Annotated in this window: 44 protein-coding genes; 28 read left to right on the top strand and 16 right to left on the bottom strand. The window is 67.2% G+C overall.

The window, feature by feature from the left end; translation table 11 throughout:
• Positions 1-155 precede the first annotated feature (155 nt).
• From secG to ACFWB0_RS18775, 4 genes are all read left to right on the top strand, one after another.
• Positions 156-389, top strand: a complete 234-nt coding sequence (gene secG / locus ACFWB0_RS18790) for a preprotein translocase subunit SecG (RefSeq protein WP_378491975.1) — start codon at positions 156-158, stop codon at positions 387-389.
• Positions 390-435: 46 nt separating this feature from the next.
• Entirely contained in the window at positions 436-3,192 is a 2,757-nt protein-coding gene (ppc, locus tag ACFWB0_RS18785) for a phosphoenolpyruvate carboxylase (RefSeq protein ID WP_378491974.1), read from the top strand.
• Positions 3,193-3,298: 106 nt separating this feature from the next.
• Positions 3,299-3,643, top strand: a complete 345-nt coding sequence (locus ACFWB0_RS18780) for a YciI family protein (protein ID WP_378491973.1) — start codon at positions 3,299-3,301, stop codon at positions 3,641-3,643.
• 4 nt (positions 3,644-3,647) lie between these two features.
• The gene (locus ACFWB0_RS18775) at positions 3,648-4,907 is read left to right on the top strand and encodes an RNA polymerase sigma factor (RefSeq protein ID WP_378491972.1); all 1,260 of its coding nucleotides are present in this window, start codon (positions 3,648-3,650) and stop codon (positions 4,905-4,907) included.
• Between the two features lie 39 nt (positions 4,908-4,946).
• On the opposite strand, the gene ACFWB0_RS18770 is transcribed toward ACFWB0_RS18775, so the two are convergent.
• Complete coding sequence (locus tag ACFWB0_RS18770; protein WP_378491971.1) at positions 4,947-5,435, bottom strand: SRPBCC domain-containing protein; 489 nt, start codon at positions 5,433-5,435, stop codon at positions 4,947-4,949.
• Positions 5,436-6,011: 576 nt separating this feature from the next.
• Between ACFWB0_RS18770 and ACFWB0_RS18765 the strand changes: the two genes are divergently transcribed.
• Positions 6,012-6,962 carry a GlxA family transcriptional regulator gene (locus tag ACFWB0_RS18765; protein ID WP_378491970.1) on the top strand — a complete coding sequence of 317 codons (951 nt, stop codon included), beginning with the start codon at positions 6,012-6,014 and terminating at the stop codon, positions 6,960-6,962.
• Positions 6,963-6,976: 14 nt separating this feature from the next.
• Here ACFWB0_RS18765 and pgl read toward each other — a convergent pair whose 3' ends face one another.
• Genes pgl through tkt form a run of 5 tightly spaced genes read right to left on the bottom strand, consistent with a single transcriptional unit; the run spans position 6,977 to position 13,427 of the window.
• On the bottom strand, positions 6,977-7,732 hold the full coding sequence (pgl, locus tag ACFWB0_RS18760) for a 6-phosphogluconolactonase (RefSeq protein WP_378491969.1): 756 nt from the start codon (positions 7,730-7,732) through the stop codon (positions 6,977-6,979).
• Positions 7,725-8,633 (bottom strand): glucose-6-phosphate dehydrogenase assembly protein OpcA, encoded by a 909-nt coding sequence (opcA, locus tag ACFWB0_RS18755; RefSeq protein WP_378491968.1) that lies wholly within the window; start codon positions 8,631-8,633, stop codon positions 7,725-7,727. Before opcA ends, pgl begins: the two co-directional genes overlap by 8 nt.
• Positions 8,630-10,171 carry a glucose-6-phosphate dehydrogenase gene (gene zwf, locus ACFWB0_RS18750; RefSeq protein ID WP_378491967.1) on the bottom strand — a complete coding sequence of 514 codons (1,542 nt, stop codon included), beginning with the start codon at positions 10,169-10,171 and terminating at the stop codon, positions 8,630-8,632. Before zwf ends, opcA begins: the two co-directional genes overlap by 4 nt.
• A 2-nt stretch (positions 10,172-10,173) precedes the next feature.
• On the bottom strand, positions 10,174-11,319 hold the full coding sequence (gene tal, locus ACFWB0_RS18745) for a transaldolase (RefSeq protein WP_378491966.1): 1,146 nt from the start codon (positions 11,317-11,319) through the stop codon (positions 10,174-10,176).
• 5 nt (positions 11,320-11,324) lie between these two features.
• Positions 11,325-13,427 carry a transketolase gene (tkt, locus tag ACFWB0_RS18740; protein WP_378491965.1) on the bottom strand — a complete coding sequence of 701 codons (2,103 nt, stop codon included), beginning with the start codon at positions 13,425-13,427 and terminating at the stop codon, positions 11,325-11,327.
• A 217-nt stretch (positions 13,428-13,644) separates the two neighbouring features.
• On the opposite strand from tkt, the gene ACFWB0_RS18735 reads away from it, so the two are divergent.
• On the top strand, positions 13,645-14,622 hold the full coding sequence (locus tag ACFWB0_RS18735; protein WP_378491964.1) for a heme o synthase: 978 nt from the start codon (positions 13,645-13,647) through the stop codon (positions 14,620-14,622).
• Between the two features lie 79 nt (positions 14,623-14,701).
• Here the strand turns inward: ACFWB0_RS18735 and ACFWB0_RS18730 are convergent, their stop codons facing one another.
• Positions 14,702-15,667: a quinone oxidoreductase family protein gene (locus ACFWB0_RS18730; RefSeq protein ID WP_378491963.1), complete on the bottom strand. Its 966-nt coding sequence runs from the start codon at positions 15,665-15,667 to the stop codon at positions 14,702-14,704.
• 22 nt (positions 15,668-15,689) lie between these two features.
• Between ACFWB0_RS18730 and ACFWB0_RS18725 the strand changes: the two genes are divergently transcribed.
• Positions 15,690-16,031, top strand: a complete 342-nt coding sequence (locus ACFWB0_RS18725; protein ID WP_378491962.1) for a hypothetical protein — start codon at positions 15,690-15,692, stop codon at positions 16,029-16,031.
• A gap of 73 nt (positions 16,032-16,104) precedes the next feature.
• Here ACFWB0_RS18725 and ACFWB0_RS18720 read toward each other — a convergent pair whose 3' ends face one another.
• From ACFWB0_RS18720 to mptB, 4 genes are read right to left on the bottom strand one after another with little or no spacing between them, the layout of a single operon-like run.
• The gene (locus tag ACFWB0_RS18720; RefSeq protein WP_378491977.1) at positions 16,105-17,070 is read right to left on the bottom strand and encodes a heme A synthase; all 966 of its coding nucleotides are present in this window, start codon (positions 17,068-17,070) and stop codon (positions 16,105-16,107) included.
• A 58-nt stretch (positions 17,071-17,128) separates the two neighbouring features.
• Complete coding sequence (locus ACFWB0_RS18715) at positions 17,129-17,929, bottom strand: ABC transporter permease (RefSeq protein WP_378491961.1); 801 nt, start codon at positions 17,927-17,929, stop codon at positions 17,129-17,131.
• On the bottom strand, positions 17,926-18,870 hold the full coding sequence (locus tag ACFWB0_RS18710; protein WP_378491960.1) for an ABC transporter ATP-binding protein: 945 nt from the start codon (positions 18,868-18,870) through the stop codon (positions 17,926-17,928). The genes ACFWB0_RS18715 and ACFWB0_RS18710 overlap by 4 nt, the downstream gene beginning before the upstream one ends.
• Positions 18,867-20,606 (bottom strand): polyprenol phosphomannose-dependent alpha 1,6 mannosyltransferase MptB, encoded by a 1,740-nt coding sequence (gene mptB, locus ACFWB0_RS18705; protein ID WP_378491959.1) that lies wholly within the window; start codon positions 20,604-20,606, stop codon positions 18,867-18,869. Before mptB ends, ACFWB0_RS18710 begins: the two co-directional genes overlap by 4 nt.
• Positions 20,607-20,726: 120 nt before the next feature.
• On the opposite strand from mptB, the gene ACFWB0_RS18700 reads away from it, so the two are divergent.
• From ACFWB0_RS18700 to ACFWB0_RS18665, 8 genes are all read left to right on the top strand, one after another.
• Positions 20,727-21,470 carry a helix-turn-helix transcriptional regulator gene (locus tag ACFWB0_RS18700; protein ID WP_378491958.1) on the top strand — a complete coding sequence of 248 codons (744 nt, stop codon included), beginning with the start codon at positions 20,727-20,729 and terminating at the stop codon, positions 21,468-21,470.
• A gap of 100 nt (positions 21,471-21,570) precedes the next feature.
• Positions 21,571-23,019, top strand: coding sequence for a Fe-S cluster assembly protein SufB (gene sufB / locus ACFWB0_RS18695; RefSeq protein WP_378491957.1), 1,449 nt, complete (start codon positions 21,571-21,573; stop codon positions 23,017-23,019).
• Positions 23,020-24,318 carry a Fe-S cluster assembly protein SufD gene (gene sufD / locus ACFWB0_RS18690; protein ID WP_378491956.1) on the top strand — a complete coding sequence of 433 codons (1,299 nt, stop codon included), beginning with the start codon at positions 23,020-23,022 and terminating at the stop codon, positions 24,316-24,318.
• Positions 24,319-24,368: 50 nt separating this feature from the next.
• Complete coding sequence (gene sufC / locus ACFWB0_RS18685) at positions 24,369-25,169, top strand: Fe-S cluster assembly ATPase SufC (RefSeq protein ID WP_378491955.1); 801 nt, start codon at positions 24,369-24,371, stop codon at positions 25,167-25,169.
• 4 nt (positions 25,170-25,173) lie between these two features.
• A complete protein-coding gene (locus ACFWB0_RS18680) occupies positions 25,174-26,430 on the top strand; it encodes a cysteine desulfurase (RefSeq protein WP_378491954.1) in 1,257 nt (418 codons plus the stop codon).
• Positions 26,430-26,909, top strand: a complete 480-nt coding sequence (gene sufU, locus ACFWB0_RS18675) for a Fe-S cluster assembly sulfur transfer protein SufU (protein WP_378491953.1) — start codon at positions 26,430-26,432, stop codon at positions 26,907-26,909. Before ACFWB0_RS18680 ends, sufU begins: the two co-directional genes overlap by 1 nt.
• Positions 26,906-27,316, top strand: coding sequence for a metal-sulfur cluster assembly factor (locus ACFWB0_RS18670; RefSeq protein ID WP_378491952.1), 411 nt, complete (start codon positions 26,906-26,908; stop codon positions 27,314-27,316). The genes sufU and ACFWB0_RS18670 overlap by 4 nt, the downstream gene beginning before the upstream one ends.
• Complete coding sequence (locus ACFWB0_RS18665; protein WP_378491951.1) at positions 27,313-27,831, top strand: MarR family winged helix-turn-helix transcriptional regulator; 519 nt, start codon at positions 27,313-27,315, stop codon at positions 27,829-27,831. The genes ACFWB0_RS18670 and ACFWB0_RS18665 overlap by 4 nt, the downstream gene beginning before the upstream one ends.
• A gap of 29 nt (positions 27,832-27,860) precedes the next feature.
• Here the strand turns inward: ACFWB0_RS18665 and ACFWB0_RS18660 are convergent, their stop codons facing one another.
• Both ACFWB0_RS18660 and ACFWB0_RS18655 read right to left on the bottom strand, forming a co-directional pair.
• Complete coding sequence (locus ACFWB0_RS18660) at positions 27,861-28,805, bottom strand: Ku protein (protein WP_378491950.1); 945 nt, start codon at positions 28,803-28,805, stop codon at positions 27,861-27,863.
• Positions 28,806-28,844: 39 nt separating this feature from the next.
• The gene (locus tag ACFWB0_RS18655) at positions 28,845-29,966 is read right to left on the bottom strand and encodes a lycopene cyclase family protein (protein WP_378491949.1); all 1,122 of its coding nucleotides are present in this window, start codon (positions 29,964-29,966) and stop codon (positions 28,845-28,847) included.
• 163 nt (positions 29,967-30,129) lie between these two features.
• Here ACFWB0_RS18655 and ACFWB0_RS18650 point away from each other — a divergent pair, with 163 nt between their 5' ends.
• Together ACFWB0_RS18650 and ACFWB0_RS18645 are read left to right on the top strand one after the other, a co-directional pair.
• Positions 30,130-31,761, top strand: coding sequence for an ABC-F family ATP-binding cassette domain-containing protein (locus ACFWB0_RS18650; RefSeq protein WP_378491948.1), 1,632 nt, complete (start codon positions 30,130-30,132; stop codon positions 31,759-31,761).
• 138 nt (positions 31,762-31,899) lie between these two features.
• A complete protein-coding gene (locus ACFWB0_RS18645) occupies positions 31,900-32,154 on the top strand; it encodes a helix-turn-helix domain-containing protein (RefSeq protein WP_378491947.1) in 255 nt (84 codons plus the stop codon).
• A gap of 32 nt (positions 32,155-32,186) precedes the next feature.
• Here ACFWB0_RS18645 and ACFWB0_RS18640 read toward each other — a convergent pair whose 3' ends face one another.
• Together ACFWB0_RS18640 and acnA are read right to left on the bottom strand one after the other, a co-directional pair.
• A complete protein-coding gene (locus ACFWB0_RS18640) occupies positions 32,187-32,753 on the bottom strand; it encodes a TetR/AcrR family transcriptional regulator (protein ID WP_378491946.1) in 567 nt (188 codons plus the stop codon).
• Positions 32,754-32,884: 131 nt separating this feature from the next.
• A complete protein-coding gene (gene acnA / locus ACFWB0_RS18635; RefSeq protein WP_378491945.1) occupies positions 32,885-35,686 on the bottom strand; it encodes an aconitate hydratase AcnA in 2,802 nt (933 codons plus the stop codon).
• 336 nt (positions 35,687-36,022) lie between these two features.
• Between acnA and ACFWB0_RS18630 the strand changes: the two genes are divergently transcribed.
• From ACFWB0_RS18630 to ACFWB0_RS18595, 8 genes are all read left to right on the top strand, one after another.
• The gene (locus tag ACFWB0_RS18630; RefSeq protein ID WP_378491944.1) at positions 36,023-36,670 is read left to right on the top strand and encodes a DUF6676 family protein; all 648 of its coding nucleotides are present in this window, start codon (positions 36,023-36,025) and stop codon (positions 36,668-36,670) included.
• Positions 36,671-37,170: 500 nt separating this feature from the next.
• The gene (locus tag ACFWB0_RS18625; protein ID WP_378491943.1) at positions 37,171-38,772 is read left to right on the top strand and encodes an NlpC/P60 family protein; all 1,602 of its coding nucleotides are present in this window, start codon (positions 37,171-37,173) and stop codon (positions 38,770-38,772) included.
• Positions 38,773-38,884: 112 nt separating this feature from the next.
• Complete coding sequence (locus ACFWB0_RS18620; protein WP_378491942.1) at positions 38,885-40,162, top strand: AAA family ATPase; 1,278 nt, start codon at positions 38,885-38,887, stop codon at positions 40,160-40,162.
• Positions 40,159-41,109: a DUF58 domain-containing protein gene (locus tag ACFWB0_RS18615; protein WP_378491941.1), complete on the top strand. Its 951-nt coding sequence runs from the start codon at positions 40,159-40,161 to the stop codon at positions 41,107-41,109. Before ACFWB0_RS18620 ends, ACFWB0_RS18615 begins: the two co-directional genes overlap by 4 nt.
• Entirely contained in the window at positions 41,106-42,086 is a 981-nt protein-coding gene (locus tag ACFWB0_RS18610) for a VWA domain-containing protein (RefSeq protein WP_378491940.1), read from the top strand. Before ACFWB0_RS18615 ends, ACFWB0_RS18610 begins: the two co-directional genes overlap by 4 nt.
• Before the next feature lie 64 nt (positions 42,087-42,150).
• The gene (fabG1, locus tag ACFWB0_RS18605) at positions 42,151-42,897 is read left to right on the top strand and encodes a 3-oxoacyl-ACP reductase FabG1 (protein ID WP_378491939.1); all 747 of its coding nucleotides are present in this window, start codon (positions 42,151-42,153) and stop codon (positions 42,895-42,897) included.
• Positions 42,898-42,949: 52 nt separating this feature from the next.
• Entirely contained in the window at positions 42,950-43,756 is an 807-nt protein-coding gene (gene inhA / locus ACFWB0_RS18600) for an NADH-dependent enoyl-ACP reductase InhA (RefSeq protein WP_378491938.1), read from the top strand.
• Between the two features lie 17 nt (positions 43,757-43,773).
• Complete coding sequence (locus ACFWB0_RS18595) at positions 43,774-44,847, top strand: ferrochelatase (protein ID WP_378491937.1); 1,074 nt, start codon at positions 43,774-43,776, stop codon at positions 44,845-44,847.
• A gap of 105 nt (positions 44,848-44,952) precedes the next feature.
• Here ACFWB0_RS18595 and ACFWB0_RS18590 read toward each other — a convergent pair whose 3' ends face one another.
• Positions 44,953-45,780: a hypothetical protein gene (locus tag ACFWB0_RS18590; protein ID WP_378491936.1), complete on the bottom strand. Its 828-nt coding sequence runs from the start codon at positions 45,778-45,780 to the stop codon at positions 44,953-44,955.
• A gap of 116 nt (positions 45,781-45,896) precedes the next feature.
• Here ACFWB0_RS18590 and ACFWB0_RS18585 point away from each other — a divergent pair, with 116 nt between their 5' ends.
• The 3 genes from ACFWB0_RS18585 to ACFWB0_RS18575 all read left to right on the top strand — a co-directional run bounded on the left by ACFWB0_RS18585 (position 45,897) and on the right by ACFWB0_RS18575 (position 48,473).
• Positions 45,897-46,715: a DUF3097 domain-containing protein gene (locus tag ACFWB0_RS18585; RefSeq protein ID WP_378491976.1), complete on the top strand. Its 819-nt coding sequence runs from the start codon at positions 45,897-45,899 to the stop codon at positions 46,713-46,715.
• Between the two features lie 69 nt (positions 46,716-46,784).
• Complete coding sequence (locus tag ACFWB0_RS18580; RefSeq protein ID WP_378491935.1) at positions 46,785-47,216, top strand: NfeD family protein; 432 nt, start codon at positions 46,785-46,787, stop codon at positions 47,214-47,216.
• Positions 47,217-48,473 carry an SPFH domain-containing protein gene (locus tag ACFWB0_RS18575; protein WP_378491934.1) on the top strand — a complete coding sequence of 419 codons (1,257 nt, stop codon included), beginning with the start codon at positions 47,217-47,219 and terminating at the stop codon, positions 48,471-48,473.
• Positions 48,474-48,625 lie beyond the last annotated feature (152 nt).

Genomic DNA, 48,625 nt, shown 5'->3' with positions numbered 1-48,625 from the left:
GGATCCGAACGGATCCTGCGCCCCACAGTCGATGTCCCTCAGTTCGCGGATCGGCCACTCGGCCGACGGCGGGAGCCACGAAACCGCGCGGATCCGATCACCGGGTAAGCTGACGGCCGACGTCATCCACCAGCCGAAGGACACCGCACACCGACATGGAACTGTTCCTGGACATCCTGCTGATCGCCACCAGCCTCCTGCTGATCCTGCTGGTGCTGCTGCACCGCGCCAAGGGCGGCGGCCTGTCGAGCCTGTTCGGCGGCGGAGTCCAGTCGAGCCTGTCCGGTTCGACCGTCGCGGAGAAGAACCTCGACCGGGTGACCCTGTTCGTCGGCATCATCTGGGTCGTCTCGATCCTCGGCATCGGGCTGCAGATCAAGTTCAGCTGACGCTGTAGCGGTCGCGGAGCGGCCACCGGCCCCGGATACTGGGCGCATGACCGACACCGCTCCGGCCTCGGCCACAGAACCTCTTCGCGACGACATCCGACTTCTCGGCGGCATGCTCGGCACCGTCGTCCGAGAACACGCGGGCGACGAGATCTTCGATCTCGTCGAAGCTGCGCGTGTCGCCAGTTTCCAGATCCGGCGTTCCGAGCTGGAACGTCCCGAGCTGGCCGCGCGCCTCGCCGCTGTCCCCACCGCCGATGCCATCCCGGTGGTGCGCGCGTTCAGTCACTTCGCACTGCTGGCGAACCTTGCCGAAGACCTTCACCGCGAACGGCGCCGCGCCGTCCACGTGCACGCAGGCGACCCGTCGCCGGACAGCTCGCTCGCCGCGACCTACGCACGACTCGACGCGGCCTCTCTAGACCCCGACACCGTCGCTGATGCACTGGCCGCCGCGCTCGTCGCTCCCGTCGTCACCGCGCATCCCACCGAAACCCGCCGACGCACCGTCTTCGACGTGCAGACCGCCGTCACCGATCTCATGCGTCGCCGCGAGTACACCGTCGACCCGCACGCTCGTGAGGCGCTCGAGAAAGATCTGCACCGCCAGATCCTGACGTTGTGGCAGACAGCGTTGATCCGGCTGTCCCGGCTACGGATCAGCGACGAGATCGAGAACGGCCTGCGGTACTACGAACTCGCGCTGTTCGACGTCGTCCCCGAACTCAACACCGAGGTCCGCCGCGAACTGCGACGCCGCTGGCCCGATGCCGCGATCCTCACCCAACCGCTCGTACGACCCGGGTCGTGGATCGGCGGCGACCGTGACGGCAACCCCAACGTCGACGCCGACGTCGTGGCGACGGCCTGCGACCGGGCGAGCGCCACGGCCCTGCGCCACCACCTCGGTGAACTCGCCGCGCTCGAACGCGAACTGTCGATGTCCGAGCGGATCACCCCGGTCTCCGGACACCTGCGAGCGCTCGCGGACGGCTCCGGCGACGACGACCCCGCCCACCGCGACGAACCGTACCGACGCGCGATTCACGGCATTCGCGGCCGCCTCTCCGCGACCGCGGCGCGCCTACACCCTGGAATCGAACTGGAGGACACCGTCGACGACGGGCGCGCGGGCTACGAGACACCGGCTCAGCTGCTCGCCGACCTCGGAGTCCTCGACGCATCACTGCGCGGCGCAGGCAGTGCTGTGATCGCCGACGACCGCCTCGTCCGGCTCCGCGGCGCCGTCGAGGTGTACGGGTTCCACCTCGCCCCGCTGGACCTGCGCCAGAACTCGGAGGTCCACGAACGCGTCGTCGCCGAACTGCTCGCCTGGGCAGGCGTGACCGACCGCTACCGGGAACTCGACGAGGACGCCCGGGTTGCGCTGCTCGGCGCGGAACTGCGTGTCCGACGTCCGCTGACCACTCCGCGGGCACACCTCACCGAGGAAACCTCGAAGGAACTCGCCATCCTGCGTGCCGCCGCAGCGTCGGTGCGCCGCATCGGTCCCGCGGCGATCGAGCACTACATCATCAGCATGTGTACGTCCGTATCGGACCTGCTCGAAGTGGAGGTGCTACTCAAGGAAGTCGGCCTGCTCGACCTCGACGCCGGCTATCCGCGATGCACCGTGCAGGTCATTCCGCTGTTCGAAACGATCGAGGACCTGCGTGGGGGTGCAGCGACCCTCACCGCGGCGCTCGCCGTCCCCGAGTTTCGCAGTCTCGTCGACGCCCACGACGGCGTGCAGGAGGTGATGCTCGGCTATTCGGACTCGAACAAGGACGGCGGCTATCTTGCCGCGAACTGGGCGCTGTACCGGGCCGAACTCGACCTGGTGGACGCGGCCCGCGCCACCGGGATCCGGCTACGACTGTTCCACGGCCGGGGCGGCACCGTCGGCCGCGGCGGCGGACCGAGCTACGACGCGATCCTCGCGCAGCCACCGGGTGCGGTGAACGGTTCGCTGCGGCTGACCGAACAGGGTGAGGTGATCTCTGCGAAGTACCGCGATCCGATCCTGGCCCGCCGCAATCTCGAGGCGCTCGTCGCGGCCACACTCGAATCCACACTCCTCGATGTCGAAGGTCTCGGCACCGACGCACCCGCGGCGTACCAGGTCTTCGACGAGCTGGCCGACCTCGCATACCGCACCTACCGTGATCTGGTGCACGACACCCCGGGCTTCGTCGAGTACTTCACCACCTCGACACCCGTCGCGGAGATCGGTGATCTGAACATCGGGAGCCGCCCGGCCTCTCGCAAACCGACGACAGCGATCGCCGACCTGCGTGCCATCCCGTGGGTGCTGGCCTGGACCCAGTCCCGCGTGATGCTGCCGGGCTGGTACGGCACGGGCAGCGCCGTCACCGAATGGATCGGCGACGACCCCGACCGGCTCGCGACGCTGCAGGATCTCTACCGCCGGTGGCCGTTCTTCCGGTCCGTGCTGTCGAACATGGCGCAGGTCATGGCCAAATCCGATCTGGGGCTGGCGGCCCGCTACTCGGAACTCGTGGAGGACGAAGCGCTGCGGGAGCGAGTGTTCGGCCGGATCGTCGCCGAACACGAACGCACCGTGCGGATGTACCTGCAGATCACCGGATACGACTCCTTGGTCGCCGACAATCCGGCGTTGGAACGGTCGTTGCACAACAGATTCCCGTATCTCGAACCGCTCAACCACCTGCAAGTCGAGTTGTTGCGTCGATACCGTGGTGGTGAGGACACCGATCAGGTGAGGCGCGGTATCCAGCTCACCATGAACGGACTGGCCACCGCACTGCGCAACAGCGGCTGAGTCACCCGCAGAAAGTTCCTCGCGCGGTGTGTCGATTCGAGGCGGGTCCGATCGTCGTCATCATGTACGGCAACCCGGCCGCACATTCCCACACAGGAGATCAGCCGTGAAGTACATGTTGATGATCTACGCAAATACCGGCTCCGGCATCGAGCCCACCTGCGACTTCGAGGACTGGCAACGATACGACAAGGAATTGAAGGAGTCGGGCGTCTTCGTCTCCGGGCATGCTCTCGACGACCTCGTCACGGCAACCTCCGTCCAGGTCGACGCCGACGGCCAACGCAGTATCACCGATGGTCCGTTCGCGGAAAGTCGTGAAGTTCTCGGCGGATACGACGTCATCGACGTCCCGGATCTCGACGTTGCACTCGAATGGGCGGCACGCTGCCCGGGGGCGCGTGACGGCGGCCGGGTCGTCGTGCGACCCATCGCCGAATTCGGGGCGTAGAGCCGTGACCGACCCGGGCACCTCCGCCGACACCGCGCTGCGGGTCGAGGCGGTGTTCCGGGAGGAACACGGACGGCTGCTCGCGGCGCTCGTCCACCGGTTCGGCGACCTCGATCTCGCTGAGGAAGTCGCCTCGGAAGCCGTCGAATCGGCGCTGAGGCACTGGCCGGTGGACGGTGTCCCGGACCGGCCCGGCGCGTGGCTGCTCACCACCGCGCGCCGGCGCGCGGTGGATCGCCTGCGACGCGACCGCACCTACGCCGCTCGACTGGCGATCCTCGCGGTGGAGTCCGAACGATCCGAACCCGGTCCGATCCCGGCCGGGGGCGACCTGCCCGACGACCGGCTCGAACTCTTCTTCGCGTGCGCGCACCCGGCGTTGTCGCCGGACGACCGCATCGCGCTGATCCTGCGGTGCCTCGCCGGACTGAGCACCGGTGAGGTCGCCCGAGCCTTCCTGGTCCCGCACAAGACGATGGCACAGCGGATCGTGCGGGCGAAGAACAAGATTCGTGGTGCGCGGATCCCGTTCCGTGTGCCGCGGCCCGACGAATTGCCCGAGCGGCTGCCGGTGGTGCTCGGTGCGGTGTACTCGATCTTCACCGAGGGCTACGCCGCGAGCGCCGGCGACACTCTGCTGCGTCTCGACCTCGCGGAGGAAGCGATCCGCCTCGCCCGGATCCTGCACCGGCTGATGCCCTCGGAACGTGAGGCGGCCGGGCTACTCGCACTGATGCTGCTGATCCACGCGCGGCGCGCGGCACGCACCGACTCTTCGGGGGCGATGGTGCTGCTCGCGGACCAGGACCGCACCCGATGGGACAGGCCGATGATCGACGAAGGCCTTGGGCTCGTGGCCGGTGCGTTGATGGGCGGCCGACCCGGGCCCTACGCCGTGCAGGCCGCGATCGCGGCGGTACACGACGAATCGGACCGAGCCGACGACACCGACTGGCCGCAGATCGTCGCGCTCTACGACGTGCTGTGTGCGCTGATGCCGTCACCGATCGTCGCGTTGAACCGCGCGGTGGCCGTCGCGATGCGGGACGGTCCCGCTGCGGGACTCATCCTGCTCGAGGATCTGGCCGACGAACCGAGATTGCGTGATCACCATCCGTACGCCGCGGCTCGTGCCGAATTGCTGCACCGACTCGGTCGCCACGTCGAGGCCGCCGAGTTGTACCGGCGCGCGCTGGATCTCGCCGGTAGCGCGCCGGAGCGTCGGTACCTGGAGATGAAGCTCGGCGAGATCACCGCGCAGTGACGTCCCCGTAGTCGTGTCTCGGTCGCGATGTCCCAGTGGTCACCGGTACTCGTCGACGAGATCCGGATATTCGTCCCACTGCGGAAGCCGGGACCCGAGCAGAGTGGCCTCGAGCCGGTCCAGATAATACTGCCAGCCCGGACCGATCTCCCCGGCCTGGGATCGTGGCACATGCCGATGGGAGAACTCGACGGTGGTGACCTGACCGACCGCATGCAAACTCACTTCGAGCAACCACCCGTCGATGTCGACGACGAACCCCGTCGGGGGAGTGCAGCGCACGACCCGTACATCGGTGGTTGCGCTGTCGTGCTGGTCGGTCATCGTCAGCCGGATCCATCCCGTCGTGGGATCGCCGGTGTAGGAGCCGTACCAGTGCAACAGGGATTCCGGGTCGGTCAGGGCGGTCCACACCTCACCGAGCGAGCGGACGACGGCCCGCTGGTACTGCAACGTCACCAGGTTCGATCCGTCGGGGCAATCCCGCTCGGGCCGCACTACTCCGGGGAATGTCGTCGGGATGCTCATCGTGACGCTCCTCTCCCACGTGTCGCATGTCGTACTCACCCATTGTCGCGCAGTGCATCAAGGTTCCGGTGACGTATTCGGCGGGGGAGGGAACCGTTCGGGCTTTCGCCGCGTCGAACTTGACGAGAGGGAAATCTCGCGGCGAGAGGCCGCGGCAACCACGTGAGGAGACTGCCGCATGGATCCACGAACGGCGCGATGCGTACCGACCAGATCGCCACTGAGGGCACTGCGCGCGACGAGCAGTCCGCGTTCGCTGACGCGGATGCGCTGCGTGCATGTGGCAGAAGCTACGCCGCAGCCGCGGTCGGGTCAGGACGACACGGATCGGAACGGGCCGGAGGAGTAGTGACCGGTGCGGGGCGAGCGCGGTGGGTCGGCGGAACGGGAACACCGTGACGAATGCGGGTGGCGGCGTCCACACCCGCGAAGAAGTTGCGCACATTCGAGATCATCGGATGGATCCGCATGGAACTGGCCTCCTTGATGGTCCTGACCGCTGTCACGCTCTGAGCACACCAGTGTCGGCACGCCGACAACAGTGGCAGTCACGTCATGTATCGGTAAGATCTGGTCATGTCGCATGTGGTGGCTCTTCCGGTGTACGACGGAATGACTCTGCTCGAATACGGCGCTGTGGTCGAAGCCCTGGGGTTTCGGTGGCCCGAGTTGCCCGAGCTCGGCTACGAGCTGCGTACCTGCGGTCCACAGACGGGCGTGACCACGATCAGCGGCGCCACCCTCGTCCCTCGATACCCGATCGGCGCGATCGCCGCCGCCGACACCGTCGTCGTGACGGGCGTCCGCGATCCCTATCGCGATCGCTGTGCGGAGTGGGCGGATCTGCTCCGCGCGGCCGCGACACGCGGCGCCCGCATGGTGTCGGTCTGCACCGGTGCATTCGCCTTCGCCGAGGCCGGACTCCTCGACGGTCGCCGGGCCACGACCCACTGGCGGCACGAGCACCTCATGAGGTCCGCATTTCCGGCTGTCGACCTGAATATCGCGGCCATCGTCGTGCGCGACGGGAATTTTCTCACCAGCGCCGGAGCATCCGCGGGCCTCGACCTCAGCATCGCCCTCATTCGCGACGACCACGGGGTCGAGCGGGCCAACGACGTCGCCAGGCGGCTGGTCGTGACACCGCATCGCCACGCGGACCAGTCCCAATTCGTCGACGTCGACCGGATCCAGGTGCGCGCCGACCCCGCCTTCACTCGCATGCTCGGCGCGGTCGGCGACGACGTCTGCCGCTCGTGGACGGTCCAGGAACTTGCCGACGAAGCGAACGTATCGCCGCGCACGCTACACCGGAGGTTCCGGGCATACACCGGGTTCTCGCCGTTGGACTGGCTTGTCCGGCAGCGTATTCGCACGGCCATGTCGTTGCTCGAACGCACCGACCGGCCGATCGAGGCAATCGGCCGCGCAACCGGATTCGATGCCGCCGAAACCTTCCGATACCACTTCCGGCGTATTGCCGGTACCAGTCCGCGTGACTACCGCATGAGCTTCCGCGGAGCGTAGAACCGGCCGGAGAATCAGGACTTCGGAAGGTCCGCTGCCGCAGCAGGGTCGACGAACCACACCGTCCGCTCACGACCCCGCGCGCCCGCGGCCGGAATCTCGTGCGGATCGGCACCACCGACCGCGGCGGCCACCGCCTCGGCCTTGGCTTCACCGGTGACGAGCAACCACACCTGCCGCGACCGCCGCACCGCCGGCAATGTCAACGTCACCCGTGCCGGCGGAGGCTTCGGGGAATCGTCGAGGCCGACTACGAACTCGTCGCCTTCGCGCACCGCATCCGTGTGTGGGAACAACGAATTGACGTGCCCTTCACCGCCCATACCGAGCAGGTGCACATCGAAGATGGGGACGGTGCCGTCGGGGGAGTGCTGCGCGAGCATCTTCGCGTACCGGGCAGCGGACTCCTGGGGGGTGGTGCACCCGTCTTCACCGAGTGCGGGCATCGCGTGAATACGGGCAGGGTCGATCGGCACCAGATCGAGCAGGGCCGCACGGGCCTGCACCTCGTTGCGGTCGGAGTGGCCGGACGGCAGGAACCGCTCGTCGCCGAAGAACACGTTCACTGCCGACCAGTCGATTCCGCCCTGGGCTCGGCGGACATGCTCGAGCACCGCAATGCCGGTACCCCCGCCGGTCAGGACCACCGATGCCTGCACGCGCTCGCTCTGCGCGGCAACGATCGCCTCGACCAACTTCGACGCAGCAGCTTTCGCGACCGCGTCGGCATCGGCGAACTTCGCGACTTCCACGGGACCGAACTCAGACATATTCCACCTTCGACAGTTCGGCCAGCGCGGCCTCGTAGATTTCGTCGGGATCGAGACGTCGCAGTTCCTCTGCGAGACATTCGGCAGAGTCGCGGCGTGCCAGAGTGATCAGCGCGTCGGGCTTGTCGGTGCGCTGCAACGTCGCCACGCGACCGTCCTGCGGGCGATCGAGCACGATCGTCTGGGTTTCGGTGTGCAGCTCGACACGAAGTTCACCCACCGCGCGCTGCACCGGGCAGTCGAGCCGGCTCGCGAGCCATCCGGCCAGAAGATCGATCGCGACCTCCCCGTGCAGGCCGGACACCTTGGCCGAGAGCACCTTCTCGTGGGGCGGCTGGTCCAACGCGGCGACGAGCAGCGCACGCCAATACGTGATCCGGGCCCACGCCAGGTCGGTGTCGCCGGGCTTGTACCCGGTCAGCCGTCCCACGATGTCGGAGCGCGGATCGATCGCGTTGGTGGCGTCGGTGATGCGCCGCACCGCGAGTTTCCCGACCGGATCCCGGGCCGGCACGGCAGGGGCCTGATTCGGCCACCACACGACCACCGGGGTATCCGGAAGCAGGAACGGAACCACGACCGACTCCTGATGGTCGCCGAGCTCACCGTGCAACGCCAGGATCAGCACCTCGGATGCACCGGCCTCGCCGGCGACCCGGATCTCCGCATCGAGGCGCGGCGGGCCGTCGGCACGTCCCCGGCCGATTACGATGACGCGACACGGATGTTCGCGGGATGCGTCGGTCGCCGCGGAAATCGACGCCTCGAGACGTCGTGCGTCTCCGGCACACACGATCAACGTCAGCACGCGGCCCTGGGTGACGACGCCACCCGTGCGCCGCAATTCCACGATCTTCTTGCTGACATCCACCGCGGAGGTGTCGCGCAACTGGACTCTCACGGTCGCCTCCATTCGCGGCCGGATCGGCGCAGCATCTCGTCGCCGCTCGCCGGACCCCACGTGCCCGACTCGTATCCTTCGGGACGGCCCGACTCCGCCCAATGCTCGAGCACCGGATCGAGGATCCGCCAGGACAATTCGACTTCCTCGTCCACCGGGAACAGTGACGGCTCGCCGAGCAGTACATCCAGCAGCAACCGCTCGTAGGCCTCGGGGGACGACACCGTGAAGGCCTGGCCGTAGCTGAAGTCCATGTTCACATCCCGCACCTCCATCTCGGAGCCGGGCACCTTGGAACCGAAACGCATCGTGACACCTTCGTCGGGCTGGACCCGGATGACGAGGGCGTTCTGCCCGAGTTCCTCCGTCATGGTGGTGTCGAACGGCAGATGCGGTGCGCGCTTGAACACCACCGCGATCTCGGTGACACGCCGACCGAGCCGTTTGCCCGTGCGAAGATAGAACGGCACACCCGCCCACCGGCGAGTGTCGACCTCGAGGGTGATCGCGGCGTAGGTCTCCGTCGTCGAATCCGTCGCGAAGCCCTTCTCCTCGAGCAACCCCACGACCGGTTCGCCGCCCTGCCAGCCCGCGGTGTACTGGCCGCGTGCGGTGGTCTCGTCGAGCGGCTCGGCGAGACGGGTCGCGGAAAGAACCTTGATCCTCTCGGCGCGCAGCTGAGACGGCGCGAAGCTGACGGGTTCCTCCATCGCGGTGAAGGCCAGCAACTGCAGCAGGTGGTTCTGGATGACATCGCGGGCTGCGCCGATCCCGTCGTAGTACCCCGCGCGGCCCCCGAGACCGATGTCCTCGGCCATCGTGATCTGTACGTGGTCGACGTAGTGGGCGTTCCAGATCGGATCGAACAGCTGGTTCGCGAAACGCAGCGCCAGGATGTTCTGCACCGTTTCCTTACCGAGGTAGTGGTCGATGCGGAACACCGAATCCTCGGAGAAGACCTCGCCGACGACGGAGTTGAGGTCGCGGGCACTTTCCTCGTCGTGCCCGAACGGCTTCTCGATCACCACACGACTCCATGCGCCGTTCTGCGGTTCGGCGAGCCCGGAGCGGGACAGCTGCCCGCACACCACGGGGAACGCGGCGGGCGGCACCGACAGGTAGAACGCGTGGTTTCCGCCGGTGCCGCGTTCACGGTCGAGTTTCTCGAGCGTGGCCGTCAACTCCTCGAAGGCGCGGTCGTCGTCGAACGAGCCCTGCACGAAACGGATTCCTTCGGCGAGGCGCTGCCAGACTTCTTCACGGAACGGGGTGCGCGAATGGTCGCGCACCGCATCGTGAACGACCTGGCCGAAGTCCTCGTCGACCCAGTCCCGCCGCGCGAAGCCGACCAATGCGAATCCGGGCGGCAGCAGACCTCGATTGGCCAGGTCGTAGACCGCGGGCATCAGCTTCCGACGGGCCAGGTCGCCGGTGACACCGAAGATCACCAGCGCACACGGCCCGGCAATGCGGGGAAGTCGACGGTCTCTGCTGTCTCGCAGCGGGTTGACCCACGCCGCCGCGCCGGATTCGCGCACGCTCAGCCCTCCGCGCCCGGTGCGTGGGCCGTCAACTGCTCGGAGGTGGCCGTCAGCAGCTCGTTCCACGACACCTCGAACTTCTCGACGCCCTCGTCCTCGAGCTTGCGGAAGACGTCGGGCAGATCGACACCGATCTTGGTGAGCGCATCGAAGACCTGCTGGGCGGCCGCAACAGTGCCGGTGACGGTGTCGCCGGTGATCTCACCGTGGTCGGCGACGGCCTCGAGCGTCTTCTCCGGCATGGTGTTGACCGTGTTCGGTGCGACCAACTCCGTGACGTACAGGGTGTCGGGGTAGTCGGGGTTCTTCACACCCGTCGACGCCCACAGCGCCCGCTGCGGGTGGGCACCGGCGGCGTCGAGCGAGGCGAAGCGCGCGCCACCTTCGAACGCCGCGCGGTACGCCGCGTAGGCGAGGCGAGCGTTGGCCAGCGCGGCCTTGCCGCGCAGGGCGAGTGCGGCGTCGGTGCCGATCTCCTCGAGCCGCGGATCGATCTCGGTGTCGACGCGCGAGACGAAGAAGGATGCCACCGACCGGATCTGCGACAGGTCGTGACCGGCGGCCTTGGCTGCGGTGAGGCCGTCGAGGTAGGCGTCGATCACGCGCTCGTAGCGGTCCACCGAGAAGATCAGCGTCACGTTCACGCTGATGCCTTCACCGATCACCCGGGCGATGGCAGGCAGGCCCGCCACCGTCGCGGGGATCTTGATGAACAGGTTCGGGCGGTCGACGATCTTCCACAGCTCGAGCGCCTGCTCGACCGTCTCGTCGGTCTTGTGCGCCAGGCGCGGATCGACCTCGATGGACACGCGGCCGTCGAGACCACCCGACGCCTCGAAGACCGGGGCGAGCACGTCGCACGCGGCGCGCACGTCGTCGGTGGTGGCAGCGAGGATCGCGGCGTCGACGTCGGCGCCCGAGGCCGCGAGTTCGCGGATCTGCGCGTCGTACGCGTGGCCCTTCGACAGCGCCGCCTGGAAGATCGACGGGTTCGTCGTCACACCGACGATGCTGCGGGTCGCGACGAGTTCGGCGAGGTTGCCGGACTCGATCCGCTCACGCGACAGGTCGTCGAGCCACACCGACACACCTTCGGCGGACAGCTGCGCAAGCGTTTCGTTCTGGGTAGAAGTCTGCTGAGTCATCGAGGTCATCCCTTCACACGGGTCAGCGAGCGGCGGGCAGCGTCGACGACGGCCTCGGCGGTGATGCCGAACTCGCGGTACAGAGTCTTGTAATCGGCGGAGGCGCCGTAATGTTCGATCGAGACCGGCTCACCGGCATCACCGAGCAGCCGGTACCAGGGCATCGCCAGGCCTGCCTCGACCGAGACGCGGGCCTTGACCGACGGGGGCAGCACCTCGTCGCGGTAGGCCTGATCCTGCTCGAAGAACCACTCGAGCACCGGCACCGACACGACCCGTGTCGGGACACCGTCTGCCTCGAGCGTGTCGCGTGCGGAGACGGCGAGCTCGACCTCGGAACCGGTGGCGAGCAGCACGACCTCGGGGGTGCCGGTGGATGCCTCGACGAGGACGTACGCGCCGCGGGCGACGCCCTCGGCGGCCTTCTCGCGGGTGCCCTCGAGTACCGGCACGTTCTGGCGGGTCAGGGCCAGTGCGGTGGGGCCGGTGCGGTTCTCGAGCGCCGCCTTCCATGCGAACGAGGTTTCGTTGGCGTCGGCGGGGCGGATCACCGCAAGGTTCGGGATGGCCCGCAGCGCGGTGAGGTGCTCGATCGGCTGGTGGGTCGGACCGTCCTCACCGAGGCCGATCGAATCGTGCGTCCACACGTAGATCGCCGGGGTCTGCATCAGCGCAGCGAGACGGACGGCCGGGCGCATGTAGTCGGAGAACACGAGGAATGTGCCGCCGTAGGGGCGGGTGGGGCCGTGCAGCGCGATGCCGTTGAGGATCGATCCCATGGCGTGCTCGCGGACGCCGAAATGCAGGGTGCGGCCGTACGGCTGCGCTGTCCAGTCCTTCGTCGAGATCGACGTCGGGCCGAACGACTCGGATCCGGAGATCGTGGTGTTGTTGCTGCCCGCGAGGTCGGCGGAGCCGCCCCACAGTTCGGGCAGGATCGGGCCGAGTGCCGCGAGTGCCTTGCCCGACGCGGCACGCGTGGCCGGTCCCTTGTCGGTGGGCTCGTAGGTGGGCAGTGCGTCGATCCAGCCGGCGGGGAAGCGGCCGTCGTGCAGACGATCGAACAGTTCCTTGCGCTGCGGCTCACGTTCGGCCCACGCATCGAAATCGGCCTGCCAGGTCGTGCGGACCTCTGCGCCACGGTCGACCACACGGCGGGTGTGCTCGATCACCTCGGGCGCGACGTCGAAGTTCTTCTCGGGGTCGAATCCGAGGGCGGTCTTGACCGCGGCGACCTCGTCGGCACCGAGCGCGGCACCGTGCGCGTCGCCGCTGTTCATCTTGTTCGGGGCGGGGTAGCCGATGATGGTGCGCACCGAGATGAACGACGGACGGTCTGTGACGGCCTTGGCCTTCTCGACGGCCTCGAGCAGTGCGGAGACGTTCTCGCCGCCCTCGACGGTCTGCACGTGCCAGCCGTATGCCTCGTAGCGCTGGGAGACGTCCTCACCGAGGGCGATCGCGGTGTCGTGCTCGATGGAGATCTTGTTGTCGTCGTAGAAGACGATCAGATTGCCGAGTTCCTGCACCCCGGCGAGCGAGGATGCCTCGGAGGTGACGCCCTCCTCGATGTCGCCGTCGGAGGCCACCACGTAGATGTAGTGGTCGAACGGGCTCGCGCCCGGCGCGGCCTCGGGATCGAACAGGCCGCGTTCGCGGCGCGCAGCCATCGCCATGCCGACAGCGGAGGCGAGGCCCTGGCCCAGCGGGCCGGTGGTCATCTCGACACCGGCGGTGTGGCCGACCTCGGGATGGCCGGGCGTGAGTGAACCCCAGGTACGCAGCGACTCGAGGTCGGCGAGTTCGAGGCCGTACCCGGACAGGTACAACTGCACGTACAGCGTCAGGCTGGAATGCCCGCAGGACAGCACGAAGCGATCACGGCCGACCCACGTCGGGTCGGTCGGGTCGTGTCGCAGCACCCGCTGGTAGAGCGTGTAGGCAAGCGGAGCCAGGCTCATCGCGGTGCCGGGGTGCCCGTTGCCGACCTTCTGGACGGCGTCCGCGGCGAGAACGCGCGCGGTGTCGACGGCCTTGGTGTCCAGGTCGGTCCAGTCGGCGGGGTGGGCCGGCTGGGTAAGGGTGCGGATCTCGTCTGTGATCGACACGAGCAGAAGTCTCCTGACATGGGTGTACGGGGTGCCGGCGGGTGTGAATGCCCCACGCGCTCCTCCAGAGTAATGCCCGGTCGTGAGCGGGTCGATTCGGTGCGCGGGTAGCTGCGGTCTACCATCGTTCGTAGTAGTGACAGTGGCGCGTCCGAATGATCGGGCGACCGTGAGCGGGCGAGCGAAGGTGCGTAGTCGCGTGGTGCAAGGAGACAGTGTGCGGGCAGGACGGCGACCGGGAGGTCACGGCTTGGGCGCCCCGGAAGTTCCCGCCACGCCCCGGTCGGACACCGCGTGGGGCCGGTTTTCCGGCAGGGTGCTCGCCTATATCGCGCTGACCAAGCCGCGTGTGATCGAGTTGCTGCTCGTCGCGACGATCCCCGCGATGTTGTTCGCCGACCGTGGCAGCGTCGATATCGTTCTGATCCTCAGCACCCTGTTCGGTGGCTGGATGGGTGCCGCGAGCGCTAACGCACTCAACTGTGTCGTCGACGCCGACATCGACAAGGTGATGAAACGCACGGCGCTGCGACCGCTCGCGCGTCAGGCAGTCCCGACTCGCAACGCCCTCGTGTTCGGTGTCGTGCTGGGCGCCGCGTCGTTCCTGTGGTTGTGGTGGCGCGCGAATCTTCTTGCCGGTGTGCTGGTGGTCATCACCATCGCGTTCTACGTGCTCGTCTACACGATGGTGCTCAAGCGTCGTACGTGGCAGAACGTCGTGTGGGGCGGTGCTGCCGGATGCATGCCGGTGATGGTGGGCTGGGCCGCGGTCACCGGGTCGCTGAGCTGGGAACCGATCGTGTTGTTCCTGGTCATCTTCTTCTGGACTCCGCCGCACACCTGGGCGCTCGCGATGCGCTACAAGGAGGACTACAAGGCGGCCGGGGTGCCGATGCTTCCGGTGATCGCCACCGAACAGCACGTCACCAAGCAGATCCTGTTCTACACGTGGGCAACGGTCCTCGCGACACTGGTCATCGTGCCCGCGGCCGGTCTCGTCTACGCGGTGGTCACGGTGCTGGCGGGGGCGTGGTTCCTGTTCGTCGCGCATCAGCTCTATTACAGCGTTCGTGGTGGCGCGGCGGTCAAGCCGCTCAAGCTCTTCCTGCAGTCCAACAACTACCTCGCTGTCGTGTGCCTCGGTCTGGCCGTGGATTCGGTGCTGGACCTGTCCACCATCGCGTCGTACTTCTGACACCCTTCCCGCGACGATTCTTGCTTCCCGCGCTGGTCGTAACCGCCGCGGGAAGCAGACATCGTCGCGGGAAGCTGTTTTACGGGAGTAGCACGATCGATCCGGTGGTGCGCCGCGACTCGAGATCGGTGTGCGCCCGGGCTGCGTCGGCGAGCGGATAGGTCGCGCCGACCCGGATCTTCAGCGTTCCCGCAGCGATCGCAGCGAACACGTCGCCGGAGCGCCACAGCAGCTCCTCGCGGGTCAAGATGTGGTGTGCCAGCGTGGGACGGGTGACGAACAAGGATCCGGCCGGATTGAGTCGCTGCAGATCGAACGGAGGCACCGGACCGCTCGCGGCCCCGAACAGGGCGAGAGTGCCGCGAATTCGCAGCGACGCCAGCGACGCCTCGAAGGTCGTAGCCCCGACCCCGTCGTACACGGCGGCGACCCCGTGGCCGTCCGTGAGGGCCCGGACCTGCTCGGCGAGGTCGTCGTCGTACCGCAGGACCTCGGCGGCACCTGCCTCCCGCGACAGGGTCTCCTTTTCGTCCGTCGACACCGTGGTGATCACGCGGACGCCCTTGGCGACGGCGAGCTGGGTGAGGAGCAGTCCGACGCCACCCGCCCCCGCATGCACGAGGACGGTGTCTCCCGGCTGAGCAGGACAGGTCGATTCGATCAGGTAGTGCGCGGTCATTCCCTGCAGCAGCACCGACGCGGCCCGCTCGGCGGGAACCGCATCCGGGACGGGCACGGCCACGGTCGCCGGGACGCTGACCAGTTCGGCGTACGAGCCCGGCGCCGTACACCACGCGACACGTTGTCCGACGGTGACGTCGTCGACCTCCGAACCGACGGCCACCACCGTCCCGGTGCCTTCGGAGCCCGGGACGTACGGTAGATCCGTGCCGTACAGACCGGTGCGGAAGTAGGTGTCGATGAAGTTGACGCCGATGGCGTCGGTACGGACCAGCAGGTCGCCGGGGCCGGGTTCGGGGTCGGGCAGTTCGACCCCGACGAGGACTTCCGGACCGCCATGGTGTGCCACTTGGATTGCGCGCATACCGCCACAGTATTCTGCAGTCATGAGCGTCGAAACCCAGACCGCGTCGGCACCTGCCGACATCGTCTCGTCCCTCCGCAGCTTCGTCGCCGAGCACGGCGAGACCGCCAAGGCGGTCATCCAGCCCGTCGGGTACGTCGGTGTACGGATCACCGTCGTGGCCGAGGACGGTGTGCTCGGTGATCGTGTGGTCGCCGACCTGCCGACCGCACGCGCAGTGGTCGAAGCGCTGCCCAACGTCACCGTCTCCGAGTGGGAGCGCGAGGTCACCAGTATCGCCACACCGGCGAAGGGGCACTGGAAGAGGATGGCAGGCTGGGTCGCTACCCAGACGCGCTTCCCGAAGGCACGTAACGAACGCTGACCACATTCCCTAGCGCAACACTTCGGCCGCCCGAGATCCCTCGGGCGGCCGAAGTCGTATCAGCGGCGGCGGCTCAGGCCGCGACGGGCTCGCGGTCGGGAGAGGTGGTGCGGATCCGGCCTGCAGCCCAGACGGCAGCGGTGGCTGCGGTGCACAGGCCCGCTCCGGCGACGTGGAACACCACGAGTACGGCAGGGACATCCGTCCAGAACTGCACGAGACCGATGAAGGACTGTGCCACGACGAGGGCAAGTACGACCTTGAGGCGCAGTTTGACGGCGTCGGTGGTGCGCACGGCATACACGGCGAAGGTGAGTCCGACGAGCAGTGCCAGGTAGGCAATGAGCAGCTCGGCGTGCAGATGCACGAGGGTGGTGATGTCGATGTCCAGGCGCGGTACCGGCCTTTCGACACTCTTGTCGCCGGCGTGCGGGCCCGCGCCGGTGACCATGGTGCCGACGATCATGACTCCGGCGAGTGCGAGGCCGGAGAGTGCGGTGAGCCATCGCAGCGGCTGGGGGAGTGTCTGCACCACGACCCCGTCATCGGGTTCGCTGACTTTCGCGAAGAGCACCGTGGCGAGCCAGACCATGAGCATCGACACCAGCAGGTGGATCGCGACGGTCCACCACAGCAGGCCGGTGAGGACGGTGATCCCGCCGATGATCGCCTGCAACACCGTGCCCGCCGGCATCAGCCATGCCCAGCCGATCACCTCGGGGCGGCGCCGTGCCCGGGTCACGGCGAGCACGATCGCGGCTGCCACGAGCACCACGACGAAGGTGAGCAAGCGGTTGCCGAACTCGACGACTTGATGCAGTGTGCTCACCCCGCTGGACACCCCGACCGGCACCATGGACCCGGGGAAGCACTGCGGCCACGTGGGGCACCCGAGCCCGGACGCGGTCACACGCACCACCGAACCGGTGACGGCGATGCCGCCCTGCACCACGATCGACAGGAACGCGATGATCCGCTGCGTCCGCAGGGACGGCATGGGAAGACGGTCGACAAGACTCAGATAGCCGCGATACAGCACGGTCACGATGGTACGACCCCGTCCACTACGGGCTGTAGTTGGGTGTTCGTGGTGGATCTCAAGTGAAGCGGAACCAGCGAGCCGCGGCCGCGCCGCCGATCAATGCCCACACCGTCATCACCAGGAGCGACAGCCAGTCGACCCCGCCTGCGATCGCGGTATCGAGGGCCAGGGTCAATGCTCCCGACGGCACCAACCGCACGACGTGCACGAGCGCCTCGGGAAGCACGTCGTCGAGGAGCACGACACTGCCGATACCCAGCAGTACGAACCAGACGATGTTCGCGAGCGCCAGGACGATCTCGGCGCGCATCGTGCCGCCGAGCAGCAGCCCGAGGGTCGCGAACATCACCGTCCCCAACGCGATACCCACCGCGCCGATGAGGAGACCGAGCAGGGTCGGTCGCCAGCCGAGCGAGAGACCGATCGCACCCAAGAGAATTGATTGCATCACCACTACGATTCCGACCGCAGCGCTCTTACCTGCGATGATGCCCCATTTCGGAAGGGCGGTCGCGCCGATCCTTTTCAGTGCACCGTATCTGCGGTCGAATCCGACAGCGATCGCTTGCCCGGTGAAGGCGGTGGACATCACCGCGACCATCATCACCGCGGGCAGGACGCTGTCGACGCGGGCCTCACCGAGGTCGCCGATGGGCAGCAGCGTCAATCCGACCAGCAGGGTGATCGGGATGAACATGGTCAGCAGGAGCTGTTCACCATTGCGCAGCAGCAGCGTCAGTTCCATGCGGGTCTGCGCCGCGAGCATCTTCGCGGGAGCATTGGGTCGCGGGTCCGGTGTGAAGGTGCCGGGGGCGAAGCGGTTGTCGACCAGACGGTCGCGGGGCGTCACGCTCATCCTCTCAATTCCCGTCCGGTGAGCTCGAGGAACACGTCCTCGAGGCTGCGCTGATCGACGCGGATCTCCGTGGCGAGCGCACCTTGATCGGCGCACCACGTGGCCGCCGCGGCGACCACGAACGGCTCGATATCGCCTTCGACGAGATAGCGACCGGGCAGGGCTTCGCGCACCCGATAGGGATCCGGTAGAGCAGTCCGCAATGTGGTGATGTCGAGGTCGGGTGGCGCCGACAGCCACAGCTGACCTTCGGCGCCGATCCGGGTGACCTCCTCGGGAGTACCCGAGGCGACGACCTTGCCGTGATCGATGATGACGATCTCGTCGGCGAGTTCTTCGGCCTCGTTCATCAGGTGGGTGGTGAGCAGCACGCTGACACCGTCGCGGCGCAGGGCGTCGATCAGTTCCCACACCAGCAGCCGGGCCTGCGCGTCCAGCCCCGCGGTGGGTTCGTCGAGGAACACCAGTTCGGGGCGGCCGACGAGCGCGCACGCCAACGTGAGGCGCTGTTGCTGCCCGCCGGAGAGCCGGCGGTACGGGGTGCGGCGGGAGTCCTCGAGGCCGAGGCGCTGCAGCAGCCAATCCGGATCGAGTGGATCGGCGGAGTACGCCGCCACCAGATCGAGCATTTCCCCGGCCTTGGATCCCGGGTAGGCGCCGCCGCCCTGCAGCATGACCCCGATCCGCGGCCGCAAGAGGTCGGACTGGGTGATCGGGTCGAGTCCGAGGATGCGGACGGTGCCTGCATCGGGGGTGACGAACCCCTCGCACATCTCCACCGTGGTGGTCTTGCCTGCGCCGTTGGGGCCGAGCAGCGCAAGTACCTGGGCGGGTTCGACCGTCAGATCGAGTCCGTCGACCGCGGTCACACCCCCGAATTTCTTGACAACGCCGTCCAGGCGCACAGAGGGAGCCGCACCCGCGGCGGATTTCGAGGTCACGGGTTTCCAGCGTAGGCGTCCGCGGCTTCTGTGGGGCGCGCTGGTGGGTGTTCCTCGCCGCGCCACGGCAGCAGAGTGCGGGTCGCGACGATCAGCAAACCTGCGGTCACGATCGTGGCGATCGCGGCCTGCACGATGATGAACGGTTGGTATTCGCCCCCGTTGGGCATCAGGATCACGCTGACCACCGACGAGAACACGATCGTCGGGACGCGGAAGATCGGCCGGGTCGCCCACGCCGCCAAGGGAATCACCGCCCACAGCAGATACCACGGTTGGACCACAGGGAACAGCAGCACGATCGCGCCGAGGGAGACACCCAGCGCGCCGACGGGATGCAATCTCCCGGTCAGGACGGCCAGCAGCATGCGCAGGGCGATGAACGCTGCCACCAGTGCGGCGATGGGCCGTGTGACCGACAACACCGCGGTCGTGTGGTCGCCGAGGCCGAGCAGGACTCCGGCCAGCCCGGTGCCCACGCCGAGCAGGGTCGGGATCGACATCCAGCTGCGCACCTCGGTGGCAGTCCCCAAGGTGTTGGTCCAGCCCAGTCCGAGGCCGCTGCCCCAGCTGATCAAGGCGATCACCGCCACCGCGACGACGCCGAGCGCCGCAGCCGCCGCGAGCACCGACCGCAGTGAGCCACCCCACTTTCGCGCGAGGGCCATGCCGACGAAGCCGAGGGCGAGCAGCGACGGCACCTTGATCATCGACGACACCGCGATCACGGACGTGCCTGCCACAAGCCAGGCGACGACCTGCCACCGCGGCGTGCGGGCGGTGTCGCTGTAGACCCCGCGCAGCGCCAGTTCGACACCGGCGAGCATGAGGCCGAGCATCAATGCCTCGTTGTGGATGCCCGCCACCAGGTGGAACAGAAGCAGCGGGTTCGCTGCGCCGAGCCACAGTGCGCTCACCGAGGCCACGCCGCACCGCCGGGCGAGACGGGGCAGGGCCCACACGATCAGCGCGACGCCGAGCAGGGCGAGCAGTCGGTGCACGAAGATGCCGGCGACGATGTTCTCGCCGGTGAGGAAGGCGACCTTCTCGCCGAGCCAGATGAAGGCGGGTCCGTACGGTGCGGAGGTGTCGCGCCAGATGTTCGGCACCGTGCGGGTCAGGACGTGATCGACGCCGAGCGCACCGGCGGGGCCGATGCCGTACGGGTCCATGCCGCGTGCAGCGATCTCGCTCTGTGCGAGGTAGGAGTACACGTCCTTGCTGAACATCGGCGGTGCGACGACCAGCGGAAGGATCCACAACAGCAGGGTGCGGTCGAGCTGCGACCGGGTCAGTCTGCGCGGTTGTCCGCCGGGGTCGCGGCGTCCGATCGCGAAACGCCCGAGCAGTAGCCAGGCGAGGACGACGAGCACGGTTCCCGTCATTGTCAGGGTCAGCGCGGCGCTGGGCATCCGAGCGGCGAGTCCGAGCGCACGGACACCCTGCACAGGATTCTGCAGCACGGGTTGTGCACCGGCGCCGAGTGCGCCGACGGCCATGAGGACTGCGCCGGTCGCGCCGAACAGCCGGATCCGGTGCAGTTGGACCGTCTCGGTGGTGTCGAGACCGCGACCTTCGGGTTCGTCGCCGTGCAGGACGGCTGCCACGTCGGGTCGGGCGCCGCGGCCGTCGAGGCCGAGAGCGCGCCGAGCGAGCGTGAGCGCGCGGGTACCGATACCGGTTACGCCGGCGGAGTGATCCGAGGGCGGGTCTGGTTCGGGTGGAGTCGACGGCACTCAGGAAGCGTAACGGGCGCGCAGGCACCTGCCCGGACGCGTCCGGTGCCAGGTTTATTCCGGCGGTGAGGAAGGGCACCCTTGGTGGACCGGCGTCCTGAATTCCGTCACACTGGTGTTGTGAAAAGCCCGTCGGAACTCGTGGAGCATGCAGAACGCGCAGGTCATGTGCCTGTCGCGGGTTCTGCGCACCCGTCGACCGGACGTGAGCACCAAGAAGGTCAGACTCGCGCCGCGGTAGTGCAGCTGCTTGTCGAGAACGGACCGATCACCGCAACCGACATCGGAGAGCGGCTCGGTCTGAGTGCGGCGGGGGTACGACGGCACCTCGATGCCCTCATCGAATCGGGCGAGGCCCAGTCCGTCGTGCCGCTGCGCGCGAAGGCTCGCGGCCGCGGTCGGCCCGCCCGGCGCTTCCAGCTCACCTCCGTCGGTCGCGCCCGACTCGGACACTCGTACGACGATCTCGCCGGGGCTGCGATGCGCCACCTACGGGAACTCGGCGGATCCGCGGCAATCGAAGACTTCGCGCGCCGCCGCGTCCAATCCATCCTCGGTGGCGTTCGACCCGTCGAATCCGACGACGAGATCGACGCGGTCGCCAACGAGATCGCCGACGCGTTCAGCGCGGCGGGATTCGCGGCGTCGACCCGGCGGGTCGGTACCGGCGTGCAGCTCTGTCAGCACCACTGCCCGGTCTCCCACGTCGCCGAAGAGTTCCCCGAACTGTGTGAGGCAGAACAGGACGCCTTCGTGGAGTTGCTCGGCAGCCACGTGCAGCGTCTCGCGACGATTGCCAACGGCGACGCGTTCTGCACCACCCATGTGCCGGTCCTCCCGGTGAAGGAGCCGCCGAGCCCGTGACCCACCGAGTACCTCCAGATTGTCGAATTACTGAACAGCCCGAAGTTCGTCCGTCGGTACAGCCCGCGCCGACAACCACCCCACTCCGGAAGGAGCCCGTATGACCGTCACATCGGACCAGACGTCCGGCGCCGGTACACCGCTGACGCAGGAAGAGGCCATCGAGTCTCTCGGCCACTACGAATACGGCTGGTCGGACTCCGACGCGGCCGGCGCGGTGGCACAGCGCGGCCTGTCCGAGGCTGTCGTGCGCGACATCTCCTCGAAGAAGAGCGAGCCCCAGTGGATGCTCGATATCCGCCTCAAGGCGCTGCGTACCTTCGAAAAGAAGCCGATGCCGATGTGGGGTTCGACGCTCGACGGGATCGACTTCGACAACATCAAGTACTTCGTGCGTTCCACGGAGAAGCAGGCGGCAAGCTGGGACGACCTGCCCGACGACATCAAGAACACCTACGACAAGCTGGGGATCCCGGAAGCGGAGAAGCAGCGTCTCGTCTCGGGTGTCGCCGCCCAGTACGAGTCCGAGGTGGTGTACCACCAGATCCGCGAGGACCTCGAGGCCGAGGGCGTGATCTTCCTCGACACCGACTCGGGTCTGCGTGAGCACCCCGAGCTGTTCCGCGAGTACTTCGGCACGGTGATCCCGGCGGGCGACAACAAGTTCTCCGCACTGAACACCTCGGTGTGGTCCGGTGGCTCGTTCATCTACGTCCCGCCCGGTGTCCACGTCGACATCCCGTTGCAGGCCTACTTCCGGATCAACACCGAGAACATGGGCCAATTCGAGCGCACGCTGATCATCGTCGACGAAGGCGCATCCGTGCACTACGTCGAGGGTTGCACGGCGCCGATCTACAAGTCGGATTCGCTGCACTCCGCGGTCGTGGAGATCATCGTCAAGAAGGGCGGCCACTGCCGTTACACGACGATCCAGAACTGGTCCAACAACGTCTACAACCTGGTGACCAAGCGCACCAAGGTCGAGGCGGGTGGCTCGATGGAGTGGATCGACGGCAACATCGGTTCCAAGGTGACGATGAAGTACCCGGCCGTGTGGATGATGGGCGAATACGCTCGCGGTGAGGTGCTCTCGGTTGCGTTCGCAGGCGAGGGTCAGCACCAGGACACCGGCGCGAAGATGCTGCATCTGGCGCCGCACACCTCCTCGACGATCGTGTCGAAGTCCGTCGCCCGGGCAGGCGGACGTGCCTCTTACCGCGGTCTCGTGCAGATCAACAAGGGCGCCTACGGCTCGAAGTCGACCGTCAAGTGCGATGCGCTGCTCGTCGACCAGATCAGCCGCTCCGACACCTACCCGTACGTCGATATCCGCGAGGACGACGTGACGATGGGCCACGAGGCCACCGTCTCCAAGGTCAGCGACGATCAACTGTTCTACCTGATGAGTCGCGGTCTGAACGAAGACGAGGCGATGGCGATGATCGTGCGCGGCTTCGTCGAGCCCATCGCCAAGGAACTGCCGATGGAATACGCACTCGAGCTCAATCGGCTCATCGAACTGCAGATGGAAGGGGCAGTCGGCTAAATGACTGCGGAAGCGAAGAACATTCCCACCGCCGGCGAGCCGGCAGTCGGTACTGCCGGCGAGTCGGCAGTCGGTACCGCCGGCGAGCCGGCTGCCCGTAACGGCGTCCAGGACGCCGTCCGTGCCGAGAACCGCACACCCGCCGTGAACACGCAGGCGGTGCCTGCCGCGAACAAGGGAGAGGTGTTCACGTCGTTCGACGTCAACGCCTTCGAGATCCCCGGCGGCCGCGACGAAGCGTGGCGATTCACTCCGCTGCGCCGACTGCGTGGACTGCACGACGGCACCGCCGTCGCCGACGGCAACGCCACCATCGAGATCGGTGACGTCGAGGGCGTGCAGATCGAGACCGTCGGCCGCGACGACACCCGCCTCGGGCAGGGTGGCGTGCCGTTCGACCGGGTCGCCGCGCAGGCATATTCGTCGTTCGAGACGGCCACCGTCATCACCGTCGGCCGCGAGGTCGAGGTCGCCGAACCCGTCATCATCACCGCGACCGGCCCGGGCGAGGGCCACGTGGCCTTCGGGCACCTGCAGGTCAGGCTCGCGCCGTTCGCGCAGGTCACCGTCGTGCTCGATCAGAAGGGCAGCGGGACCTACGCGGAGAACGTCGAATTCGTCCTCGGCGACAGCGCGCAACTGCGGATCGTCGCAATCCAGGACTGGGCCGACGATGCCGTGCACGTCGCCGCCCACCATGCCCGCCTCGGGCGCGACGCGGTGCTGCGGCACTTCACCGTCGGACTCGGTGGCGACCTGGTGCGCGTCTCGGCCACGACCAAGTACGACGGCCCCGGTGGCGACGCCGAACTTCTCGGCCTGTACTTCGCCGACGCGGGACAGCACCTCGAACAGCGACTGCTGGTCGACCACTCGCAGCCGCACTGCAAGTCGAACGTGGTGTACAAGGGTGCGCTCCAGGGCGATCCCGATTCGGGTAAGCCCGACGCCCGTACCGTGTGGATCGGCGACGTCCTCATCCGCGCCGAGGCCGAGGGCACCGACACCTTCGAACTCAACCGCAATCTCGTGCTCACCGACGGTGCGCGCGCCGACTCGGTGCCGAACCTCGAGATCGAGACCGGCGAGATCGTCGGTGCCGGCCACGCCTCCGCGACCGGCCGCTTCGACGACGAGCAGCTGTTCTACCTGCGTGCCCGCGGTATTCCGGAGGATCAGGCCCGACGGCTCGTCGTGCGTGGTTTCTTCCATGAACTGCTCGAGAAGATCACTGTGCCCGAGGTGCGTGAGCGCCTCGAGGCCGCGGTCGAAGCCGAACTCGCTGCGGTCGGCGTCTGACACGCCACCCGCCGTTACTCCCATCGACTTTCGAAGGAATCAGTAAACCGATGTCCAGCCCCCAGAACGTCCTCGAGATCACAGACCTGCACGCGCGTGTCGCGCAGACCGACACGAATGCCGAGCCGATCGACATCCTCAAGGGCGTGAACCTCACAGTCCGCTCCGGTGAGACGCACGCGATCATGGGCCCGAACGGCTCCGGCAAGTCCACGCTGTCGTACGCGATCGCGGGACACCCCAAGTACGAGGTCACCTCGGGCTCGATCACCCTCAACGGTGAGAACGTCCTCGAGATGAGCGTCGACGAGCGGGCCCGCGCCGGACTGTTCCTCGCCATGCAGTATCCCGTCGAGGTGCCGGGTGTGTCGATGTCGAACTTCCTGCGCACCGCCGCCACCGCCGCCCGCGGTGAAGCCCCCAAGCTGCGCCACTGGGTCAAGGAGGTCAAGGAGGCGATGAACGAACTCGACATCGACCCCGCCTTCGGTGAGCGCAGCGTCAACGAGGGATTCTCCGGTGGCGAGAAGAAGCGCCACGAGATCCTGCAGCTCGGGATCCTCAAGCCGCGGATCGCGATCCTCGACGAGACCGACTCGGGACTCGACGTCGACGCGTTGCGTGTCGTGTCCGACGGTGTCAACAGCTATCGGGAACGCGAGCAAGGCGGCGTCCTGCTGATCACCCACTACACGCGTATCCTGCGGTACATCAAGCCGGAGCATGTGCATGTGTTCGTCGGTGGCCGCATCGTGGAGTCCGGTGGCCCGGAGCTCGCCGACGAACTCGAAGCGAACGGCTACGAGCGCTTCGCCGCTGCTGTAGCGACGGCAGACACCCAGGGAGCGTGACTGCATGACGGTGCCGGTGCGGACGTTCGACGTCACCCGGATACGGGAGGACTTCCCGATCCTCGCGCGCACGGTGCGCGACGACAAACCGCTGGTCTATCTCGATTCGGGGGCGACCTCGCAGCGCCCCGTGCAGGTGCTCGACGCCGAACGCGACTTCCTCTTCACGTGTAATGCCGCGGTACACCGCGGCGCTCACGCGTTGTCCGAGGAAGCGACCGACGCGTACGAAGGCGCACGCGCCGTCATCGCCTCGTTCGTCGGAGTCGACGCCGACGAGGTCGTGTTCACCAAGAACGCCACCGAGTCGCTCAACCTCGTCACCTACGCATTCGCCGACTCCCGGTTCGCGCACCGGCTCGGCCCCGGCGACGAGATCGTCATCACCGAGCTCGAACACCACGCCAATCTGGTGCCGTGGCAGGAACTGGCCCAGCGCACAGGGGCCACCCTGCGCTGGTACTCGGTCACCGACGACGGCCGCATCGACCTCGATTCGCTCGAGCTCACCGACGCGGTCAAGGTGGTCGCGTTCACCCATCAGTCCAACGTCACCGGTGCGATCGCTCCGGTCGAAGAGATCGTCCGTCGTGCCAAGGCGGTCGGAGCGCTGGTGGTTCTCGACGCATGCCAGTCGGTTCCGCACATGGCGGTGGACTTCCGGGAACTCGGTGTCGACTTCGCCGCGTTCTCCGGACACAAGATGTTCGGTCCGTCGGGCGTCGGTGTCTTGTACGGGCGGCGTGCACTTCTCGCGGAGGTGCCGCCGTTCATCACGGGCGGATCGATGATCGAGACCGTGACCATGGAGTCCTCCTCGTTCGCGGCACCGCCGCAACGATTCGAGGCCGGCTCGCCGATGTCGTCGCAGGCCGTCGGTCTCGGTGCCGCGGTGCGTTATCTGCAGGACATCGGCATGGACGCCGTCGCCGCGCACGAACACGAGCTGACCGCCGCTGCGCTGACCGAACTCGGCGGCATCGACGGGCTGCGCATCATCGGCCCGACCACCTCGGAACAACGTGGTGGCGCGGTGTCGTTCGTCGTCGACGGGATCCATGCTCACGATCTCGGGCAGATCCTCGACGACGAGGGTGTGGAGATTCGTGTGGGGCACCACTGCGCGTGGCCGTTGCATCGTCGCTTCGGGGTCGCCGCCACCGCTCGCGCTTCGTTCGCGGTGTACAACACGCTCGACGAGGTGGCTGCGCTCGGCGCCGCGATCCGCCGTGCACAGGACTTCTTCGGGGTGCGTGGCTGATGCGGATGGAACAGATGTACCAGGAAGTCATCCTGGACCACTACAAGCGCCCCCATCACCGGGGACTGCGCGATCCCTACGGCGCAGAAGTGCACCACGTCAATCCCACCTGCGGAGACGAGGTGACGCTGCGAGTACACATCGACGAGGGCATCGTCGCCGACGTGTCCTACGACGGCCAGGGCTGCTCGATCAGTCAGGCCTCGACCTCGGTCCTCACCGACCAGGTGATCGGCATGCCCGTCGAGGAGGCACTGGCCACGGTCGCGAGCTTCGCGGAGATGGTCGGCAGCCGCGGCGCCATCGAGGGCGACGAAGATGTGCTCGGCGACGGCATCGCCTTCGTCGGGGTCTCCAAATACCCGGCGCGGGTCAAGTGCGCGCTGCTGGGCTGGATGGCGTTCAAGGATGCGGTCGTGCAGATCGCCGACAGCACCCGCGACGACGAAACCGTTTCGAGCGGAGGACAGAAAAGATGACCGAACCCGCCCCCGACACCACTGTCGGCGACACCGAGCAGACCACCGACGAGGCCACTACGGCCTTGGTGGCCGACGCGGCACCACCGTTGGACCCCGTGCGCCTCGACGAGCTCGAGGAAGCAATGCGTGATGTGGTCGACCCCGAACTCGGTATCAACGTCGTCGATCTCGGGCTCGTCTACGGAATTTCCGAATCCGACGAGGCCGTCACGGTCGATATGACGCTGACCTCGGCCGCATGCCCGCTCACCGATGTGATCGAAGATCAGGCCCGTGGCGCCATGGTGCGCAGTGGCCTGTGCAACGAACTGCGCATCAACTGGGTGTGGATGCCCCCATGGGGCCCCGACAAGATCACCGACGACGGGCGCGAACAGTTGCGCGCCCTCGGTTTCACGGTGTGACCAGAGCAGACACCTCCGAATCGGCGGATCCGCCGCCGGCCTCAGCGCCGGCGGCGGCCGTCGATTCGGTCTCTGAGCTCGATCCCGTTCCGGGGCTCGAGCAGGGGTTGGTCGTCCTGTGGCGTCGGGTCCGCGGTTTGATCCGCGAGCGCGCGCTGGCCGTGCATCCCAAGCTCGATCCGGTGTGTTATCCGATGCTGATGATGCTGCGTCGCGCCGACGCCGTGGCGATGGCCGATCTTCATGCCGACCTCGGCATCGAGAAATCGACTCTCACCCGTCGAATCGACAGCACGGTCCGGTTGGGTCTGGTCGAGCGGACACCCGACCCGAACGATGCGCGCGCTCGTCTGCTGGCTCTGACCCCGTCGTGCCGGGACCGGTTGAACGAACTGGAGTCGGTACAGACCGAGCAGTGGCGCGCTCGATTGTCGGACTGGGACACCACGGACATCCGTCGCCTGAGCGAACTTCTCGGTCGTCTCGGAGACTCGATCGAGGATCACGACGGCTGATCCGGCATCGGACCCGGAGGTCGGTCGTCCTACGCGCGTTTGCGCGCCTCAGTTTTCTTCGCGGTGCTCTTGGAGACCGGACTCTTCTTCGTAGCAGTCTTCTTGGTGGCGGTCTTCTTCGCTGCTGCTTTCGTCGGGGTCTTCCGCCCACTCGACTTCGCTGGCGACTTCGCGTCGCTGTCGTCCTGTTTCCTGCCCGAAGCCTTGACGCTGCGCTGGAGCGCCGCCACCAGATCGAGCACCTCGGCGTCCTCTCCGTCGCTCGACGTCTCGGCGACCTGGAAGACCTTCTCGCCGCCGCGTTCGATCGCGTCGTCGAGCAGCGCGCGTAGCTCCATCTGATACTCGTCGGTGAATTCGGCGGGGTCGAAGTCCTCGGACATCGACTCGACGAGGGTCTCGGCCATCGCGAGTTCCTTGTCGGTCGGAGGCGCCGCATCGTCGAGAGCGCCGAATTCGGCGGCGCGTACCTCGTCCGGCCACAACAGGGCCTGCAGGACGAGCACCCCGTCGGCGGTTCGCAATGCGGCAAGTCGGGTGCGCTGCCGCAACGTGAAATGTACGAGTGCCGTGCGGTCGCTGCGCTCGAGGGTCGCAGCGAGCAGCGCATAAGCCTTCGGCGATGCAGAATCCGGCTCGAGGTAGTACGACTTCTCGAACAGAATCGGATCGATCTGCTCGGTGGGTACGAACTGCAGCACCGGGATCTCATGTTTCTCGGCAGCGGGCAGCTTCTCGAAATCCTCGTCGGTGAGCACGACGCGCACACCCTCGTCGGATTCGTAGGCCTTGTCGATGTCCTGGAACGGGACGATCTCACCGCATTCGCTGCATACACGCTGGTATTTGATCCGGCCGCCGTCGGCGGCGTGGACCTGATGGAACCTGATGTCGTGGCTTTCCGTGGCCGAGTACACCTTCACGGGCACGTTCACGAGCCCGAACGCGATTGCACCCTTCCAGATCGATCGCATGGTTCCATCATGATCGACGTGAGCCCGGATTGCTGGGCTTCACCGGATACCCCGCAGGATCGACCCCCGCACACCGGACGGAACGGCGCCGAACAACCGGCGCATCCCGTCGAGGGTGCCCACGACGTCGGTTCGGCGTGACAGATAGGCACGTTGCCGGTCGATGGGCAGGTCGAAGAACGCGGCGAAGAACTCGGGGACCTCGGCCGGGCGCAGCCCACCGAGCAGTACCCGCAGCCCGACGTTCCGTATCGCCGCGACCGTGCGTGCAGATCTCGGCCACAGGAGCCGGTACGGATCAGAACCCGATCGGATCGCCGCCGCCAGCGGATCCGCGGCGGTGAGCGCGGCGGCGACCGCATAGCCGGTCGCCGGGTGCATCAAACCTCCACAGGCGCCGAATCCGAGTACACCGTCGTGTCGCCGTGGACCCCCGTCGACCGAGAACCGAACCCGCTCGACGGGGGCGGTCGCAGGCACTGCGACGCCACGGGTGGACAGTCGTACCCCGAGCCTGTGTTGAAGTTCGGCGAGGGGGAGCGCAGGCCGTCCCACCAGGCACGTTTCTTCGAGAAGTACTCGCTCGTCATCCAAGGGCACGGCATACAGGAACGACGGTGTGTCCGTCTCGGCGGTGCCGTTGTCCCGCCGCCAATCCATGAACCATGCAGAGCGGCCCTCCAGGGCCGCGGCGGCAGTCTCCGCGTCGGTCACCACACCGAAAGCCGTCTGCTGCGCGGACTTGGATGTGACCGGCACACCGCGGGCGTCGAAGACGTGTGTGGCCCGCAGCCGTTGACCGTCGTCGAGGATCACCTCGCCGGGCGCGAGGGAGCGGACCCGGGCCTGTGTCACTGCCACGGACTCGAGCGACAGCGACCGCTGGAGCGCCGCGGTGTCGAGCACGACATAGGGGCGGTCGAGGACATGGGGGCGGGTGGTCCATACGCCCGGGGATTCGACCCGGGCCGCGAGGACGTTCTCGGGCAGCCACGACGGTAATTCGTCTGCCCATGCGCCGTATGTGGCGGTCCACACCCGATGCGGTGACGGATCGACGGCGCGCACCGACAGGCCGGCGTGGGCGCAGCGGGCCGCCAGCGCGCGCCCGGAGGGCCCAAGGCCGGCGACCAGCACGTCCGCGGTCCGAACGGCAGTCATGCAGTCCTTGCGGTGATCATGGTCATCACACTAAACCGTTCGCACCCCGACGTAGTGCATCTCACCTCGTGAAATAGCTCGTGGCGCGGTAAAATCAATGGTTCGTGCGCCGCCTGTCCGGCATCATGACCCACACACTCTTACCCATCGAGGAGCTTCACGCGTGATCACCGCCACCGACCTGGAAGTCCGCGCCGGCGCGCGGACGCTGCTCTCTTCACAGGGGTCAGCGCTGCGTATCCAGGCGGGTGACCGGATCGGGCTGGTCGGGCGCAACGGCGCGGGGAAGACCACGACGCTGCGCATCTTCGCGGGGGAGAGCGAGCCGTACGCGGGCACGGTGATCCGCTCCGGTGACCTCGGGTACCTGCCGCAGGACCCGAAGGAAGGCAACCTCGAGGTCCTCGCCAAAGACCGGGTTCTCTCCGCGCGAGGTCTCGACGAGATCCTCCGCAGCATGGAGAAGCAGCAGGCATTGATGGCCGAAGCCGTCGACGACAAGGTCCGAGATCGCGCCGTGCGCAAGTACGGGTCGCTCGAGGAGCGGTTCTCGACGCTCGGCGGGTATGTCGCAGAGTCCGAGGCCGCCCGGATCTGCCACAGCCTCGGCCTGCCCGACCGTGTCCTCGGTCAGGCACTGAACACCCTGTCGGGTGGTCAGCGTCGTCGTGTCGAACTGGCCCGGATCCTGTTCGCTGCATCCGACGGATCCGGTGGCAAGTCGGACACCACACTGCTTCTCGACGAACCCACCAACCACCTCGACGCCGACTCGATCACGTGGCTGCGTGGTTTCCTGCAGAACCACGAGGGTGGCCTCGTGGTCATCAGTCACGACGTGGACCTTCTCGCCGATGTGGTCAACAAGGTGTGGTTTCTCGATGCCGTGCGCGGCGAGGCCGACATCTACAACATGGGGTGGAAGAAGTACCTCGACGCCCGCGCGACCGACGAGGCGCGCCGTCGTCGTGAACGCGCGAATGCGGAGAAGAAGGCCTCCGCCCTGCAGAAGCAGGCCGCGAAGCTCGGTGCCAAGGCGACGAAAGCCACCGCGGCGCAGAACATGGCCAAGCGTGCCGAGAAGCTGCTGGGCGACCTCGATGATGTGCGAGTGGCCGACCGGGTCGCCAAGATTCGTTTCCCCACGCCTGCGGCCTGCGGCAAGACACCGCTGATGGCGAAGGAACTGACCAAGGTGTACGGATCCCTCGAGATCTTCACCGGCGTCGACCTGGCCATCGACCGGGGCAGCCGCGTTGTGATCCTCGGACTCAACGGTGCCGGTAAGACGACGCTGCTGCGTCTGCTGGCGGGTGTCGAAACCCCCGATCTCGGCGAGCTCGTGCCCGGTCACGGCATGAAGGTCGGCTACTTCGCGCAGGAACACGACACGATCGACGATGGTGCGTCGGTGTGGGAGAACATCCGGCACGCCGCACCCGACGCAGGCGAACAGGACTTGCGCGGCCTGCTCGGTGCGTTCATGTTCACCGGACCGCAGCTCGATCAGCCGGCAGGAACCTTGTCCGGTGGTGAGAAGACCCGTCTGGCACTCGCGGGTCTGGTGTCGTCCGCGGCGAATGTGCTACTGCTCGACGAACCGACCAACAACCTCGATCCGATCTCGCGCGAGCAGGTGCTCGATGCGTTGCGGAGTTACGAGGGCGCTGTGGTTCTGGTCACGCACGATCCGGGAGCTGCCGAGGCGCTGAATCCCGAACGCGTGATCATGCTGCCGGACGGAACCGAAGACCATTGGTCGCAGGATTACCTCGAATTGATCCAGCTGGCGTGACACCCGGGGCCGGGGCATGTGCACCCGGCCCATGGTTTCCGCCATCGATCCGGTCGGCGTTGCGCGATCCGCTCCGGGCGCTGCCTGCGTGATCTAGCCTGGGTGCTGGGACCTTCGGCGAGGCGACGGGAGGATTCGATGGCGCGAAATCCTGACACTGGGCAGCCTTCGTACGCGAAGGGAGCCAGAGTGACCGGTGAGTCCAGAGACCGCTTACAGGCCGAGCTCAAGCGACGCTACGAAGCGGGCGCGAGTATTCGGACGCTGGCGCAGGAAACCGGGCGATCCTATGGCTTCGTGCACAACGTGCTGGTGGAGTCGCAAGTGCGCCTACGAGGTCGAGGCGGCCCGAACCGACGGCGTGCTGCGCCCGCGAGCAACGGTGCCAGCTGAGAATCGTGCGTGGCGCTCGGTACTGAGCGCGGTCAGTCGCGTCGGCGGACCGATTCTTCGACGAGGTCGAGTACTCGGCCGAGTTCGTCTTCCGCGTGGCCGGACGCGAGCCGGGAGATGAGCCCGTCGAGGACCAGATCGAGATATGCGACGAGTACTTCGGTCGGCACATCGTCGCGGAGCTTCCCGGCCTCACGCTGTCGTTCGAGACGGCCGACGGTGGCCTCGGTCAATTCGGCCGAATGCTGGGTCCAGGCCCTCGCGAACTCGGGATCGGTGCGAAGTCTGCGCGTGATTTCGAGTCGTGTGCCGAGCCAATTGAACTGCTCGGGTGTGGAAAGCATGTCGCGCATGACCTGGACGAGGCCCTCGTTGCTGGCGACGTCCGCCATGCGTTTGGCGTCTTCCTGCGCGAGTGCGAGGAACAGCCCGTCCTTGTCTTTGAAATGATGGAAAATCGCGCCGCGAGAGAGGCCGGTGGCGATCTCGAGGCGTCGTACGGTCGCTCCGTCGTAACCGAAGTCGGCGAAGCAGCGGCGTGCACCGTCGAGGATCTGGCTGCGCCGCGCGGCGAGGTGATCCTCACTGACCTTGGGCACTACCCACATCCTTCCGGAATCGGACCATGGCGGGAACTGGACGGCCGGCGGTGGCACGGCGGGCCCGAGACGAGTGGTGTCCCGAGCCCGCCGCTGTTGCACCGGAGTGACCGTGGCGGTCACGAATCCGATCAGCTACGGATCATGTTCCGCAGCACGTACTGCAGGATTCCGCCGTTGCGGTAGTAGTCGGCTTCACCGGGCGTATCGATACGGACGACCGCGTCGAACTCGACCTTCTCGCCGTTCTCCTTGGTGGCGGTGACCTTCACGGTCTTCGGAGTGACGCCGTTGTTGAGCTCGGCGATCCCCGAGATGTCGAAGACCTCGGTGCCGGTCAGGCCGAGCGATCCCGCCGACTCGCCCTTCGGGAACTGCAGCGGCACAACGCCCATACCGATCAGGTTCGAGCGGTGGATGCGCTCGAAGGACTCGGTGATGACAGCCTTGACGCCGAGCAGGCTGGTGCCCTTGGCAGCCCAGTCACGCGACGAACCCGAGCCGTACTCCTTGCCGCCCAGGACGACCAGCGGGATGCCGGCAGCCTGGTAGTTCTGCGACGCGTCGTAGATGAACGCCTGCGGCGCGCCTTCCTGCGTGAAGTCGCGGGTGTAGCCACCGGAGACGTCGTCGAGCAGCTGGTTGCGCAGCCGGATGTTCGCAAACGTACCGCGAATCATCACCTCGTGGTTACCGCGACGCGAGCCCAGGGAGTTGTAGTCCTTGCGCTCGACACCGTTGGCGTCCAGGTACTGGGCGGCCGGAGTGCCGGGCTTGATCGGGCCTGCCGGGCTGATGTGGTCGGTGGTGACCGAATCGCCGAGCAGCGCAAGGACGCGAGCACCCGAGATGTCGGTGACCGGAGCCGGATCCATCTCCATGCCGTCGAAGTACGGGGCCTTGCGGACGTAGGTCGAGTTCTGGTCCCACTCGAAGGTGTCACCTTCGGGGGTCGAGAGATTCTGCCAGCGGCTGTCGCCGGCGAAGATCGTGGCGTAGGACTTGCGGAACATGTCCTGGCTGATCGCCGTCTTGATGGTCTCTTCGATTTCCTGGGTGGACGGCCAGATGTCCTTCAGGAAAACCGGGTTGCCGTCGGTGTCGTTGCCGAGCGAGTCGGTTTCGAAGTCGAAGTCCATGGTTCCGGCAAGACCGTAGGCGATCACGAGCGGCGGGGAAGCCAGGTAGTTCATCTTGACGTCGGGGGAGATACGGCCCTCGAAGTTGCGGTTACCCGACAGCACCGCGGTGACCGACAGGTCGTTGTCGTTGATGGCCTTGGACACGGCCTCGGGGAGCGGTCCGGTGTTGCCGATGCAGGTGGTGCATCCGTAACCGCCGAGGTAGTAACCGAGCTTCTCGAGGTACGGCCACAGGCCGGCCTTCTCGTAGTAGTCGGTGACGACCTGCGAACCGGGAGCCATATTGGTCTTGACCCACGGCTTGGTGGTCAGGCCCTTCTCGACAGCATTGCGTGCGAGAAGTGCGGCACCGAGCATGACCGACGGGTTGGACGTGTTGGTGCAGGACGTGATGCCGGCAACGACGACGGCGCCGTGATCGAGTACGAACTCGCCGGCGTCGGACTTGACGACCACAGGCTTGCTCGGGCGACCTTCTGCACCGTTGGCTGCAGACAGAACGTCGACGGCTCCGTCGTCAGCGAAGGACAGTGCAGCCGGATCGGAAGCGGGGAAGGACTCTTCGACGGCCTCGTCGAGCTGGGTGTGCTCGGCTGGAAGCTGCTCCTCCACGTAGTTGTGGATGTCCTTGCGGAACGCCGTTTTGGAATCCGACAACAGGATCCGGTCCTGCGGGCGCTTCGGGCCTGCGATCGAAGGAACAACCGTTCCCAGATCGAGCTCGATGTACTCGGAGAAGACGGGCTCTTCGTCGGGGTTGTGCCACAGACCCTGTTCCTTGGCGTATGCCTCGACGAGCGCGAGCTGCTCGTCGCTGCGGCCGGTCAGGCGCAGGTATTCGATCGTTTCGCTGTCGATCGGGAAGATCGCTGCGGTGGAACCGAATTCGGGGCTCATGTTGCCCAGGGTCGCGCGGTTCGCGAGCGGAACCTCGGCGACACCCTTGCCGTAGAACTCGACGAACTTGCCGACGACGCCGTGCTTGCGCAGCATCTCGGTGGCGGTCAGCACGACGTCGGTTGCGGTGACTCCGGGCTTGATCTCGCCGGAGAGTTTGAAGCCGACGACGCGGGGGATGAGCATGGAGACCGGCTGGCCGAGCATTGCTGCTTCGGCCTCGATGCCGCCGACGCCCCAGCCGAGCACGCCGAGGCCGTTGACCATGGTGGTGTGCGAGTCGGTGCCCACGCATGTGTCGGGGTAGGCCTGTCCGTTACGGGACATGACGGTCGGTGCCAGGTACTCGATGTTGACCTGGTGGACGATGCCCATTCCCGGGGGGACGACCTTGAAGTCGTCGAATGCGCCCTGACCCCAACGCAGGAACTGGTAACGCTCGCCGTTGCGCTCGTATTCGAGATCGACGTTGCGCTCGAGCGCATCGGCCTGGCCGAAGACGTCGAGGATGACCGAGTGGTCGATGACCATGTCGGCGGGGGAGAGCGGGTTGACCTTGTTCGGGTCGCCACCGAGCGCGGTGACGGCCTCACGCATCGTCGCGAGGTCGACGATGCAGGGCACGCCGGTGAAGTCCTGCATGATCACGCGGGCGGGCGTGAACTGGATCTCGACGCTCGGCTCGGCCGACGGATCCCAGCCCGCGATCGCGCGGATGTGGTCGGCGGTGATGTTCGCGCCGTCTTCGGTGCGCAGCAGGTTCTCGGCGAGGACCTTGAGGGAATAGGGGAGTTTCTCGGTGCCGGGGACCGACGACAGGCGGAAGATCTCGTACGAGTTCTCTCCGACCTGCAGCGTCCCCTTGGCGCCGAACGAATCAATACTGGTGCTCACATCAGCTCCACTCGTCGTTACGGCTCGCCGCCGACGGGGCTGTGTCGACGGCTCAAGCGAGGCTCACGGCCATGTCCGGGGGTTGACCGGTGCCGCGGCATCTCGCCACAAGTCTAACAGTACGCTTGTCCTACATAGGCCCGGGGGAGGCTCTCGAAGCGATTGTGACGGACGGTGCCGGGTGAGGCGCGGTTGCAGGGACATGCCGGTTCATCGCGTAATGTGCGGTGGTGCCGTACGAGTGCGGCATGCCTGCGACACCGTCGGGACCCCGTCTCCCTCGGCTGCCGCGGCGAGTGCGGTTCGTCCGCTTCTGACCAGCACCACCGGAGAGAGATGTCTGCGCCACTGCTTCGTATACCCGGGCCCGCGGCCACGGACCTCCCTCCCGGAGTCACCCTCGAGACGATCCTCGCCGACCTGGCCGACGATCAGGTGTCGGTACCCGAAGGGGTGAAGGACTCGGAACTCGGTGGCCCCGAACTCGGTGGCCCTGAACTCGGTGGCCCCGAACTCGATACTTCCGAACTCGTCGAGCAGGTGCAGCGTGCACAGGATCACGGCATCGACCTCAGCGTCGTCGTGGTCGAGAGCAATCCGTACATGGACTCGCAGCTACGCGACCTCGCCACCGCGGTCGGGTCCGAGGACGGCGGCACCGTCCTGGTGCTCAGCCCCGACTGGGTCGGTACGTTCAGCGACTCGCTGGACCGCGTGACGCTCGAGGCGGCACAGGACCGCACTTACACGGGCGACCCGGTGGTGTCGACGACCAACTTCGTCGACTCGTTACTCGAACCGTCGCCGCCCTGGACACTGATGACCATCGTGTTGATTCTGGTGGTGGCGGCCGTCGGTGCACTGACGTATCTCGCCAAGCGGCGGCGTGCGGGCACCGAAGCCGCTGCAGGAGCCACGGGCACCGAACCCGACGTGGGCTCCAGGGGCACGCAGGTCACGCCCGGAGACGCCGGCTCCGTCTGATCTCGTTCGCGGACGCCGAACCTCCATTCGATCGAGACGGACTCCCCGGCTCCGGCGACAACCGGGTCACGCCTGTGGTCGGGGGAGTCGCCAGTATTCACGTGTGAGCGACCTGGTCTTTCCGGACGAATATCTGTGACTGTCGTGCGGGGGGTGGGTGCTGTGTCGTACGGTTCACGTGGCGCTCTTGGGGAAGAAGTGTCACAAGCCGAGTCGCGGGACGCTGACCGTGATCGGTACGAGACCATCAGCGATCGACCGCGCGACCGCGGGCGATCGGTGCTGCGCGCTCTTCTCCAGGCGTCGGGGTCGACCGGTGCGATCGGTCGGCACGACCGAGGGAGAGCACAGTGCGACGGTTCGGTATCCACGGGGGGATTCCGCGACGGTCTTCGTCATCGGACAGTGAGCTGATACGCAGATACGTGTCGTCGGATCCGGACAGGGACTTGTCCTCCCGGACAGGGCGGCGCGTTCCGCGATTGGTTGCGGGACTCGGATTGATCACGACCGTCGTCGTCGGGCTCGGCTCCACGGCCGGGGCGGTGCCACCGCCACCACCGAACCCGAGCGAGGCCCAACTCGACGCCGCCGATGCCGCGGTGAGTTCCGGTGTCGACCGGATCGGCTCACTGATCGTGCAGATCGCAGGCGCCGACCAGCAGTTGGCCGAGCTCGACGCGCAGGTGGCGATCAAGCGCGAAGACGTCAACCGTGCGCTCGTGGATCTGCAGTCTGCCCGCGATGCCGCCGACGCGGCCGCGCAGGAGGTCGCATCGTCGGAACTGGCGCTGCAGGATGCGGGAGCCCGAATCCTGCACGCGCAGGACGACTTCGACGAATTCGCACGCAGCAGCTACATGCAAGGCGTCAACGGCGCGTCTCTCGCAGCCTTCCTGTCGACGGACGGGCCCGACGACCTCCTCGACCGGGCCCAGGTGATGCGACTGTTGTCATCGGGCAGGACTGCGGTGCTCGAGGCACTGGAACGGGCCCGCGCCACCGAAGCCAACGGCAACTCCCGCGCGCGTGCCGCGAAACTCGACGCCGACGCCGCGGCGACCGCTGCGGAACGACGCCGCACCGAGGCGGAAGCCGCGATCTCGACGGCTCGGACCGCACTCGAGGCGCAGGCCGGCGAGAAGCGACGCATCGAGCAGGAACGCGCACAGGCCCAGGGCGCACTCGACCAGGCCCGAGGGAACGTCGTCGGGCTCGAAGGCCAACGCGCCGAATACGTGGCGTGGGACGACCGTCGTCGCGCCGAGCAGGCCGCCGCGGCCGCCGCCACGCAGGTCGCTGCGCAGGCCGCATCCGAAGCGGCAGTGCGGGTCGCTGCGGACGCTGCCGCGCGGGCGCGTGCTGCCGAACTCTCGAACGGTCAGCGACCCCATACACAGCTCGACATCCCTGCGCCGGAAGTGACCGGACCGACCGTGACTGCGCCGACCGAGACGGAAGTCGCCGAAACCGAAACACCCGAGACCGCACCGACCGATCCCGGCGATACGGGCGGTGGCGCCGACACCGACACCGACACCGACACCGGAGTCGAGGACGACGAGGACGTCCGCGAATGGACGAATCCCGATCCTACCGACGAGACCGGTCCATCGACCCCGCGCGAGTCCGGCCCCCGATCGTCCCCGCGCACGACCCAGCGTCCGACGCTGACCGGGACCGCTGCCGTCGAGACGGTCATCGACCGGGGACTGTCGCAGATCGGCGTGCCCTACGCATGGGGTGGCGGTGATGAGAACGGCCCCACCCGCGGCATTCGTGACGGTGGTGTCGCCGACACTTACGGCGACTACAACAAGACCGGCTTCGACTGTTCAGGGCTGATGATCTACGCCTTCGCCGGCATCGGTGTCTCCCTCCCGCACTACACCGGGTACCAATACACCGCCGGTACGCAGGTCCCCGTGTCGGAGATGCAACGCGGAGACATGATCTTCTACGGACCGAATGCCAGCCAGCACGTGGGCCTGTACCTCGGCGACGGCACAATGCTCGAGGCACCGCAGTCGGGTGCGCACGTGAAGATCTCGCCGGTACGCTGGGACGGCATGACACCGTATGTGGTGCGCATGGTGTCGTGACGGCGATGCGGCGCAGGTCGCGCGGGGGTGACGACACGAAATACCGGTACCTGCAATAGTGGTGCCGGCAGGTGTTTCCAGCGGAGCGACAGGCGAAAGCGGTGGATTGTTGGTGACCTCACGCGAGGGTGGGACGTCGGGGACTGCAGGGTCGAACGACAAGAGCGAATCGACCGTCCAGAAGAGTGGCGAGCGAGGCAATGCGGTGAATGCCCCGGCGGGCAGCACCCCGGCAGCGAACAACGCAGCAGTGAACACGACGAAGGCGCAGAAGCCCGTTCCGCCTCGCAACGACGGCCCGACACCCGACGGCCGGAACCGAGACGGTCAGGGCGCGCCCAATGCGGTCGATCCTGCTCAGGACATCCGGCTCCTGGAACGGGCCATCTACGAGGTCAAACGAGTCATCGTCGGCCAGGACCTGCTGGTCGAGCGGATGCTCGTCGGCGTTCTCGCAAGAGGACACGTGCTGCTCGAAGGTGTGCCCGGCGTCGCCAAGACCCTCGCGGTGGAAACCTTCGCCAAGGTCGTCGGCGGTTCGTTCTCCCGTGTGCAGTTCACCCCCGATCTCGTTCCCACCGACCTGGTCGGTACCCGGATCTACCGGCAGGGTCGTGAGGAGTTCGACACCGAACTCGGCCCGGTCGTCGCGAACTTCGTCCTCGCCGACGAGATCAACCGTGCCCCCGCGAAAGTACAGTCGGCGTTGCTCGAGGTGATGGCCGAGCGGCACGTGACCATCGGCGGCAAGACCTTCCCGATGCCCGACCCGTTCCTGGTCATGGCCACCCAGAACCCGATCGAGAACGAGGGCGTCTACCCTCTGCCCGAGGCACAGCGCGACCGTTTCCTGTTCAAGGTCCTCGTCGACTATCCGACGGTCGAGGAAGAACGGGAGATCGTCTACCGCATGGGTGTCGCCGCACCCGAACCCAAGCAGATCCTCGGCAGCGACGAACTGATCCGCCTGCAGAAGGTCGCCAGTCGCGTGTTCGTGCACCACGCACTCGTCGACTATGTGGTGCGGGTGATCTTCGCGACTCGTGCACCGGCAGAAGTCGGCCTCGACGATGTGCAGGGGTGGATCGCATACGGCGCCTCACCCCGCGCGACCCTCGGCATCATCTCCGCCGCCCGCGCACTGGCGATGGTCCGCGGACGCGATTACGTCATCCCCCAGGACATCCTCGACGTCATCCCCGATGTGCTGCGTCACCGCCTGGTGCTGTCGTACGACGCACTCGCCGACGATGTTTCAGCCGATCACATCATCACCCGGATCCTGCAGACCGTCGGTCTGCCGCAGGTCGCGCCCCTCGCGTCGCCCCCGCAGCCGGTACGTGCCGGCGCACCGTCCACCGGGCCCGAGGCGGGTGCGGCGCCCCGGTGAGTGAACGCGCCCCCGGGTCGCCGCCGACGTTCCGTGCCGGCCAACTGCGTGAACCCGAGCTGACCGCTGCACTACGCACGCTGGAACTGACGGTCCGACGTCGCCTCGACGGTGTCCTGCACGGCGATCACCTCGGTCTGATTCCCGGTCCGGGTTCCGAGCCCGGCGACGCCCGCGAATACCAGCCCGGCGACGACGTCCGACAGATGGACTGGTCGGTCACCGCCCGCACCACCCACCCGCACGTACGGCAGACCGTCGCCGACCGTGAACTCGAGACCTGGCTGGCACTCGACCTGTCGGCGAGCCTCGACTTCGGCACCGGAAGCTGCGAGAAGCGCGACCTCGCCATCGCCTCCGTCGCTGCGATCGCATATCTCACCGGCGGCGGCGGAAACCGCATCGGTGCGGTCGTGTCCAATGGTCGCGACGTCGCCCGGATGCCCGCTCGTGGCGGGCGTCTGCACGCGCAGTCGATGTTGCGCACGATCGCCACGACTCCGCATCCCCCGGACGGCACCCGCGGCGATCTGCGCGGTGTCATCGACTCGCTTCGTCGTCCACAACGACGCCGCGGACTCATCGTCGTCATCAGCGATTTTCTCGGCCCCATCGAGTGGGAGCGGCCGCTGCGGGCACTGTCCGCCCGCCACGAGGTGCTCGCCGTCGAGGTGCTCGACCCGCGTGATCTGGAATTGCCCGATCTCGGTGATGTTGTGCTGCACGACCCCGAAACCGGACGAACCCGCGAATTCACCACCACGCCACAACTGCGCGCCGACTTCGCGCAGGCCGCCTCCGACCACCGCGCGGCGGTGGAACAGGCACTGCGCCGGTGCGGCGCACCTCGGTTGAGCTTGCGCACCGACCGCGATTGGATCGGCGATGTCGTCCGCTTCGTCGCAGCCCGCAGACACAGCATCGGCGCAGGACAGGGGGGACGATGAGTTTCTCCGGTTTCGCCTCACCGTGGTGGCTGCTGTTCCTGTTCGTCGTCGCGGCGCTCGCTGTCGGATACGTGCTCGTGCAGCGACGCCGGCTCGCCCACACTCTGCGGTTCACCAATTTCGAACTGCTCGAGAAGGTCGCACCCGACAGGCCCGGTCGTGCGCGGCACATCCCCGTCGCGCTGCTGCTCGTCGGTCTCGCGCTGCTGACCGTCGCACTGGCCGGCCCCACCTCCGAACAGCGGGTTCCCCGCAACCGCGCCACCGTCGTCCTTGCAATTGACGTGTCGCTGTCGATGGAGGCCACCGACGTGGCGCCGTCGCGGCTGGCAGCTGCGCAGGAAGCCGCGAAGTCGTTCGCCGACGACCTGACCCCGGGCATCAACCTCGGGCTCGTCGCGTTCTCCGGCACGGCGTCGGTTCTCGTCTCACCCACTACCAACCGGGAAGCGACGAAGACCGCGATCGACCACCTCCAACTGAGCGAACGCACCGCGACCGGCGAGGCGATCTTCACCTCGATGCAATCGATCGAAACCCTCGCCGCGGTCCTCGGTGGCAGCGATCAGGCGCCGCCGGCCCGCATCGTGTTGCTCTCCGACGGCAAGCAGACCGTCCCCGAAAGCCCCGACGATCCGCGCGGTGGATTCACCGCGGCCCGTCAGGCCGCCGAAAAGGGCATCCCGGTCTCCACTATTTCGTTCGGTACCCAATACGGCAGTGTGACGATCGAGGACGATCAGATCCCGGTGCCCGTCGACGATCCGTCACTCGAGGAGATCGCCGAACTGTCCGGCGGAAGCTTCTTCGCCGCCTCGAGCCTCGAGGAACTCGAAGGTGCCTACGACACCCTCGAGGAGCAGATCGGTTTCGAGACCACCCGCGGCGACTCCAGCCGGCCGTGGCTGATGCTCGGTATCTTCGCCGTCGCCGGGGGACTCATCGCCGCCATGGTGCTCCGTCAGCGACTCCCGTGACCGCAGTTGTGGCCGCCGCGGTGTCTTTTCCTTACTCGATCCACCACCAGATAGGTTTGTCCGCATGACTGACGCAACCAGCGCCGCACCGTCGCGGCACGTGGCCACCCCCCGTTCGGTCCTCGTCACCGGGGGCAACCGTGGCATCGGGCTCGCCGTTGCCCGCCGCCTCCAGGCGGACGGACACAAGGTCGCCGTCACCCACCGCGGTTCCGGTGTGCCCGAGGACCTGTTCGGCGTCGTCTGCGATGTCACCGACAGTGACTCCGTCGACCGCGCATACACCGAGGTCGAGGAACACCAGGGGCCGGTCGAGGTACTGGTCGCCAACGCAGGCATCACCGACGACACCCTGCTGATGCGCATGACCGAAGACCAGTTCACGAACGTTCTCGACGCCAACCTCACCGGCGCGTTCCGGTGTGCCAAGCGCGCCAACCGCGCGATGCTGCGAGCGCGCTGGGGACGGATGATCTTCCTCGGCTCGGTTGTCGGCATGGCCGGTCAGGCAGGCCAGATCAACTACGCCTCCTCGAAGGCCGGCGTCATCGGCCTGGCACGCTCGGTGACCCGTGAGCTCGGCTCGCGGTCGATCACCGCCAACGTCGTCGCCCCCGGCTTCGTCGAGACCGACATGACCGCCGATCTGTCCGACGACATGCGCGACATGGCGAAGAAGTTCATCCCGCTGCAGCGTCTCGGTAAGCCCGAGGACATCGCCGCGGTGGTCAGCTTCCTCGCCTCGGACGATTCCGCCTACGTCTCCGGCGCGGTGATCCCCGTCGACGGCGGTATGGGCATGGGCCACTAACAGCCCGCGACACCGGACCACATCCGAAACTCACTGGAGGATCGACACACTCATGGGCGGACTGCTCGAGGGCAAGACCATTCTCGTCACCGGCATCATCACTGATGCCTCGATCGCGTTCCACACCGCGAAGGTCGCGCAGGAACAGGGTGCGAAGGTGCTCATCACCGGATTCGACCGGCTCAGGCTGATCGACCGCATCGCGCAGCGACTGCCGCAGCCGGTACCTCCCGCGATCGAACTGGACGTGCAGAACCCCGAGCACCTCGCCGGTCTCGCCGACAAGATCCGGGAGATCGCACCCGAAGGCCTCGACGGCGTCGTCCACTCGATCGGTTTCGCACCGCGCTCGTGCCTGGGCAGCCCCTTCCTCGACGCGCCCTGGAACGATGTGGCCGTCGCGCTCGAGGTGTCCGCGTACTCGTACGCGGCGCTCGCCAAGGCCGTGCTGCCGGCAACGAATGACGGTGCCTCCCTCGTCGGCATGGACTTCGACCCGGCCCGTGCTGTCCCGTTCTACAACTGGATGGGCGTCTCCAAGGCGACTCTCGAATCCGTCAACAGGTACGTCGCGAAGGAGGTCGGCCCGCGCGGTATCCGTTCGAATCTCGTCGCGGCCGGACCCATCAAGACCCTCGCCGCCAAGGCCATCGCCGGCGACGCCACCGGGCCGGGCGCCGAGATGAACAAGCTCAACGACGGTTGGTCCGCCGCGTCGCCGATCGGCTGGGACGTCGACGACCCGACTCCCGTCGCGAAGACGGTGTGCACGGTGCTGTCCGACTGGCTGCCCGGTACCACCGGGTCCATCGTCTACGTCGACGGTGGCTTCCATTCCCAGGTCGGCTTCGGCGCCTGACGGCAGGAGCATCGATCATGGTGAACACCCCCGAGCCATACGACGCGTTGATGGTGCTGTCGTTCGGCGGACCCGAAGGCCCCGACGACGTACGCCCGTTCCTCGAGAACGTCACCCGCGGTCGCGGTATCCCGCCGGAACGGCTCGACGACGTGGCCCAGCATTATCTGCACTTCGGGGGTGTCTCACCGATCAACGCGCTCAACCGCGCGATCATCGACGCCGTACGCGCCGAATTCGACACGCACGGCATCGACCTGCCGATCTACTTCGGCAACCGCAATTGGCACCCGATGATCGAGGAGACCGTCGCCACGATGCGCGACGACGGAATCCGTAACGCCCTGGTGTTCGCGACCTCCGCGTGGGGCGGGTACTCCGGATGCCGGCAGTACCACGAGGACATCGCGCGGGCGCGCACCGCCGTCGACGATGCCCCGGACCTCACGAAGCTGCGCCAGTTCTACGACCATCCGCTGTTCGTCGAGGCGGTCGCCGACGCCGTCCGCGCGGCACGGACCGAACTGCAGGACGATGCCGGTGTCGCGCGTCTGGTGTTCACTGCGCATTCGGTTCCGACCGCCGCCGACGCGACCGGTGGCCCTCCGGACGCGGGTGGGCGCCTCTACAGCCGTCAGGTCGCCGAGGCGGCGCGGTTGGTCGCAGAGGCGCTCGGTGTCGGCGACTACGACCTGGTGTGGCAGTCCCGTTCGGGCCCGCCGCGTGTGCCGTGGCTCGAACCCGACATCGTCGACCACCTCGACGCTCTCCACGGCCGGGGGGTGGGCGCGGTGATCGTCGTACCCGTCGGGTTCGTCTCCGACCACCTCGAGGTCGTCTGGGATCTCGACACCGAGGCACGCGACCGCGCCGCCGAACTAGGAATGGCGTTCGCCCGGGCGGGTACGGCCGGAACAGACCCGCGCTTCGCGTCACTGGTCCGCGAACTGGTCGGGGAGCACCTCGGAACCATGACGCCACGGCGTCTCGGGACGGAACCCCAGTTCGGCATCGGCTGCAACGGGCGGTTGTGCGCGGTGCGGTGCTGCGAACCTCCCGCGCGACCGTCGCGACCCGCCGCTGCCGGCTGACCGGGCCCGCTCGGACCTCCCCGGGGGCGAGCGAATGGATCCTTCGCTCGATCCAATGAGACGGGTGATACATTCGCTCACTCGGGGCAGTCCGGGGACGTCCCGTCAATTGCCGGTCGCGGGCCGGCGTCGATCGAGGGCGCCGAGGGTCGCTGTCACCGCCCCGAGTCGTGCGACTCGCACCGCCGCCCACAACGGACGCAACGCGTCCTCGCGGGCCGCTGCTGCCGACGCCGAACCTGCCTGGAGGCCCTCACCCGCGACCGCGACGGTCAGGATTGCCGCGACCTGATCGGCGGACTCGAGAATCCGCACGGCCCGCGGGGGCAGCGCCTCCGGGTACCGGTGCTGCGCGTACTCGGCGACTTTCTCGGCGATCGCGGCGCGCGGATCGGTCCGTCGGCCGTTCGAGTCCACGGTGTGGATTTCCGTCAAGGTCGATGCGGCGTCGCGCACCGCCTCGCGCATCGTGAACTCGGCCTCGCCGAGACCGGGAGGAGCGGGCGGCTCGGGAAGTATCGGAAGTGCGAACACCGTCCAGCGCAACACATCCGGGCCCTCTACGGTGGGTACGAGTCCGATTCCGGGTGTGCCGGGTGCCCCCACCAACACCCCCTCGCGGGCCGTGAGCGCCGCCGCTGCGAACTCGGTGCCCGCGGGCAGCCCGTGCACATCACCGGCAGCCGGGAGCACCAGGCGAATCCCGGAACCACCGGCAGGGTCGGCGCGGCGGATCGTCGTGAGCAACACGGCGGCACCGTTCACCGGGCGCGTGCCGGACAGTCCGGCAGCCGCCGCAGCATCCTCGGTGTGGGCGGCGACCAGATGCATCGGCGCCCACTCGTGCAGGGCGTCGATCACATCGTCGGCGGCCGCGTGGCCGGACAGCCACGAACCCGCCCACACGGTCACAGTCAGGCTGGGTGAACTCACCGGATGAGCATAAAGCGGGCCACCGATAAGGCCCAGCGCACGCCGCGGTACTCGGCGTGGCTGCCCCGGGCCGTCGGTGCACTGTCCTAACGTGGTCGGGCGTGAGCCCACGAGACATGTACGGTGCCGACATCTTTGCCGGCCATGGCCGTACGAAGAAGAAGCCGGTTCCGGAACTGGAAGCAGAGAAAGACCTGGTGGTCGAGGACGCAGCCTCCGGATGGTGTGGGGCGGTGGTCGGTTTCGAACGCACCTACGACGGTGATTTCGTCCGGCTCGAGGACGCGAACGGACGAACACGGCTGTTCGCGATGCGCCCGGCGGCCTTCCTCGTCGAAGGCGCCCCGGTGACCTTGACGCGTCCGACGCCGCGCGCCGCCGCGACACCGACCCGCTCGGCGTCCGGGTCGGTGCGCGTCGAGGGGCTGCGTGCACGGGTGGCGCGCGGTAGCCGCATCTGGGTGGAGGGTGTGCACGACGCGGCGCTCGTCGAGCGAGTGTGGGGACACGATCTGCGCGTCGAAGGGGTGGTCGTCGAGCAACTCGAGGGTCTCGACAATCTCGGAGCGCGGCTCGCCGAGTTCCGGCCGGGTCCCGGGCGCCGAGTCGGGGTGCTCGCCGATCACCTGGTCGCCGGGTCGAAGGAGGAAAGGCTCACCGCGAATCTGGGTCCGTACGTGATGGTGACCGGCCACCCCTTCATCGATGTCTGGGAAGCCGTCCGTCCGGCAGTGTTGGGGATCGACGCGTGGCCGAAGATTCCCCGTGGTCAGGACTGGAAGACCGGGGTGTGCCGCGAGTTGGGTTGGGGCTCACCGCAAGAAGGGTGGCGCCGCGTCTACGGTGCCGTGTCGGGTTTCCGGGATCTCGAATCGCCCCTGCTCGGCGCAGTGGAAAGGCTGGTCGATTTCGTGACCGAACCCGACGGCGCCTGACCTGCGTACGGCCGGGGCCCGGCGTCCGCGCGTCTGCGCCGGATGTCCGGATTGTGTCAGGATGGGTTTGTGACGGCATTGATTTGGCTCATCGCCGGTGTCGCGTTGGCGGCCGGCGAAGCGTTGACCGGCGACTTCGTCCTGCTGATGTTGGGCGGCGCCGCGTTGGCGACTGCCGGGGTCGCGGCCGTCACCGATCTGCCCGTGTGGTTCGACGCCTTGGTGTTCGCGATCGCCTCGCTCGTGTTGCTGCTGGGGGTGCGTCCGCCGCTGCGGCGTCGTTACGCGCAACCACCGGCGTTGACGACGGGAATCGATGCGCTACCGGGCAAGCACGCACTGGTGCTCGAACCGGTCGATGCGCATTCGGGGCGGGTCAAGATCGACGGCGACGTCTGGACAGCGCGACCATTGGACGAGACCGAATCGTACGAAGCCGGAACAACCGTGACCGTGATGGAGATCGACGGCGCAACCGCCGTCGTGTGGAGGGGTCCGTAGATGGAAGCATTGATAGTGCTCGCCGTATTGGTGGCGCTTGTGGTGATTGTGGTGGTCAGGTCGGTGGCACTGGTGCCGCAGGCAGAGGCCGCCGTGATCGAACGACTCGGCCGGTACTACCGGACGGCGTCGGGGCAGTTGACCTTCCTGGTGCCGTTCGTGGATCGGATCCGCGACAAGGTGGACCTGCGTGAACGCGTCGTTTCGTTCCCGCCGCAGCCGGTGATCACCCAGGACAACCTGACGTTGAGCATCGACACGGTGGTGTACTTCCAGGTCACCAATCCGCAGGCCGCGGTCTACGAGATCAGCAACTACATCGCCGCTGTCGAACAGTTGACCGTGACCACCCTGCGCAACGTGGTCGGTGGTATGACTCTCGAAGAGACCTTGACGTCGCGTGATTCCATCAACGGACAGCTGCGCGGAGTCCTGGACGAGGCCACCGGCCGGTGGGGGCTGCGGGTCGCCCGTGTCGAACTCAAGAGCATCGATCCGCCACCGTCGATCCAGGAGTCGATGGAGAAGCAGATGAAGGCGGACCGCGAGAAGCGCGCGGTGATCCTCACCGCGGAGGGGCATCGCGAGGCCGCGATCAAGACCGCCGAGGGCGACAAGCAGTCCAGGATCCTCTCGGCAGAGGGCGCGAAGCAGGCTTCGATCCTCGAGGCAGAAGCAGAACGGCAATCGCGGATCCTGCGGGCGCAGGGTGACCGTGCTGCCAGCTACCTCGAAGCACAGGGCGAGGCGAAGGCGATCGAGAAAGTGTTCGCCGCGATCAAGGCCGGTAAGCCGACACCGGAGTTGCTTGCCTACCAATATCTCCAGACGTTGCCGGAGATGGCACAGGGCGACGCGAACAAGGTGTGGCTGCTGCCCAGCGATTTCGGGGATGCGCTCAAGGGATTCGCGAAGAGCCTCGGTGCGCCGAGCGACGACGGTGTGTTCCGGTTCGAACCGAGCCCGGTCGAGGAAGGCCTGCAGCGCCCCGAGGACGATTCGGCGGAGGTCGAGGACTGGTTCACCACCAAGAGCGACCCGGCGGTGGCGAAGGCCGTCGCCGAAGCCGAGGCTGTGGCGCGTAAGCCGGTCGACCCCGATGTGCCCGGATCGGCTCCGCGGCACAAAGTAGGTGGGGTCGCGGGAACGCCGCCGCAGGCGTTGCCGCAGTCGCAGCCTCCGCAAGACGGATGGATGCCCACCGGTGAGCCGGAGCAGGAGGCGGATCCTCAGCAGGATCCGCCTCCCCAGCAGTAACTCTTTTCCGTTGGTACCTGTCGCGGGGCCCCCAAACCAGGTGGGGGGCGCGCCGCGGGCGGGTGGGGGGGCCCGCCCAGGGGGGGGGGGGGTGGTTTGGGGGGCCCCCACCCGGGGGGGGCGGGGGGGTGATAACCCGGGCGGTGAAAACC

Source organism: Rhodococcus sp. NPDC060086, assembly GCF_042730275.1.
In the GTDB taxonomy this organism is placed as follows: domain Bacteria; phylum Actinomycetota; class Actinomycetes; order Mycobacteriales; family Mycobacteriaceae; genus Rhodococcus.
This window is presented reverse-complemented; position numbering and strand designations above follow the sequence as displayed.

Bases quoted from the DNA above. Each gene is read 5' to 3' on its own strand.
- secG (WP_378491975.1), top strand. From the start codon at position 156: ATGGAACTGTTCCTGGACATCCTGCTGATCGCCACCAGCCTCCTGCTG.
- ppc (WP_378491974.1), top strand. From the start codon at position 436: ATGACCGACACCGCTCCGGCCTCGGCCACAGAACCTCTTCGCGACGAC.
- ACFWB0_RS18770 (WP_378491971.1), bottom strand. From the start codon at position 5,435: ATGAGCATCCCGACGACATTCCCCGGAGTAGTGCGGCCCGAGCGGGAT.
- ACFWB0_RS18765 (WP_378491970.1), top strand. From the start codon at position 6,012: ATGTCGCATGTGGTGGCTCTTCCGGTGTACGACGGAATGACTCTGCTC.
- pgl (WP_378491969.1), bottom strand. From the start codon at position 7,732: ATGTCTGAGTTCGGTCCCGTGGAAGTCGCGAAGTTCGCCGATGCCGAC.
- tal (WP_378491966.1), bottom strand. From the start codon at position 11,319: ATGACTCAGCAGACTTCTACCCAGAACGAAACGCTTGCGCAGCTGTCC.
- ACFWB0_RS18730 (WP_378491963.1), bottom strand. From the start codon at position 15,667: ATGCGCGCAATCCAAGTGGCACACCATGGCGGTCCGGAAGTCCTCGTC.
- ACFWB0_RS18725 (WP_378491962.1), top strand. From the start codon at position 15,690: ATGAGCGTCGAAACCCAGACCGCGTCGGCACCTGCCGACATCGTCTCG.
- ACFWB0_RS18715 (WP_378491961.1), bottom strand. From the start codon at position 17,929: ATGAGCGTGACGCCCCGCGACCGTCTGGTCGACAACCGCTTCGCCCCC.
- sufB (WP_378491957.1), top strand. From the start codon at position 21,571: ATGACCGTCACATCGGACCAGACGTCCGGCGCCGGTACACCGCTGACG.
- sufD (WP_378491956.1), top strand. From the start codon at position 23,020: ATGACTGCGGAAGCGAAGAACATTCCCACCGCCGGCGAGCCGGCAGTC.
- sufC (WP_378491955.1), top strand. From the start codon at position 24,369: ATGTCCAGCCCCCAGAACGTCCTCGAGATCACAGACCTGCACGCGCGT.
- ACFWB0_RS18680 (WP_378491954.1), top strand. From the start codon at position 25,174: ATGACGGTGCCGGTGCGGACGTTCGACGTCACCCGGATACGGGAGGAC.
- sufU (WP_378491953.1), top strand. From the start codon at position 26,430: ATGCGGATGGAACAGATGTACCAGGAAGTCATCCTGGACCACTACAAG.
- ACFWB0_RS18670 (WP_378491952.1), top strand. From the start codon at position 26,906: ATGACCGAACCCGCCCCCGACACCACTGTCGGCGACACCGAGCAGACC.
- ACFWB0_RS18660 (WP_378491950.1), bottom strand. From the start codon at position 28,805: ATGCGATCGATCTGGAAGGGTGCAATCGCGTTCGGGCTCGTGAACGTG.
- ACFWB0_RS18655 (WP_378491949.1), bottom strand. From the start codon at position 29,966: ATGACTGCCGTTCGGACCGCGGACGTGCTGGTCGCCGGCCTTGGGCCC.
- ACFWB0_RS18645 (WP_378491947.1), top strand. From the start codon at position 31,900: ATGGCGCGAAATCCTGACACTGGGCAGCCTTCGTACGCGAAGGGAGCC.
- ACFWB0_RS18630 (WP_378491944.1), top strand. From the start codon at position 36,023: ATGTCTGCGCCACTGCTTCGTATACCCGGGCCCGCGGCCACGGACCTC.
- ACFWB0_RS18610 (WP_378491940.1), top strand. From the start codon at position 41,106: ATGAGTTTCTCCGGTTTCGCCTCACCGTGGTGGCTGCTGTTCCTGTTC.
- fabG1 (WP_378491939.1), top strand. From the start codon at position 42,151: ATGACTGACGCAACCAGCGCCGCACCGTCGCGGCACGTGGCCACCCCC.
- inhA (WP_378491938.1), top strand. From the start codon at position 42,950: ATGGGCGGACTGCTCGAGGGCAAGACCATTCTCGTCACCGGCATCATC.
- ACFWB0_RS18595 (WP_378491937.1), top strand. From the start codon at position 43,774: ATGGTGAACACCCCCGAGCCATACGACGCGTTGATGGTGCTGTCGTTC.
- ACFWB0_RS18585 (WP_378491976.1), top strand. From the start codon at position 45,897: ATGTACGGTGCCGACATCTTTGCCGGCCATGGCCGTACGAAGAAGAAG.
- ACFWB0_RS18575 (WP_378491934.1), top strand. From the start codon at position 47,217: ATGGAAGCATTGATAGTGCTCGCCGTATTGGTGGCGCTTGTGGTGATT.